Genomic DNA, 57,671 nt, shown 5'->3' on the forward strand with positions numbered 1-57,671 from the left:
TGATATTGATGGAACCATTACAGATGATGTTCCTAATGAAGAACCCGAAAGAATGGTTACCTGCGAACCTTACCCGGATGCATTAGCAACAGTAAACAAATGGTATGATGAAGGACACCAGATCTGTTTTTTTACTTCAAGAACAGAAAATCTTAAACAAATTACTATTGACTGGCTGGATAAGCACGGCTTCAAATACCACAGTGTACTCTGCGGAAAACCAAGAGGCGGAAACTATCACTGGATAGATAATCACCTGGTAAGAGCTACAAGATACAAAGGCAGATTTACGGATTTGGTAGAAAAGCAAGTGACTATCGAAGTATTCAAAGAAGACGGGGAATAAAAAAATATAATTCGAAGATTTAAAAATTAAATGGGAGCCTATCTCTTTAATTTTTAAATCTTTTTAATTTTAAATATAGTTGTATTTATGAAAGTTTTAGCAAACGATGGCCTGGATCAATCAGGAATTGATGCATTAGCAGAAAAAGGCTTTGAAGTCATTACGGCAAAAGTTCCACAGGAGTTTTTGGTGGATTACATTAATGAGCATAAGATCCGTACTTTATTGGTACGAAGTGCAACACAGGTAAGAAAAGATATTATCGACGGTTGCCCTTCTATTGAAATCATAGGAAGAGGAGGAGTTGGTATGGATAATATTGATGTAGCTTATGCACGGGAAAAAGGGATTCATGTAATCAATACCCCATCGGCTTCCTCAGAATCAGTGGCTGAGCTTGTTTTTGCACATTTATTCTCAGGAGCAAGGTTTCTTCAGGATTCCAACAGGAAAATGCCTTTAGTAGGAGATACAGAATTTGCGGGACTTAAAAAAGCATATGCTGCCGGTATCGAGCTGAGAGGAAAAACCATTGGAATTGTAGGAATGGGAAGGATAGGACAGGAAGTTGCCAGAATTGCGCTGGGACTTGGTATGAGAGTCGTTGCTGCTGATAATAACGTAGGAAAGGCCAGTATAAAGGTGAAATTCTATAATAACCAGTTTATTAATGTAGATATAGAAACGGAGCCTTTACAGGAGGTTCTGAAACATTCAGATTTTATTACCTTGCATGTTCCTGCTCAGAAAGACGGTTATATGATTGGTAAAAATGAGTTTGATATCATGAAAGACGGGGTTGCTGTTGTTAACTGTTCCAGAGGGGGAGTTATTGATGAAGCAGCATTAATTGAAGCATTGGATTCCGGAAAAGTGAAATTTGCAGGATTGGATGTTTTCATTAATGAGCCAACGCCTTCTAAGGAAATTCTGAATCACTCTAAAATCTCTCTGACTCCTCATACAGGTGCTTCTACACTTGAGGCTCAGGATAGAATAGGACTTTCTTTAGCAGAACAGATTTCAAGCATTCTACAGATTCAATAATATCAATAAATGAAATAGAAAAGCGGATTCAAAAAATGAACCCGCTTTTTTTATGAGCGTTATATTTTGGTTTAGTTTGTAACAACAGGTGGATTAATTGGAGTGCTACTTTTGACAATTACAAAGGTAGAAATAGCATAATACGCGTCTCCATTGGTTCCATTATTAGTCCAATTCTGAAATTTGTATTCGTAGCTGAATGTATTGGCAAACAATGAGCTGTCTAATGCATCAGTACGGGTTGGTACAACCATTCCCGGGCACCAGCCTGCTCTGTCTGGTACCCAATTTCCAGGTTGTTGATTATTAATCGGATTATTGGCGCAGCCAATTGGACCAAGCTGATGCTGGAATAGATTGATGTTGTTGATGGCAATATTATGAGTTCTGAAACACCATTCGGCACAGCCTCTTCCTCCAGTATCATAAGGTGCGGCCTGTCCCCATCCTGATACAATCGTTCTCAGGTATGCTTTTTGTGTATTAACAGGGAGTTTGATGTTCTTTTTAAGAGTAAGAGTATGTGCTTTTCCATAAGGAACACCGTCTATAGATGATTTGTTGTATTGGATGACGGGAATCACTGCCGAATATTTATAGTCAGGGTTTCCATAGATAAAATCAAAATCTACACTGTATTCCCTTCCTTTTGCCAGCCAGGTTTCTGTATAAATTTTTAACTCTGTATTTCCAGTTAATAATGATTTAAAGTCGGTAACATCAATTTCCAGTCCACGCTGTAATTTTTCTGTCCCCACCCAATAAGGCGTGATGAAACGGCCAATTTCATACCAGTCTCCTGTAGTTTTATTTTTAACGTATACATTGGCATAGCGATCCCATTCATCACAGGTTTTATTGGGGCAATCATTTTTAATGAACATTTTAATTGTTTTCACGTTTTCAATATCTGAGGGAAGAGCAAAAGAACCCTCGGCACTTTGCGATAGCCTATCCCCAAAAGCATTCACCACCTTGTTGAAGGTTTTTACATTTACCGTTCCTTCTGTTATAACGGAATCCTCATTAGATGGCATGGTATTATCAATACCTTTACAGGATATGATAGTTGCAAACAGATATACAGACATGCTGAATGTAAATAATTTTCTCATAATTTATATTTTGAATCATTTTATGAATTTATTATTTTTATTTCATTTGTACATATTAATTGTATGTTAATTACTGTTTTATATATATAATTCTTATTAATTTGTTATTATGTTTAAATAATTACGTGATATGTGTATAAGGGCGGAATTTTTCAATAAGTTATAGCCAGACATGAATTCATACTATAAAAAAACCGGATAAAGTAAAAACTTCTCCGGTTATATATTTAATAAATGCCAGGTTAGAGGCATCAATACCTTTATTATAGAGTGCTCTTGCTTTTCAGTAAGTCTCTGATTTCTGTTAATAATTTTTGATCTTCTGTAGGTCCTGCAGGTGCCACTTCTTCCTTCTTGCTGATTTTGTTGGCCCCTTTAATGATCCAGAAAAGAACCATTGCAATACACAGGAAGCTGATAACGGCAGAAAGAAAATTTCCATAGGCAACACCATTCCAGGTAAGCTTAGAGATATTTTCAGCTCCCGCTGCTTTCAGTGCAGGGTTTAGTAATAAAGGAGTGACAACATCCTCCACTAAAGAGGTAACAATTTTACCAAATGCAGCCCCAATGATAACACCGACAGCCAGATCGAGAACATTTCCTTTAAAAGCAAAAGCTTTAAATTCTTTAATAAATCCCATAATTTATATTTTTTTAATTAGTATACACACAAAAATATAATTTAAAAATGTAAAAAACGTTACTTTATAATGTTTTTTATTATGGAAAAATAAGAATTTAAAGTAAAAGTAATCCTAATTGATGAGGTTTTTAAACAGGCATAAACGTATGCATATTCAAGGATTATTATTTTATCGGACCTGATACTTTCTATAAAGCAGTGGAGGAATACCCACTTTTTTTCGAAATGTAAAAGTAAAACGGGATGGTGTTTCATAACCTAACAGATAAGCTATTTCAGAAACTGACCAATCTGTTAGTTTCAGCAAAATCTGGGCTTCCTGTAAGATTCTTTCTGTGATGATTTCAGAACTGGTTTTATTGCGTGTACGCTTTACAGCTTTATTTAAATGATTGATAGAAATAGAAAGCTGGGCTGCAAAATCCCGGGGTTTCCTGAATTTGATATAATCTGTTGCTGAGTGCAGTGGAAACTGCATGGCAAGAAGTTCTTCAAAAAGTAAAGTAATACGGTTGTCTGCATCTTTTCTTACAGTAGATTTAGCAGGAACTTTATTCATCTTCATAATAGTATGAATAAGGTCGTAGGTCAGGTTCCGGACTGCATCAAATTTGAAATCGTAGTTTGATGAAAGTTCTGCCTGTATTTTGATCAGCGTATTTTCAAATTCAAGATATTGTATTTCTGATAGGTCAAAAATATTTTCCTGTGTATTCTGAAATACAGGATATTCTTTTATATTTCCGTAATTGCTGAAAAACTCTTCATTAAATAGGCAGAAAAACTCTTCTATGGGTTCATTGCTCTCTTCCAGTAAAAAAGGAATAGTGGGATTGATAAACATCAGTGCATACTGGTTTATTTCAATAGTCTTAGCAGCATAATGACACCTGCATTTCCCTTTTATTAATTTGATTTTGTATAGATTTTTTCGGGTAAAGGATAATGACGAAATAAGCTCTTCCCGCCTTTGTAAATCGTTAATTTTTATAACGTCAAAATATCCCGTACCCCATTGATAATGAGTGGGTATATTGGTGTTTTTCTTTTTGTAAAAATCATATATGGCGTCAGAAGTGTTCATTCTGCAAATGTATTAAAATAGAAGATCGGTATATTGATTGTGGATTGATTTTCGATAGACTTGGATTGATTGCAGCTATTCTCATCGTTAGGCTTGCTATAATTTTGTTAAAAACTTAAAAAAAATATCTTATGAGTTTGGCAGATTATAGAACATTAGGGAAGTCGGGATTAAAAATTAGTCCGCTTACTTTAGGTACAATGACTTTCGGTGAAGATTGGGGCTGGGGAACAAATCCCGCAGACGCCCATCAGATTTTAGAATATTATATTCATCAGGGTGGAAATATAATTGATACAGCTAATATTTATACAAAGGGGCATTCAGAAAAAATCATCGGAGACTTTCTGGCTAAGAAAATTATTCGCCGGGATGCATTGGTATTATCAACCAAGTTTTGGGGAAATATGTTTCCCTACGATGCCAACGGTGGAGGCGCAGGAAGAAAGACTATTATACAGGCCCTGGAGAGTTCTTTAAGACGTTTGAAAACTGATTATATTGATTTATATTGGATGCATGCATTTGATCCGCATACCCCTATTGAAGAAACGATTTCAACACTTAATGACTTGGTTAGAGATGGTAAAATACGCTATATCGCTGTTTCTGATACACCGGCGTGGAAAATAACAGAAGCCCAGATGACCTCCAAATTCCGTGGATGGGCACCTTTTATTGGTCTACAATTAGAATATTCTTTATTAGAACGTTCGGTAGAAAATGAATTAATCCCAATGGCTTTGGAAATGGGATTGGGGATCATGCCCTGGTCTCCATTAAAGGAAGGCCTTTTGAGTGGTAAATATAGCAGAGAAAATAAAGGGCAGAAGATGAGTCAGAGGAATGATAGCAGAGTAAATCCTGAGCTTACCGAAGGAACCTATGAAATAATTGACACGCTTCAAATGATATCGAAAGAAAGGAATATTCCTGTTTCTGCGATTGCCATTGCCTGGGTGATGCAGCAGAAAGGTATTAGCTCAACGTTGCTTGGAGCAAGAACATTGAATCAGCTACAAGAGAATATAAAAGCCTCAGCACTGAAATTATCTGAAGAAGAATTAAAATTACTGAACCTATTGTCAATGCCTCAATTGCCTTTTCCCCATAATCTTTTACACGGTACAACAGATGTATTACAGGCCGGCACCTCAATAAATGGTATAAAGTCTAAAGTGGCTGATATTTTACCTCAAAATGATAAAGAAAGATATGAATAAGCGAATGATCATGAAGTAATAGTCTTTTGAGGTCCTATTTCTTTGAATAAGTCATATGAAAAATCTTTTGTAATTTGCTTACAACTTTAAGATCTTCTATGAAAATATTTACTACAGAACAAATACGGAATTGGGATCAGGCCAGTATTTGCAAGGAATCCATAACCTCGGTTCAGCTGATGGAAAGGGCTTCTATGGCAGTTGTCGGTTGGATATCTGAAAACTGTAAGAGCCATAAAAAAGTAGCTGTATTTTGTGGGAACGGGAATAATGGAGGTGATGGGTTGGCTGTTGCAAGGATGCTTTACACGAAAGGTTTTGATGTAGATGTATTTGTACATGGTCCCAAAGGAAAATTGTCAGGAGATGCATCGGTGAATATGAAACGGCTCCGGGATTTTTCCGGGATTTCTGTCAGAAAGTTCAGCGATATTGATGATTATTATGATGATAAAACACTGATGGTGGATGCCCTTCTGGGAACGGGTTTATCAAGACCTTTAGAAGACGAATATAAAATGCTTGTGGAGCAGTTAAATGCAAAAAAGAACAGCAAAGTTTCAATAGATATTCCCTCCGGAATGCCTGCTGATAAAATGTTTAAGGAAGATTCTGTAATTCTGAAAGCTGACTATACCTTAAGCTTTCAGTGCTGGAAGAGAAGTTTTCTGCATTCCGAAGCAGGAAAATATACCGGCAAAGTAATTATTCTGGATATTGGGCTGGATAAGCAATATGCTGAAGCAGCAGGTACCAGCTACTTCGTGACTGATGATGTAATTGTTGATTCTGTTTTTATTCCCAGAGAAGAGTTTTCTCACAAAGGGAGCTATGGTAAAGTGAATATTGTTGGCGGAAGCTATGGGAAAATAGGGGCTGTAGTATTGGCTACAAAAGCTGCCTTAAGGTCAGGAGCGGGCTTAACTTTTACCCTGGCCCCTGAATGTGGTTATGAAATAGTACAAACCGTTTGCCCGGAAGCGATGTTTATAAAAGGAGGAGAGAATTTTATAAAGAATTTTGATACGGATTCAGATGCGGTTTGTGGAATTGGTCCTGGCTTAGGAACCGACCCGGAGACAGAAAGAAATTTGTTGAAATTTCTGAAAGACTATTCCAACCCATTGGTTCTGGATGCTGATGCTTTAAATATCCTTTCGAAAGAAGAGAAAAACAGTAGTTTAATTCCTGAAAAATCTATTATTACCCCACATCCAAAAGAATTTGAAAGATTATTCGGAAGCACAAAAAACTCATTTGAAAGATTGGAACTGGCTCGGAAAAAAGCGGAATTACTGAATATTTATATCGTTTTAAAAGATCATCATACGCAGGTTGTTACCCCCGAGGGGAATGTTTTTTATAATATAACCGGAAACGCAGGGCTTGCAAAAGGAGGAAGTGGAGATATCCTGACCGGAATTCTCACATCTCTTTTAGCACAAGGATATTCTGAAGAGCATGCATGCATATTGGGAGTATGGCTTCATGGAAAGGCTGCTGATCTTGCCTCTGCAAAACATTCAAAAGAAGCGATGCTTCCTACGGATGTTATTGATGAATTAGGAAATGTTTTTAATGAGCTGAACAGAAGAGCTGCTAGGAACCTTTAAAATCGGTGATCAACTATAGAAAAATAAAAAGGCAAATTTGTAACTACAAATTTGCCTTTTTATATAATATCTGAGATCTTCAGTATTGGATGCTGCCATCCTGTTGAATAAATCTGTTTTTTTTTGCCTTTTAGCCTACTCCGGTTTTCCGTTTTCTTCAGGAGTAATTTTGAATTTTTTAGAAACAATCATGATAATAACTCCGGCGATCATAAATGGAATAGAAAGAACCTGCCCGGTATTCAAACCTCCTATCTGGATAAATTCATCCCCTTGTGGTTCTTTTAAGAACTCTACAAAGAATCTGATCGCCCAAAGAATGATAAAGAATAAGCCAAATAACCAACCCTGTTGGTATTTTTTATCTGTTTTTCTGTACAATACCCATAATAAAATGAAAAGAGCAAAGTATCCGGCAGCTTCAAATAACTGGCTTGGGTAGCGCGGTACTGTAATACCATATTCACTGCTTTGCTGAGGGAAAAGTAAAGCGAAAGGAGAATTGGGGTCTGCCTGTTTTCCTAAGATTTCTGAATTGAAAAAATTTCCCATTCTTACAAAAGTTCCCCCTAAAGCTACTACAATACCCAATCTGTCATATACCCAAAAAGGGTTTTTCTTGATGATTTTAAATGAATAGTATAAAGTAGTCATGATGAGAGCGATAGCTGCTCCATGGCTTGCCAGTCCGGAAAAACCGGTGAATTTTAAACCGTTTTTTGTGCTGATGGGTAAAAATACACTCCAGAAGTCTTCTTTAAAAAGCTCCGGCTGGTAGAAAATAACATGTCCTAATCTTGCTCCAAGAATGGTTCCTATCAATGTCCATGTGAAAAGAGGTTCCAGGTATTTTTGGTTTATATTGTCGATTTTGAATATCCTTGTCATTACAATGTATCCGAAACCAAACGCAAAAACAAACATCAGGCTATAGAAATGCAGGGTAAATGAAAAGATTTTAATCCCTTTTGAAGGGTCCCAGATTTTAAAAGGAGTTTCAAGTTCTACTTTATCAGATGGGGTAATAACTTTATCAGACTTTACAGCATATTTATAATCTGTGATATTATCCTGCGTAACCGGGGAATTTATCAATTTAAAATTTTTATCAAAAAACTGGTATCTGGAATCCTTGAATCTTGTTAAAGTTTCCGCACTGTAATTAAAATAGGCAGGCTCAAAATTAGACTCATTAAGAATAACCAGAACATTATTGATTCCTTTTTCCGGAAAAGCGTTAAGGTCGCCAACTTCCGTTGTAGAATAGATTTTTACAGGAACATTGTTTCCGTTTATTTCTAAAGTTCCGTCAGATAAACCTCCCGGATATTGCTGTGCAAAAAGAAATTGTGTGACGAATGCAAGCATTACGAGGTAAAGTCTGAAAAAAATATTATTCATTTCTATTGATTTAATAGTTTGTTTACTGATTTTTATGTTTGTGGGGAACAGGATCATATCCGCTTCCTCCCCAGGGATGACACCTTAAAATTCTTTTGAACCCCAGCCAGAATCCTTTAAAAATACCGTGAACCCTAAGAGCTTCCAACATATAATGAGAGCATGTAGGCTCATAACGGCAGTTTTTGGGAAGTAATGGCGAGATGAACCACTGGTAAAATTTTATCAAAATTACCAAAGGAAATGTAATGATTTTATTGAATGTAAGTTTCAAAACAATGCAAAAATAGGGTAAAAAATTTAAAATTAGTTTAATTTTGTTAGAAGTTTCAGGGATCTGAAATCTGAAGTATTGATCTTAAAAAAAATAAATTTACCTTGAATCAAAATATTCCATTAGCTGAAAAATTAAGACCCCAAAACCTGGATGAAGTTCTGGGACAGGAGCATCTTACCGGAGAAAAGGGGACGATCAGGAAGATGATTGAAAATAACACCCTGAATTCTCTGATCTTTTGGGGACCTCCGGGGACAGGGAAAACCACACTGGCGGAAATTATTTCTGAGAAGTCAGGGAGAAAGTTTTATAAGTTATCTGCAGTTTCATCGGGAGTAAAGGATGTGCGTGATGTGATTGATGATGCCAAAAAGCAGAATTTGTTTTCCGGAAAATCACCCATTTTATTTATTGATGAAATTCACCGTTTCAATAAATCCCAACAGGATTCATTACTGCATGCAGTAGAAAAAGGCTGGATTGTTTTAATAGGGGCCACCACAGAAAACCCAAGTTTTGAAGTAGTCTCGGCTTTGCTTTCGAGAAGTCAGGTATATGTTCTTAAAGCTTTAAGTTATGAAAAGCTGGAAGAGCTTATTGATACAGCCTCTGACCGGTATAACAAAGATGAGAAAACAGATTTTAAAATTATAGAAAACGAAGCTTTAATACAATATTCGGGTGGAGACGCCAGAAAACTGATCAATTCTGTAGAACTGGTTTTGAATCAGTATAAAAACTCAGCAATTAAAGAAATAAATAATGCCAATGTACTTGAGATTCTTCAGGAAACAATGGCTTTGTATGATAAGAATGGTGAGCAGCATTATGATATTATTTCAGCTTTTATCAAATCTATGCGTGGAAGTGATCCTAACGGAGCCGTGTATTGGCTGGCCAGAATGATTGCGGGAGGTGAGGATATTAAATTTATTGCAAGGCGAATGCTTATTTTGGCTGCGGAAGATATAGGCTTGGCCAATCCTAATGCTCTGGTTGTTGCCAATAACTGTTTTCAGGCGGTCAATGTTATCGGAAATCCTGAAGCAAGGATCATATTAAGTGAAGCTGCAGTTTATCTTGCGGTCTCCCCTAAGAGTAATTCTGCATACATGGCCATTAATGAAGCGCTGGCATTGGTAAAACGAACCGGGAACCTGCCTGTACCCCTTCATTTGAGAAATGCTCCAACAAAGCTGATGAAAGATATGGATTATGGCAAAGAATATAAATATGCCCATTCTTATGAAGGAAATTTTGTAGAACAGAATTTTCTTCCGGAAGAAATAAAAGATATAAAACTTTATGAGCCCGGAAATAACTCTACAGAAAAGAAGATCTATGAAGAGCTTAAGAAAAAATGGAATAATAAATATTAAAATAAAAAGGATACTGTAGCACAGTATCCTTTTTAATATCATTTAAATTAACGGCTGGTATAAATATACAATGTTTTCTGGCCGTTATAGTCTTTTACTTCTGATCTTCCAAGAATATCTCCGTATACCAGAGTATTGGTATCTGAGAATTCATAGCCTTCAATAAATACATGATTCGTCTCCGGAAGATTATTTTGCTTATTCAGAGAAGCTAATGAAATTCTGTCTAGCCCATAGTTACTTTTAATTTTGTATTCTGTAATACCATTTTCTGAAATAAAGCTGTATTTTTTCAGATTTTGAGGTAGGCTGGCTGGAGTATTATACACTTTTGAGCTTTGAATAATGCTTTTGTTCGCATTAAACATATCTACTGTCCCGATGATATCATGTGCAATTGCAAACTTTGCAGATGTGTTTTTCTGTGCAAATAACATTGCAGATGAAAGAAGTAAAAAAGAGTAGAGTATTTTTTTCATAATCAGAATATGTAACTGTTAAAAACGTGATAAATATAGTTCTTTTTTGTGAAATGTGGATGTAATTTCAAGATGTTTTAAATTTTGTTTACCGATAATGAAGTTTATTCAGATGGTGAATCTGCTCCATTAGCATTTTTATCTTTGTTATCCACTATTTTCACGATCATGTTTTTAAGACGCTGAAAGGTAAATGAGCTTAATAATAAGATTATTCCAAGGATAATAAATGCAATTACCCTGGAGATATTGTCCATTTGCCATACATCATAGCCATACAGCTTCAGTACCATAATACCAATAAGGGCAAAACCTATTTTACTATATTCCTGAATATTCTTTTTTAACCCTGCATAGATGAAAATACTGGCTAAGATGGTCCATATTATAGGTAAATATAAAATATTGAAGCGCTCTGTTACCTTATAGGAGTGTAGTATATCGTTAGCGTTAACGAGCAGATAGGAGTGATGAAGACCACAGCTAACGGCAATGATCAGTGCCAGTGCAAAAATCCAGTAAGAGATCTTTGTCCTGTTAAAGTTTGATGATGGAATTATACTGATACCTATATAAATAAAGGGAATCCATTGCAACAGATGAATGAAATAAAATCCGGTCTGAAGTTTTTTTGACAGTATTGCTGTAACTACCGATAGAGTGGAGGCAGACGAGGTGATGATCAGTAAAAAAAGGAAAAAATAAATAAATAGTGTCTGAAAGCTATTTTGGATATTCAGTTTTTTTCTGAAAAGCAATAAGGTAAAAACGTAATACATACTGAATAATAACGCTGCATTGATGATGGCTTCCCAGGGCATTCCGGAAAGATGGTAGATCATTTCAGACAATAAAGCAGTATAGATGGCACCAAAGCTAATAATGGTTATGAGCTCTTCAGGGACATTGCTGTTTCGTGGTTGTTTTTCCTGTGTTTCTTTTAATAAAAATAGATTGATAATGCTTGTAGCAATGGTTACGAGGCTGGTTAAAAATACAGGATTAAATATAATATTCAGATTTTTTGCATTGAAATATTCTGTCCATGTGATGATCTGGGCAATAATAACAAGAGGAAATAAGATGTAAAAACAGTTTTTGAAAATTTTGTGCCCTGTTTTTTTCCAGATAAAAAGAAGAAGACTTGCTTCTATAGCCCATACACTGGTAATCAGGTGCGCTTCAAACTGAAGAGCGATGGCTATGGTAATTAAGCTTACCGTTATTCCTGCAAAAACAGAATAGGAAATGCCTGAATTTTTTCTTCCATATTCCCTGAATAAAAGCAGTGCATTAAGAATGGCAAATGCTATAGGAAAAATGATAACAGGTTCATATTTTAATTCATTAAAAATATAAACAAGCCCTATAACACTGAAGAAATTAGTTAACGCAAGCATTAAAATCCCTGAAGTTGACAGGATGTTCTTTTTGATATAGTCTTGAAGGGCAAAAATATAAAAGATAATATAGCTGATACTATAAAATACAATACTTAAAAGCTCCGGCTTTTCTGTGGTCCAGGAAAACAAATAAAGGCTGGTAAAAATAAAGGCTGTCCAGCCCACACTTTTCCAATGCTGAAGGAAAGCGGTAACAAGCATTCCTATATTTAAAAGACTTATATAAATAAAAAGGAAAGTATAATTGCTCTGGCCGCTACTGATCATCAAAGGAGCTGAAAATCCACCTAATAACGAAAAGATAATCAGTACCTCACTTTTATAATAATAGGAGAGTGCAATAGAACCTGCTGTAATCAAAGTAGTGATAATAAACGCTGTATTCTGAGTGAAAAGATGATATTCCCGAAAGGCTATCGTGTCGGTAAAGTACAGAACAGCAATCCCTCCTCCAGTGATAATTGAGGCAAAAGTGGCGTAATTTTTTCGTAGGAAATGTCCGGTAAGGATAATGGCAATACCTGTACAAAGCCCTATGCCGGCGCGTGCTGTTTCTCCAATCCAGTTTTTATCAATAGCATACTTTACAAAATAACCGATTCCCAGGACAAGGGTAAAAATACCTACAATGGTGAGTGCATTTTGTTTTAAAAATTCGAAAACCGGGCTAAACCAGTCTTTTTGAGTAGCAGGAGGATCTTCACGGATTATAGTAACCGGGCTTTCTGTGTTATAAATTTCATGGGGCTGAATCTGTTGCGGAGAATTGCTTTTTTCAGAAGAAATTTCTTCCTGAACAGGCTGAGAATGATTTGATAACGGGTTAATTTTGGAATTAAGATCCGATACCTCTTTTTCAAGTTTTCTGATTTTAGTATTCAGATTGTTGAAAATAACTGCAATGATAATAATTAATATAGCAAAGAGATATTCATTCATTTCATAGTTTTTATCAAATATAGCTAAATGTTTGAAATCACCTGCAAAAATTAATCCACCACAATTCATGTGATGGATTAACTATATAAATAACTAACAATATGTTTTTTTATTAATTCGATACCTTGTAGATATAGAATGAAGCGACGCTGGATCCTAATAATCCTACATCCAAAGCTGTTGATCCTACAAGGCCAAACGAAACTTTATCTCCTGCCTGGAATGAATACACTGAGTTAAGAGAGCTTTCAGAAATGGTCAGACTTAGCAGGATAAGATTGGCTCCGCTAAATGCACGGCTGTCAATAGTAGTAGAAACTCCGGCTCTTGTTCTTACGATACCAATTCCGGGATTGTTTGCTAATATAGAAGCCTGGAGTCCTGTTCCATAACGGAAAGCAAATCCTATAGCATAAACACCTGTTGATGGAATTGTAAAGGTGTTGTCTGTGTCATTGAACAGAGCTGCTGATCCAATGGTTCTTTCTGCCGTCAGGAAGTTGACTGCTCTGAATCCTGATGGAAATAATCCTAAGCTCAAAAGGCTGATTCCTGCAGTTTTCTTTGCAGCATAAAGAGAAGAGTTGGTGTTGGCTCCGGCGTAGAGAAGCTGAGGGTCTATGCTGGCCATCTCCGAAGTTGTCGTGTTAAGACCTAGGACCTGATATCCTGTTAATGAAGGCGCTGCGGGAGTAATACGTACTTTCGCATTTCCATTGACATCTAATGTTGCTGTGGGAGCTGATGTGTTTATACCAACCTGGGAAAATAGGGGTAAAGTAGAACACGCTAGTAATAAGCTGTAAATTTTAGTTTTCATGATCGAATTTTTTTAATTAGTTTCTCCTTTTTTGGGTAAAAGCAGTAATTTGCTTTGGGTTGATGATTATATAAGTTTAATATTAATTATTTGATAATATATTAAACATATAATTATATCATGTCTTAGTATATTCCATAATTTGGTTACGGTTTTTGATTCCTTAAATTTTACTGTATCAAATTTAATAAAAAATATAATATATCTTGATGTTTTGAATTGTATTTTTTTTAACACTGCTTTTAAAACTGAGGATTGCTGTTTGTATCTTGTTGATTATCAGTTGTTTTAAACGTGTTTCATAACAAAAAACACTGCCATAATGACAGTGTTTTCGTGCTTTTTTGTGCTGAAAATTATAATGTTAGCTTTCTAATAGAAATTCTTTGTAATTCCCCAGAAAATCCACTTCTGCATGGATAGATTCAAGCTCCCTAAGCGCATTCCCATGAAGGATTTCTTCCCATTTGCCCACCACATTGATAAAGAAGAAATAATTGCCCAAACCTGTTTTCAAAGTTCTGGATTCAATTTTACTAAGGTTCATCTTTCTCCATGCAAAAACCGATAAAACCTGATGCAATCCTCCGGCATGATCTTCCGGAAGAGTAATAAGCATACCAGATTTTTCACCTAAAATTTCAAGACGATCACTCTGGTACTGGTTCTGTTGTTTGGAAATAATAATAAACCGGGTATGATTCTGTTCAAAATCCTGGATATTACGGTTGATAATTTTTAAACCATATAAATTGGCTGCAAACTGATTGGCAACTGCAGCAATCTTAAGGTCTTTATTTTCTGAAACATATTTTGCAGCAGCAGCAGTAGAGGAAAAGTCCTGTTTGGTGATTCCTTTATAATGGGTATCCAGAAAATGGAAACTCTGTGCTAAAGCCTGGGGATGAGAATATATTTTTTCTATATCCTCTATGGTATTCCCGGGATGAATCATCAGATGATGTGCAATAGGCATCACCGCTTCTGCTTCTATTTTGATAGACGGTGTCTTATATAAATAGTCCAGTGTCATTGAAACTGTTCCTTCTATGGAGTTTTCCAATGGAACGACTGCTTTTACAGCTTCACCGCTTTCCACTGCATTAAAACAATCCAAAATACTGGCCTGAGGTAAAATTTCATCTTCCGGAAAAAGCTGGGCTGCCGCAAGCTGTGTGAAACTGGCATGAGGTCCCAAAAATGCAATCTTCATAAATTATATAAGGTTTTGTTTAAACTGAACTGCAAAGGTGCAAATTAATTCAGATATAAAGGAGCTAAAATTAATGACTGATTATAATATTAAACTTGTAATCATAGAATAGGAGCTGTTTTTTTGCCATCTGTACTCTAAAAAAGGCGCTTTATGATCTTATTGTTTTCAACATCTTAAAAAAAAAAGGGTAGTTGAATTACTGAAATTTCTCCCTTACATTAATTAGACACTTTGTAAATATAAAAAGACGATGTACTGGATCCTAATAGTCCTACATCTAATAAACCGGAACCTATAAGCCCAAAAGAAATTTTATCACCTGCCTGCAAAGTATACAGTGAATTTATCGTGGATTCTGAAATGGTTACGCTAAGTAATATCGACAAATTGATGCCACTGAAAACACGGCTGTCTAGTATAGTCGCTGTGTTTGCTCTTGTTAGTACTATTCCGATACCCGGGGTGTCGGCTAATAGTGATGCCTGTAATCCGGTACCATAACGAAAGGTATAGCCTATAAGATATACTCCATTGGATGGAGCAGTATAAGCGCTTTCTGCATCAGAGAATAAAGTGGGATTTCCTGTTGTTTTTTCAGTTGTTGTAAAATTTACGGATCTAAATCCCGACGGAAAAATTCCCAAACTTAGCAGACTGATACCTGAAGCTTTTTTTGCTGCATACACTGATGGATTTAACGTATCTGAAAAATTTATGTTGCCCGGACTTATTTGGGATACTTCTGAATTGCTTTGATTCATGAGTAAAAATTGATATCCAGGCAAGGTGTTTGTTTGAGGAACTTGCCTTATGACGGTATTCCCATTAACATCTAGGGCTGCTTTGGGATCCTTTGTAAGGATTCCTATCTGTGCATATTGAAATATAACAATAAAAATGCAAATTAATTGGAAAGTTTTTGTTTTCATTTGATATATTTTTAAATTACAATAAAAATATAACAATTATTCACAAGTTTTTGAATTATTATTTCGTTTTAACTTACTTGCTTTTAAGGAATTTTTATCTGATTTTCAATAATATATTTATATTTTTTAAAAGAATAAATAGTTGCGTTTTCTTTAGAAGCTAAAAGAAAATTTCACCATGTAAAATATTAATATTTTACATGGTGAAATTTTCAGGTATCTGTTATAGAAAAGAAGAGTAATGCTTATTTTTAGTTTTCTGTTTCCTTATATTTTAGTAATATTTTTAATTCCCGAAAATAAGCTCTTTGCAGTTTCCTTGAAAATTAATTACTGTATCTTTTACCTACAGCCTATTTCCAGTTGGCTTCAATAAACTCCATTAAAAAATCAGGACACTTTATGATCTTATTGGTTTTAGCATCTAAAAAGAACAGAGTAGTGGAAGCTTCAGTAATTTTAATATCTTCTTCATTGTAAATTTCGTACTCAAATTCAATCCTTACACCCGGAATTTTTTTAATGTAGGTATGGATTTCTAGTTTTTGATCATATAAAGCCGGACGAATATATTTAATTTTGTAGTCTGAGACAGGTAACCAAATTCCTTGGTTTTCAATTTCATCGTATGAAATTCCTATGCTTCGGAAGAGCTCCACTCTCCCTATTTCGAAATACTCTGCGTAGTTCCCATAGTAGACATATTTCATAGGATCTGTTTCTCCGTAACGTACTCGTATTGAGTGTGTTGTGTGTATCATTTTTAATGGTAAATTATACATACAAATATATTTTTAAATAATCAATACCTGCAATATTTTTTTTTAAAAAGAAAATATTGGACCTTTGTCATCCTTCTAAAAACAATACTAACAAAACAATTAATCGGGGCCCAAATATGGACGAAAATTTAATGATGATATGGCAGAGGTGTCTTCAGTTTATGCGTGATAACTTAAACGCAGCTGAGGATGATTCTGATTTGAAAAAGCTTGAAAAATCTTTCGACCTGTTATTTGATAAAGTACAGCCACTGACCCTTGCTGACAACAACCTTACATTAATTGTTCCCAGTGATTTCTACAAAGAATATATAGAAGACAACTACTTATCCCTTCTTTCTGCAGCCCTGAAAAAAAATATCGGAAAAGGAGTGAAATTATGGTATTCGGTTATGGAAAACAGACCAAGCGGACTGGAAAAACCTGTTACCATGAATATGAAAGGGAAAAGTGTTCCTACCCCAAAAGTACAGGAAACTATGCCTCAGGGATTTTCTTCCAATATTGTAAACCCTTTTGTAGTTCCCGGAATTAAGAAAGTTAATATTGATTCTAATCTTAAGGCAGATTTTTCTTTCGATAATTATGTAGAAGGAGAAAGTAATAAATTTGCCGCTACAGTTGCCAGATCAATTGCAAAGAGACCGGGAGCAACCGCTTTCAACCCATTATTCCTATATGGAGGTTATGGTGTTGGAAAAACCCACTTGGGGCAGGCTGTAGGTCTTGAAGTAAAAAGCCAGTTTCCGGACAAAGTGGTGCTGTACTTATCCTCAGAAAAATTTATTCAGCAGTTTATTTCTGCTGCTAAAGCACATAAGCAAACAGAATTTGCAAACTTCTACCAAATGGTAGATGTATTGATCATCGATGATATCCAGTTCTTATCAGGAAAATCAGCAACTCAGGACAGTTTCTTCCATATTTTTGATCATTTGCATCAAAACGGAAAGCAGATTATCCTTACTTCTGATAAAGCTCCTGCAGATATTATGGATATTCAGGACAGAATTGTTTCCCGTTTCAAATGGGGGCTTTCTGCAGAAATTAAATCCCCGGATTTAACAACACGTAAAAGAATTATTGAGAATAAACTGAGCAGAGACGGAATTGTCCTTCCTGACGATATGCTTGAGTTCCTTGCTTCGGAAGCGAAAACAAATGTAAGAGAGCTTATTGGTATTATCAACTCTGTAATTGCTTATTCTACGATCTATAAAACAGATCTAAGCTTAGAGCTGTTAAAAGAAACCATCAACAGGATTGCTGCCAACCAGAAGAAGATCATTAATATTCCTTATATTCAGGAAGTGGTCTGTGACTATTTTGGAATCAAAAAAGAGCAGCTTTTATCCAAAACAAGGAAAAGAGAAATTGCCCTTCCAAGACAATTGGCCATGTATTTCTCAAAAGAGTTCACTAACTCTACATTTAGTAAAATTGGTGAGGAAATGGGCGGAAAAGACCATTCAACGGTAATGTACGCTTGTGATACGATTAAAGATGTATCCAAAATAGATAAGGAAGTGAAGAAGTATGTAAAAGACCTTACAGAAAGAATCAAACAGTAGAAAATAATCATTGATTAAAATAATAAAAATGAAGAATAGGTTTATTCTTCATTTTTTATTTAGTTTTGCTAAAATAAAGGGATCTAATACTTAATTTTTTTTCAGGATGAAAATATTAATGGTTTGTTTGGGAAATATATGCAGAAGCCCTTTAGCAGAGGGGATTATGAAAACAAAAGTTCCTGAAAACTTTGTTATAGATTCAGCAGGAACCATTTCTATGCATGAAGGCGAGCATCCCGATAAAAGAGCAATACAAACAGCTGCCAACCACGGAATAGATATTTCCAGGCAAAGATCAAGACCTGTTACCAGGGCTGATTTTGAGACCTTTGATAAGATGTACTGTATGGATATCGATGTATATGCCGATGTGGTCTCGAAAGCTGAAAACGAAACCGAACGCCGGAAAGTAGCCCTGTTTTTAGAAACCGTTGGAGATCATAAAAATGCAGAAGTTCCGGACCCTTATTGGGGGGATATGAAAGATTTTGAAGATGTTTTTCAGCTGTTGGAAAAAGGTTGTAATGCTATCATAGAACAAATACTAAAATAATAGTCATGAAAAAACTGCTGCTGTTATGTCTTTTGAGCTTCAGTTTCTCTTTTGCCCAGACGAAAAATGAAACCGAAATCCGTAAACTGATGGATGACTTTATGACGTGCATCAAAACAAGGGATGAGGTTAAATACCTGTCTTTATTCCAGGAACCGGTACTCTGGACAGGAATTTATAAAGAAAGAAGCCAGGCAAAACGTCTGGAAAAAAGCCCCATAGCCGAAGCTTACTTTGCCGATGATTATAAAGCCTTTATCAAGAGTTTTTCGGATGACAAATCTGAAGAAAAATTTGATAATATTAAGATTATTGAAGACGGAGCCATAGCATCTGCCAATTTTGATTACAGCTTTTGGTATGACGGCAAAATGGAAAACTGGGGAAAAGAGATCTGGACACTCATGAAAATCAATGGTGTCTGGAAAATTACTTCCGTTACCTTTTCTATGGAGCTTACCAAATACTTCCCACAACCCTCACTCAACGAAAGAACAAAAAAATAATACAATGCTTTTTTTACTCCCAGCTTATTTATCAGAAAATACCTCTATTAACCATTTTTCGCCTGTTTTAAAGGATTATATCATGCAGACGGACTATTTCTTTGTAGAAAACGAAAAAACAGCAAGAAAGGTGATTAAATTCTTTGCTCCGGAAAAGAAACAGGCCGATCTGAAGCTGTTTTTATTAGATAAATACACAGAAGGGGCTGATATTAAAGAAGCACAGGATCTGATGCTAAAAGGACAGGACTTTGGACTGCTTTCAGAGGCTGGACTGCCTTGCATTGCTGATCCGGGCAACCTGATTGTAAAATGGTGTCATGAGAAGAATATCAGAATAATTCCTATTTCCGGACCATCATCCATTATCCTTGCATTGATTTCAAGTGGATTCAATGGACAGGAATTTACGTTCCACGGTTACCTTCCTATTGATAAAGGAGAGAAGAAGAAACAGATTATGCACCTGGAAAGTTTGGTGCAGAAAACGGGGTATTCACAGATCTTTATGGAAACACCCTACCGGAACAATCAGCTTTTTGAAGATCTGACGAAATTCTTGCCATCCAGCACAAAGTTGTGCATTGCTGCCAATATCAACGATCCTGAACATGAATTTATAAAAACAAAAACAATAAAAGACTGGCAAAAACAAAAGCCGGAACTCCACAAAATTCCTGCTGTATTTGTGCTGGGTAAATAGTTTTTCACCCACCATTGCAAGGTGAAGCCATCTCTACAGTTAATTTTATTTAGCCTTAGAAATTACTTGGTTATATTATACTGAGCCTTTCAACGAGAGAATAGTAAAATAAATATAAGTCTGCAAAATCACTTCACAGCCTCATGAAGAATATTTAACAGCTATTAACATCCTCTTTGCACCATTCTTGTTGGATGTAGCTCATAACACCAAAAAATAAAATTATGTCAGACAAGAAATTAGCCGGGCTGTGGATAGATACAGAAAAGGCAATTGTTGTAAAAAACCATGATGCTCAGAATGCGTTCAAGTTTTTCCTGTGCAGCCCTGTAAAAGCAGAAATACAGCATGGGAATTCAAGTGAAAATGCAGGAAATAATGCAGAACGTACTAACAGAGTAAAATTTTTTAAAGAAATAGAGCATCTCCTGACCAATTCCCAGGAAGTTTATATTACAGGCCCGGGAACCATTCAGGAAGAGCTTAAGAAGTATCTCCATGATACGGCCCAATTTAAAAACCTTAAGATAACATTAGATACAGCACAGAAGATGTCAGAGGAACAGGTGCTTGAAACTGTTAAAGATTTTTATAATGCTTAAATCATTGAAAATGCAATAAAATTCCAGGTATTATAGCTGATACCTGGAATTTTATTTTGTAAAAAAAGTATTTTTATTATTTTGTTTTTCCTGACTTCCATTTTTTCCATAAGAAGATGACGATAGGAATAAGAAGCAAAAACGGCCAAAAAGAAATAATTCCCAGGAAGAAATTTACAAAACTATTCCAGCCTTCTGCCAGAGAATCTACAAATCTGCTCCCAAATCCTATGTTGGAGGTCGCTGAACTTCTTACTTTTTCTTTATATAAAATTACTTCCAACGTACTGTAATTAACCCGGTCGTCAATAAAACGAAGCCTTCCTTCCGCTACATCAATTTCATCTTCCAGTTCCCGGATATTTTCCTGGATTTCCAGCATGTCTTTTGTAGTGGCAGCACTTTTAAGCATGTCGCGGTATTTTTCAAGATATATTTTCTTATTGGCCAGTTTTATGGTAATGTCAGTGTATTCTTCAGTAACGTCATTGGATGAAATATTTTTGGAAAGAACAGAACCCACTCCATTTGAAAAAGAATTAACAAGTTCATCAAAACTTTTATGAGGAACACGAATGGTAAGGTTCAGATGATCATCAGTATCTGTATTCTGGAACTGCTCTTTCTGAATATAAGCATTATTCTTTTTTAGAATATCATTGATTTGAGATTGTGCTTTTTTAATATCGCCAACCTGGATTCTCATATCTCCGTTTTTGATCACTTTCCTTGAAATAGTATCTGTTTTTTTTGGAATGCTGGTAGAGGTTACTGCAGATGCTTTTGAAATTTCAGCAGGAGCAGGTGGTGGAGGTATTGCGACATCAGAAACAATCTTATCTTCAGAAATAACTTCCATTAAATCAGCATTCACAGCCTGCTTGTCAGCATTTGACTTGCTGCAGTTCATAAAGACAAGGAAAAATAAGGGTAAAAACAGAGTTCTCATAATTAGTTTATTAAGATGGTATCAAAAAGCATGCTTGAAATACTTATTTCAAAGGCAATACTCTCTATATACTATAAAAGATGACTTAATTGTTGTAAAGGTTGTAAAGGGCTGGAATTATTTTAATAAATAATACTTTTACGGAACGTTGGAAGGAGAATAGAAGTTATCCGGGTTTTATTGTACGTTTTGGAAGATTAATACCGGATTCCTGTTTTTTTAAGGATGAAACTCAGCAGCCAGATAGGCCCTACCAGTAAAAATTGTAAATCTTTTAAAAAGGAAGGCTTTTTACCTTCAATTTTATGTCCGATAAACTGGAAGATCCAGGTAATAATGAATATGGTAAGATAGATGATCCATGATTGTTTTCCGAAATGAACATTGGTAAGATAGATAAAGTGTTCTGTTACCAGCATCATGAAAACCATGATGATACTGATCAGAAGGGAGAGCCGTAGATAGAAAAAGGTAACCAATAAAACAGTAATCATACTTACAATACTGATGCATCCAAAGTAAGAGAAGCAGAAATGAGGCGATGGAATAAGGGAAATGAAGCCCAGAAGAGCCCAGAAAATCAAAGGTACACAGATCCAGTGTATCAATTTGTTGGTTGCGTTTCTATGGCTCTTGCTATATTCTGCAAATAATAAATCAACCTTTCTCATAGTATAGTGAATTTGGTAAACGCTAAAATAATAAAATTTTGTAATCGGTAATAAGTTTGCTTAAATTTGTGATATGTCTGCCCTAGAAAAATTCGGAGTTGAAATTTTTACCCAACGCAATATCTTTGAGAGAATTGCTGTTGATAAACCATTCCGTCCTGAAAATCCAGCATTTATTTTTATTAAATCCGGAACCCTAAAGCTTAGGCAGCATTTCAATGACCTGGAGCTTTCATCCAATATGTTTATGGTGACCGATCCACAAACGATTTATGAAGTAGTAGCGGTGAGCGGGGATTTCCAGTCCCGGATGGTTTCCTATAAAAGAGAATTTATTTCTACTTTATCATTGAAGTTCAACCGCCTGATTACTTACCGTTATTTCAGACAGCAGATGAACAAAGGAGTGCCTTTTCCGGAAAGCGAAATGGAGGTAGTATGGAAAAGTGTCAATTTCCTAAAATATATTTTGGATTCTGAAACTGAAATGCTGTACAAAAAAGAAATGGTAGAGCATCTGTTTTCTGTTTTCTGTTACCAGATGGCGGGAATTATCTCCAAAGAAGATAACAACTCTATGAATCAGATGTCCAGGCAGGAAGAGATTGTTTTTGTATTTCTTACCGATCTTGCAGAGTACCACCTTACAGAAAGGAGCGTAGAGTTTTATGCAGAACGGCAATCCATTACAACCAGACATCTTTCTTCGGTGGTGAAGTCCGTTACAGGGAAATCCGCAAGCCAAATCATTGCTGCTATTGTCATCAATGAAGCAAAAGTGCTTTTAAACTCTTCCAATAAACCGGTTTCAGAGGTTTCTTCTATCCTCGGATTTAGCGATCAATACTCTTTTTCGCACTTTTTTAAAAAACATCTTGAGGTAAGCCCTAAACAATATAGGCATCAGTTTGAAAACTAAAATACTACATTTGAACATCTTTTTCCAAGAATCAAACATTTGATTGATTTTGTTATTGCCCTAACTTTGTATTCGTAAAACAAGGTAAAATGACAAAGAAAATAAAAACAGCACTATCTCTTTTGATAGCAGCTTTTCCTGCGCTGTTTTTTTCTCAACAGATTAAACAGATGACTGCCGATGAGGTTGCCGAACTGGCAGTTCGAAACCACCAGCAGTTAAAAGTTTCTGCTCAGAATATTGACATCGCCAAACAGAACACTAATGTTGTAAAACTTCAGAAATTACCCACCATTACGGCTTCTACAAGCCAGTTCTACTTGGGAAATGCGGTAGCTATTGACAAAGATTTTTCAAATTCCACCACTATTCCTATGCCCCATTACGGAAGTTCATATGCGGTACAGGCAACACAGCTGATTTTCAAAGGAGGATTGGTGAGTAAGTCTATTGAAATGGCAGGTCTCCGGGAACAGCTTTCTGAATTGGATCTGGAGAAGAATAAACAGGATGTGAAATTTTTAGTGATTTCAAATTATCTGGATATATACAAAACGTTGAATCAGGAAGAAGTATTTCAAAACAACAAAAAGCTGGCTCAGGAACGTCTTAAAAATATCCAGAAGTTCTATCAACAGGGCATGGTGACACGAAATGAGGTGATTCGTGGTGAATTGGCTATTAAAAACCTGGATCAGGGGATTTTAACCCTTTCAAACAATAAAAAAATCCTTAACTATAATTTAAATATCGCATTAGGTTTATCATCCGACACAGAGATTGTTCCTACTGAAAGTATTGAAAATAAAGAATCAGGAATAGGAATGGAATATTATATGAGCCTGGCTCACGATAGTAACCCTTTGATGAAATCAGCACAGAAAAACAGAGATATAGCAGATAAGAATATTGAAATTATAAAGACCGATAATATGCCTACTATAGCTGGATTTGGTGGCTATACTTTGCAGAGGCCAATTACCACAAGAAACCCTGTTTTGGATATGTATTCAGGAGGGTGGCAGACGGGGGTTTCCCTTAGCTACAATATAGATACACTGTATAAAACAAAAGAAAAGGTAAAATTAGGTGAGCTGCAAAAGAACCAGGCTAATGATGCCATAACACTGACAGAGCAGAACATCGATATGGGAGTGAATGCTGCCTATACAAAATACCAGGAGGCAATTCAGCAGGCGGATATTCTGAACGATTCAAAAAGACTGGCGGAAGAGAATTACAAGATTACGGAAGCCAAGTATCTGAACCAATTGGCCGTACAGGCAGAAATGATTGATGCCCAGAACCAGAAACTGCAGTCAGAACTTGATTATGCCAATGCGGAGATCAATGTTTTGTATCAGTATTATAACCTTTTGAAATCTACAGGAACTCTTTAATTTTTAAAACTGAAAACACCACAATGGAAAACAAGGAACAAACGACTCAAAATACACCTCAAACTCCTGCAAAACCAAGCGGGGAAGGTAAAAAGAAGCAAAATAAAAGAAATAAAATCAGAGCAATCATTTCCAACATCATCGTTTTTATGTTGATTGGTTTCGGGCTGTTCTGGTTAATCCGTGAATATTTCCATATCGGGAATAAAACCTATACAGAAGCCGCTCAGGTTGAGGAATTTATTAATCCAATCAATACAAGGGTTTCTGCCTATATCAAAGACATTAAATTTATCGAACACCAAAAGGTAAAAAAAGGAGATACCCTGGTGGTTCTTGACAATCGTGAAATCCTGACACAATTGGGACAGGCTGAAGCTGCTTATCAGAATGCAATAGCTCAGAAAACAGCTACGGGCTCTTCTGTAAATACAGTTTCCAACAACATCAACGTAATGGAATCCAATATTGCCGGTGCTAAAGCCCGACTTTGGAACGCCGAACAAAACTTAAACCGGTATAAAAATCTTTTGTCAGCTGAAGCGGTGACAAGACAACAATATGACCAGGTAAAAACAGAATATGATGCTCAGAAAGCAGCTTATGAAACGCTGGTTAATCAGAAGCAGTCAGCAAATCTATCTACAACGGAAGTGAAAAGCAGACTTGGGATTAATGATGCAGAAATCAAAAGAACGAAATCTGCGTTGGACATGGCAAAAATTAACCTTTCATATACGGTAATCACGGCTCCTTATGATGGGGTAATGGGAAGAAGAACGATTTCCGAAGGCCAGCTGATTCAGCCGGGGCAGCAGGTGGCTACCATTGTTTTGAATGGTCAGAAGTGGGTTACTGCTAACTTCCTTGAAAGTCAGATGCCTACTATTAAAATTGGTGAAAAAATAACGATGTCGGCAGATGCCTTGGGTGGTAAGAAGTTTGAAGGAGTTGTCACAGCAGTGTCTGCGGCTACCGGATCAAGATATTCAAGTGTACCTACCGATAACTCTACCGGAAACTTCATTAAAGTGCAGCAAAGAATCCCTGTAAGAATAGAATTTACAGCTTCCAATAAAAAAGAAGATATGGATAAACTGAGTGCAGGAATGAATATGAATGTGAATATTAATGAAGACTAAAAGATATAAGATGTCAGATTTCAGACCTAATGTTATGATGGAAACTGAAGATGAATGTAAAAAGTCTGTTATCTGATATCTGAAATCTATGATCAAATAAAAACATGTACAATAAAGGATTATATAACGACTGGGTACCTAAACCCATACAGCTGCTGCTGATTGTATTACTGCTTGCAGTGGTAATGCCGCTTGGCGGGGTCTATACTGGGAATATCAGCCATTTGGTGAGCGGTACCGGAGCGTTAACAGAATATTTCATGTGGGCCAATTATGCCACTACCATTGGGATGGGAGCATGTATGCCGGTTGTTCTTAGAATGAAAATGAGATTCAAAGTACGAGATAAAATGGTATTGCTGCTTGTGCTTTTAGGGCTGCTGAGCTATGTGAATGCCACCACTTTAGAGCCAATGATTTTTGTATCTACCTCTCTTCTGATTGGATTTATGAAAATGATGGTCACTATAGAATTGTTCCTGCCACTCATGATGATGATTGGTAACCGGGGAATGTTTTATGGACTGTTCTATACATTTGTTTTGGTAATGAATCAGGTAGCAGCCTATTATGCTGCCAAATTTTCCCTTCTGTATAACTGGCAGCAGTTTTACATCTTTATTTCAGTTTTATGTTTTGCGTTGGCACTTATTCACTGGATCTTTATGCATAATAAATATTTTGCGCTGAAAGTCCCTCTGCATTATATCGACTGGCTAAGCATACTGCTGTTTATATCCACTTTTATGTTTTCGGCATATGTGTATTCTTTCGGCAGACAACAGGATTGGCTGAATTCAAAACACATTATTAATGCTAGTATTGCAGCTTTTATAAGCTTTGCATTGCTTAGTATCCGTCAGTTAACCTTAAAGCGACCTTATCTTTCATTTAAAATATTTACAAAAAATAACGTGCAGCATGGTTTGTTTATGTTATTTTGGCTGGGAATGTTTTTAGGAACAGCCTCTCTTCAGACGACTTTTGCCGTGGGAGTTTTGGGATATGATCAGGTGACTAATGCCGGACTTAGTTTACTTATGATTCCCGGAATTATATTAGCCGGGGCTATTGCCATATTCTGGTTTAAAAAAGAAAAACCACTGAAGATGTATATATTTTCAGGTTTTGCCGGGATGATAGGATATGCCATCATTATGTATTTTTCGATGGTATTGGAATTTAGTTATGATCATTGGTATCTGCCGATGTTCCTAAAAGGCTATGGAATGTGTTCACTGTTTATTTCAGTATGGTTTTATACTTTAGATAAGCTTGAAATGGATGAAATGCTTGCAGCAATAGGACTTGTGTTGGTATGGCGAACTTTTCTGGCAGTAGGTATTTTCTCAACCCTGTATTCCTGGTTTCAATACCGGTTTCAGATTACAGCAGTAGGAGATCTTGCCGTTTATATGGATGTTATGACGGTTACCCCTCAGAATGTTGCTGCCAATATGAAGGTTATCCAGCTGAATGCTATTATTATCGCCACCAAGAAGATATTCGGGTATATCATTATGGTGGGATTCGGAGTATTGTTGTATGTAATCACCCATCATTTTGGAGCAAAACGTTTCCAATACCTGAGATTTGTAAGGGTAATTGGAGGAAAATCCGTTATTGCAAGAAGAAGACTTCATGAACGAAAAAAATTATTAGAAGAAATAAAAGACGCAGCCGGACCTGCGGTATAAAAAATAACCTTGTTTTTCACGAGTAAAATCCCGGACCTCTTGCAGGCTGGGATTTTACGTTTTTCATGAACTTTATAAATGAGTCTCATACTCTTTGGTTTTTAAAATCATGAATAATTTTATCTTTAGTTATTTTTATTTAGAAGTAATAAAAATTATCTTTGTGGGATTATAAAACTTCGAGTAGAAAGAATGAAAAAGCAGTATGTATTCATAGGTCTGTTGGCTTCGGGATTACTATTTTCCCAGACAGCTAAGGATTCTATAGCCTCTAAAGGTATTGACGATGTAGTGATCGTAGCCTCCAGAAAACCTACGAAAATCTCTGAAATTCCCGGAACAGTCTGGGTGGTTCAGAAAGAAAAAATTCAGGAACAGGCCAAAAGTGGAGTTCCTATTAAAGAAATGCTTTCGATCTTAATTCCAAGTATGGATATCGGTCCACAGGGAAGAACCAATTATGGACAGAATATGAGGGGACGTTCTGCGCTGGTAATGATTGACGGTGTTTCATTGAACAGTATCCGTGCCATCAGCCGTCAGCTGGATGCCATTGACCCCTTTAATATTGAAAGAATAGAAGTGCTTTCCGGAGCCAGCTCTATTTATGGAGGTAATGCAACCGGCGGTATCATCAATATTATTACAAAAACCCCTTCCAAAAAAGGAATTAGTGGAGAGACTGAACTGGGAGCACGCACAGGATTTATGGGTAAAGATGATCATGACTTCCGTGCTGCACAGTCTATTGCAGGAAAAGGAGAGAAGTTCTTCGGAAGATTGGGAATTGCTTACCAGCAAAATGGAGGAGTGTATGGTGCAGATCAGAATCAGCTTTTTACCGATATTACCCAAACTGACCTTCAGTACAACCAGTCTGTAGATATTCTGGCTACAGGAGGATATCAGTTTAACAATAAACATAAAATAACAGCTTCCCTTCAGTATTATAACTCCAAGTTTAATGGAGACCGAAGTCTTTTTTTAGGTGAAAACTTAAGTGCTTTCACTACAAAAAATGCTTCTTTGCTGGAAATGAGAGACGGTTTTTCTTCCGATAAAAATGTAGGAACAGAACGTTATATGGGAACGGTAGCCTATACCGGAAACGGAATTCTTGGCGGGCAGGACCTATATGTACAGTTTGCTACCCGTGGTGAGAAATTAGGATTTTATCCTTTCCCCGGAAATGTGACGCTGCAGAGCGGAAAAACAGCCTATATGTCCTCTTCACAGCAGGATACTTATTATTCCGGGATAAAAGCTTTATTATCAAAATCATGGAGAGGGCTGAATATTACTTATGGAGCAGACATAGATTTTGAAAAGTTTGAAGGAAACCAGTCGGTTTATGATATGACTAAAACAATGTCAAGCGGTGGATTGATCAATGAAACAAAATACAGGTTGGGAAGATATCCTACCAACCATTCTCAGAGTTATGCAGGATATGTTCAGGCAAAGTATAATATCCTTCCCAAGTTACAGGTTAATGCAGGAATCCGTTATCAGAACATCACGGTGAAAATGGATGATTTTGTAGGATCTGAGCAGCAAACTCAGGTGGCAATGGGATATGGAGCAACAGCATCTGCCATTCCCGGAGGTGAAAGCTCTTATAATGTAACCCTTGCTAACGCAGGATTATTATATAAATTCAATGAACAGCACCAGGTTTGGGGAACATTTTCTCAGGGAGCAAGTTTGGCAGATCCAGCGAAGTTTTATGGAATCGGTACTTATAAACTGAATGGAACGAACTGGGATGTGGTATCAAGTATCAATGTGAAAGACCAGCCATTACAGGCTATCAAAACCAATCAGTTTGAAGTGGGATATCGTGTCAATAAAGGTGGTTTAAGAGCACAGATTGCAGGATTTTTAAGTAATTCTGATAAGAGTGTTGCAGTAGATAAAAAGACGTTTCAGATTTTGGTGAACGATTTGAAATTAAGAAATATGGGAATCGAAGCTGAGGTTTCCTATGCTTTAAGCAATGGCGTTTACTTTGGAGCCAGCGGACTTTTGATTAAATCTGAGGTAGACAATAAAGGAGAATGGCAAAAACAGGAGATCTATAATGCTTCACCATCAAAATTAGTAACTTATATCGGGTACAATATTAAAGACTGGTCGTTCAGATTCCAGTCGCTGCAGAATTTCAAACAGAAAGATGAGCTTAATAATGTAGTGGAGGGATATAATACCTCCGATTTAATGATTGGATACCGATTCAACTGGGGTAAATTCAACTTAGGAATCCAGAACCTGTTTAATACAGATTATCAGACGATTTGGAGCAAGCGTTCTCAGGTTTTATATTCTTCTTACGGACTTCCGGAACTGTTTAATTACAAAGGAAGAGGAAGAACATTCAATCTGTCTTATACATTTGATTTTTAAAAATAGATTAGGGTATACAGCCTTGATCTGAATGATATTTTCTTAGACATCCGGTTTCTGACGTTGGTTGGAAACCGGATATTAATTTTAAAAAAAATTTCAATTATGGCGAAAATTTCAACAGGGCAGATTGTTGCCGAAGTGACGAGAAAAGAATACATCACTGACCATTTTATCAGGGTTTATCTCTATTCACCTGAAGTTCATTTGTTCAAAAATACGGTAGTAGGAGATAACAATAAAATTGCAGTTCCTCCAGCTGGTTTAAACGAAATTCATTTTCCAATTTTGGATGAAAATCAGCAGTGGGTATATCCTGCTAAGGAAGTTGCCCCGGCTATCAGGACGTATACACACAGAGGAATTGATCTTGAGAAAAATGAGCTGATCATTGATTTTGTAGATCATGGAGACGGTGGACCCGCCTCGAAATGGGTGAGGGATGCGGAAGCAGGCTCAAAACTGGGAGTCATGATGCGTCTGGATGGAAAGGAGTTGTATCCTGAAGCTGATTGGTATTTGCTGGCGGGAGATGCTACGGCAATTCCTGTTTTAAGTGCTATTTTAGAAACCCTGCCTCCAACTGTAAAAGGAATCTGTATCATTGAAGTTCATGGAAAAGAAGATGAACAGATCTTAGTAACTCAAGCTGATATTGATTTTAAGTGGCTTCATAATGCACAGCCTCAAGCTGGTAGTAAGATGCCGGAAGCAGTAAAAAATATTGACATTCCCGAAACCCGGAAGTTTGGATATGTGGCCTGTGAGTTTTCAAGTGTTAAAGAAATCCGTACTTATCTGAGAAAAGATAAAAACTGGACTTCCCAGGAACTGTATGCCTATTCTTACTGGAAAGCGGGAGTTGCTGAAAATGAGTCCCAGGCGGACAGACATCGGGAGAAGAATTCGATGGAATAGTTGATAGGTCATAGGTGGTGAAGAGAAGATTATACTTTTTACAGGAGAATTAGTATTGAAATTCAATATAAAATTCAATAGAAGCGGACTTTAGTCCGCTTACCATATCCATCAAACGTCATCCGGCTTTAGCCAAAACCTAAAGTATTAATTATTCTACTCATCTTTATCATCGAAAGACCGAAGTAAAACTTTGATTGACGATGTTGTAGATGTTGTATTACTGAGATTGGGACGGTAGATTTTCAATTTTCAACTTTTAATTCTCCATTTTTAACTTGTATCTTTGCACTATGAAAGATTTAATGGGCAGAGCGATCTGGGATTATTATCACAATGACAATCCTGAAGATCTGCAGACTGAAACATCAATTTCTGAACTGGATGAACTTCCTGTAAATTACTTATTCAGAGATTTTGAAGAAATGAATAATATTGAGCAGAAGGCAATGAAGCTATCCGAAGGAAAAGTTTTGGATATAGGAGCCGGAGCCGGTTCTCATGCTTTGTATCTTCAAAATAAAAAAGGCCTTGAGGTGATGGCTCTGGATATTTCACCAAAATCTGTTGAGGTTTGTAAACTGAGAGGGATCAAAAATGCTGTTTGTGAAAATATCCTTGATTTTTCAGGAGAAACTTTCGATACTGTTTTATTATTGATGAATGGCACAGGGGTTTTTGAAAGTCTTTCTAAAATAGATCCTTATCTTCAAAAATTACATGCTTTATTAAATGATAACGGACAGATCCTGATCGACAGCACTGATATTCTCTATATGTTTGACCGGGATAAAGACGGTGGAGTGTATATTCCTGCCGGCGGATATTATGGGGAATTAGACTATGTAGTGCATTATAAAGGTGAATCTGAAGAACCAATCACATGGCTGTACCTGGATTTCGATACCCTGAAAAATGCAGCGGAGAATAATGGTTTTCTCATAGAAAAAATATTGAAGGATGAGGATTCTTATCTGGCAAAACTGACTAAGAAATAGCAATCATTGGTATACAAAGCTACTTCTCGATGATCATATATATTGTCATTCCATAAGATTGTATCTCATGGAATGATTTTTTTAATCCCGATAAAAACGGTTACCCCACAGCCAGATTCGGCTTGTTTAGCTTTGGCGCGAGGAGTAAAGTGGGTAACGAAATAAGTTTCAAAAATATATTTTATCTGAATAAACGGATAAGCCCAAGTAATGGATAAATGGAAAACCAATCCTGATAATAATAGAACATCAGAGCAGCGGTTCCAATGCATAAAATGACAGGGAAAACATAAGATTTGGCTCTGTAAGGCATCTTTTTTGGAATACTTGCGACCCAGATACCAACCAGGCTTAATGTTCCAGCGGCTATAACTGCCATGGCCGGATTGTATCGTGATGTGGTGTTGAAATCAAAATAAGATTGAAAAACGTGTTCCTGCAAAAAGAAAAAAAGAAAACCAAATATCAATGTAAGGAGGGCTGGGAAATATTTTTTTAATTTTATCAAATTCAGGCAGAGTAAGATAGCTCCGGGAATGGTACCCAGAACAACACTGCTTACAAAAACGGTTGTTCTCGAATACAGCTTGATAGCAGCAGGGTCTTCTGTGATATGGTCTTTCCAAAGCTCCTGCTCTTCTGTAAACTTTGCTTCTTCTGCATTTTTTTTACTTTGAATCAACTCCTGAACTGCGGTTTTTTCCTCTTCCGTAAAAATCCGCCCTCGTTCTACTAATATCTCAAAAGCCATTGAGACAGCTTCCGGAACAAAACGGTTGTCTTCTTTTATATATTTTTCGAGTTCGAAATCTGAGAGTTTCCTTAATACGCTTTTGCTAACCATATACTATTTCTAAAAAACGTTTCAATATTGAAGTACCTGCTTCATCTTTTATTGATTAATTGATCATCTGGATTGTATAGAATCAAAAAGAGGCTATCTTGAAAGAAAGCCCCTTTAAATATTGATTTATGGGTAATTATCCGATCTCAATACCGTTTTCGACATTGCTGTCATCCGGCGTTACGAAAGATAATTTTCCATCAGGTTTAGTCGTTAATAATAACATTCCCTGAGATTCAATTCCTCTGATTTTTCTTGGAGCAAGGTTCAGTAAGATCATTACCTGCTTCCCAATCAATTCCTCCGGAGTGAAGCTTTCGGCAATTCCTGAAACAACAGTTCTTACATCTACTCCTGTATCTACAGTAAGTTTCAATAGTTTATCTGCTTTTTCTACCTTTTCAGCTTCTAAAATGGTTGCTGTTCTAAGGTCTATTTTAGTAAAATCATCAAAAGAGATCTCTTCTTTCATAGGATTTGCGTTAGGGTTTGTTTTTTTATTGTTTTGTTTGGTATCTTCTAATTTTTGAATCTGAGCTTCAATCACATCATCTTCAATTTTTGAGAAAAGAAGGGATGATTCGTTGATTTTGTGTCCGGTTTCAATTAAAACAGATTGGGTTTCAATATCATTCCATGTTTTCTTTTCCACATTGAACATATTCAATAGCTTTTCGGAACTGAAAGGCATGAAAGGTTCACACAACTGAGCTAAAGCTACAGCAATCTGTGCTCCCACAAATAAAGATTGTGCAGTCTTTTCAGGGCTGTCTTTAATCGTTTTCCAAGGTTCTTCTGTCTGAAGATACTGGTTTCCAAAACGGGCAAGATTCATTAATGCAGATAAAGCATTTCTAAATTCATAGTTTTCCAGGAATCCTGAAATTTCTTTTGCTGCTTTGTGTATCTCCTGCAATTCAGAGCTGTTTACATCCCCTTGCGGAATAACACCATCATAATATTTGTGAACAAGAACTGCAACTCTATTGATGAAGTTTCCGAAAATCCCTACCAATTCAGAATTATTCTTAGTCTGGAAATCTTTCCATGTAAAATTGTTATCCTTTGTTTCAGGAGCTGAAGAAAGAAGCGCATATCTTAATACGTCCTGCTGACCAGGGAAATCTTCTACATATTCATGTGCCCATACCGCCCAGTTTCTTGAGGTTGAGATTTTATCATTCTCAAGGTTCAGGAATTCAAAAGCCGGAACATTGTCAGGCATGATATAATCTCCGTGAGCTTTCATCATAGCTGGGAAAATAATACAGTGGAATACAATATTATCCTTTCCGATAAAGTGTACCAGGTCACTGCTTTCACTTTGCCAGTAATCCTTCCAGTCTTTTCCGTTTTTCGCGGCCCATTCTTTAGTGAAAGAGATATACCCGATCGGCGCATCAAACCATACATAAAGAACTTTTCCTTCTGCATTCGGAAGAGGAACAGGAACTCCCCAGTTCAGGTCTCTGGTCATTGCACGTGGTTTCAGTCCGTCATTTAGCCACGACTTAACCTGTCCGTATACATTCGGTTTCCAGTCATCTTTGTGCCCTTCAATAATCCATTCATTTAAGAAGTCTTCATATTCATTTAAAGGAAGATACCAGTTCTTCGTTTCTTTAAGGATCGGAACATTTCCACTTAGCATGGATTTCGGATTGATCAGTTCTGAAGGAGAAAGGGTAGACCCACACTTCTCACACTGGTCACCATAAGCGTTCTCGTTGCCACAGTTGGGACAGGTTCCTACAATATAACGGTCAGCAAGGAATTCTCCCGCTTGCTCATCAAAATACTGTTCAGAAATTTCTTCAGTAAATTTTCCTTTTTCATAAAGAACCTTAAAGAAGTCCTGGCTGGTCTCATGATGGTTCTTAGAAGTTGTTCTTGAATATTCATCAAATGAGATTCCCAGATCTGAAAAGGATTTTTTGATGATCTCGTGATATTTATCTACGATATCCTGTGGGGTAACCCCTTCCTTCTTAGCTCTTATGGTAATAGGAATTCCGTGCTCATCTGAACCACAGATAAACGCTACATCTTTTCCTGATCTTCTCTGAAATCTTGCATAAACATCCGCAGGAATATAGACACCTGCCAAATGCCCTATATGAACCGGTCCGTTTGCATAAGGCAAAGCTGCCGTAATCATCTTTCTGTTTGACATTTATAGTAAAGTTTTGACTGCAAAGATAAGGATTATCTCTTGAATACCGCTCTTTGTGGAGTTATTATGCCTTACTCCTTTATTTTTTTCCATGTGGATATGAAATAAAGTTAAACAAACGTTTAACAATTTGCTAATTTAGCGTAAATACTATGCTATGCATAAGTCGTTGTAAAATATTGGAATTTAAAATTTTAACTAAAATAGGTTTCGTAATATACATAATTTTAACTAAAATTATATTAAATTTATAATAATTCTATTTTTTTTATAAATTGCGAGTCTGGCTTCAAGCCAGAATATGACTGAAAAAACGAAACTATAAAAAAATATGATTGTGAATAACTTTACAACAGTATTAAAAATCGCGCCTGCTTTTTTATTGGCCAGTACAATAATGCATGCGCAGACAACAGACTCTGTCACAAAGGAAAAGAAAATTGAGGAGGTAGTGTTGATTGGGTATGGAAAACAGAAGAAATCTGACCTTACAGGGTCTATAACTTCAGTTACTGCAAAGGACTTCAATGGAGGAGCTACCTCTGCAGGACAGCTGATCCAGGGAAAGACACCTGGCGTACAGATTACCAATAACAGTGGAGCTCCAGGCTCAGGAACAAAGATCAGAATCAGAGGTACCTCTTCTTTAAGTGGAGAAAACTCTCCATTGATCGTTATTGATGGTGTTCCTCAGGATTTTGTGGGAATGAATGGTGTTTCTGACCCGTTATCCCTCATAAACCCTAACGATATCGAAACATTTGATATCCTGAAAGACGCTTCAGCTACCGCTATTTATGGTAACAGAGCTTCCAATGGTGTTATCCTGATTACAACCAAAAAAGGAACTTCCGGAAAATTCAAACTGAATTTTTCTACTGTAACCTCAGTGTCTACCAAAATGGGAAATGTAGATGTACTGACGGCACAGGAATTTAGAGACTTTGTCAACACTTATGCTCCGGACAGCTACAAAACAAAACTGGGAAATGCAGATACCAACTGGCAGGATAAGATTTATCAGGCAGCATGGGGTACGGATAATAATGTCGCCCTTTCAGGAGGTATTAAAGGACTGCCTTATCGTTTATCATTAGGCTATAACGAGCAGAATGGTATTGTAAAATCAAATTCATTCCGAAGAACTTCAGTAGGTTTGAACTTAAATCCAAAATTCTTTGATAATCATTTATCAGTGAATGTAAATGCAAAAGGGACTTTTACGGATAACCAATTTGTAGACGGTGGAGTGATCAAGGCAGCTACGTATTTTGATCCTACACAGCCTGTTTATTCAGGAAATACCAAGTATGGAGGTTACTATGAGTGGTTGGATCCAGGAGCCGCAACCGGATTTAACGCAAATGCCAATTCAAACCCGCTGGGGATGATTGACGGGGTAAGAGATGTATCATCGGTAACAAGAGGATTGGGAAATATTCAGTTAGATTATAAATTTCATTTTCTTCCTGACCTGCATTTCAATGTAAATGCCGGATACGATTATACAAAAAGTAAAGGACATAAATTTAAAGATGCTAATTTAAGACAAGGCTATACCGATAAGGGCAGTTCGAATCTTTATTCTATGGAGAAGAATAACAAGCTCTTGGAAACCTATTTTAATTATGTTAAGAATATAAGTGCAATCAATACTGGTGTAGACATTACAGCAGGATATGCTTATCAGGACTTCCGTTTGAATATTCCAGGAGCGACTACCTATAAAGGAACCGGAATCAATGCACAGGACCTGAATTTTGAAACGCAAAACACACTGATCTCTTTTTATGGAAGAGCAATTTTTACAGTAGCTAACAAATACGTTATTTCAGGATCTGTACGTAGAGATGGTTCTTCCAGATTCTTTAACGGAACGAAAGATAATGTGTGGGGTGTCTTTCCGGGTGTTTCCTTAGCATGGAAGCTTAACGAAGAAAGTTTCATCAAAAATATTTCATCAATCAGTACATTGAAACTGAGAGCAGGATGGGGGAAAACAGGACAGCAGGAATTACCAGCTCTTAATGGGAATAAACCTAATAATTATCCTGCCTTTGCTTCTTACAATCCAAGTTATCCGGGAGCAGGTTATCAATTTGGGAATGAATATTATTTTATGTTCAGACCTACCAACTATAACCCAAATCTTACCTGGGAAACTACTACTACCAAGAATATAGGGATAGATTATGGTTTTGCTAGTAATAGAATTACGGGATCCATCGACCTTTTCAGAAAAGATACTAAAGACTTATTGGTGTATGCTGATGAACCTGCAGGGGGTCTGAGTAATGCCAGCTGGCAGAATGTAGGTGATATGAAAAATGAAGGGATCGAAGGAAGTATTACCATTGTTCCTATTAAAAATGAAAAAACAACGTGGGAAGTAAGTTTCAATGCTACCCATTACAAGCCGGTAATAACCAAGCTGAAAGACAGAGCTGATGAATCTTTTAATATGGAAGTTGGAGGTATTGAGGGGGGATCTGGAAATAGAATCCAGGCTCATGCAGTAGGGTATGCTCCAAACGCATTCTGGGTATATCAGCAGGTATATGATACGAACGGAAAACCTGTAGACGGAGCTTATGTAGACAGAAATGCAGACGGTGTAATCAATACGAAAGATATGTATTATTATAAATCAACTACTCCGGATGCTATTTTAGGCTTTTCTACAAAGGTTTCTCATAAAAACTGGGACTTTGCCCTTAGTGCAAGAGCCGTGCTAGGAAACTATGTGTATAACAATATGGCCTCCAACAGTTCCTTACAGTCTGCATCTACCAACGAATATCTTCAGAATGTATTTTCTACAGCACCGGAATATAAGTTTTCGGTACCTCAATATAAATCAGATATTTATGTAGAGAATGCATCATTTCTAAGACTTGACAATATCAACGTAGGTTATAATTTCGGAGAAATTTTTTCTAAAGGAAGTAATCTGAAAGTATACGCTATGGCGCAAAACGTTTTTGTGATCACAAAATATACAGGAGTAGATCCTGAAGTTTTTGGCGGAATCGATAACGGATACTATCAGATGCCTAGAATATATTCTTTAGGCTTTAATTTTCAATTTTAAATAATAATTACGATGAAACTTAATACAATCAAACTTAAAAATATAGTACTGCCTCTTTCTGTTGCTTTTCTACTGACCACAGCGTCATGCGTTAATGATTTGGAAAGAGAACCTATTACGGATGTTACAGCAAAGGTGATCTATAAAGATTTTTCTAACTATAAAAATATTCTGGCAAAACTATATGGAGGTCTCGCTATGGGAGGGCAGATAAGCGGTGACGGTGACCAGCCTGACAGTGATATCAACGGAATTAACGGAGGTTTTTCCCAGTATACGAGGCTGATGTACAACCTGAATGTTTTAACGACGGATGAAGCTGTAATCGGCTGGAATGACGGGAATCTTCACACGCTTCATAAAATGACCTGGGATTCTTCCAACGAATTTATTACAGCTATGTACTACAGAGTGTACACGGAAATTGCTTTCTGTAATGAATTCCTGCGAAATGTGACGGATGAAAAATTAGCGGAAAATAATATTACCGGTGACAATCTTGTACAAGCTAAGCTGATGAGAACTGAAGCACGCTTCTTGAGAGCACAATCCTATTATCATGCAATTGATATGTTTGGAAATGTTCCTTTTGTGGATGAAACCTACGTGCCGGGATCCTTAACTCCTCCACAAAGAATAGAAAGAAAGGCTTTGTTTACCTTTATTGAGTCTGAACTTTTAGCAGTAGCTGGCGAACTAAAAGACCCTAAAACGAATGAGTATGGAAGAGCAGATAAAGCAGCGGCATGGTCACTGCTTGCAAAACTATATTTGAATGCAGAAGTATATACGGGAACACAGAGAAATACAGACTGTATCACTTACTGTAACAAAGTAATTGCCGCAGGATATTCTCTAAAACCAAAATATGACGAGCTATTCCTTGCAGATAACAATATCAATAACCCTGAGCAGATTCTAAGTGTAAATTTTGACGGAATCAATACTCAAACCAACGGCGGAACTACTTATTTGGTTCATGCGGCAATAGGTGGAGATATGAAGGCTTCTGATTTTGGAGTCAGTGGCGGATGGGGTGGTTTAAGAACTACAAAGGCATTTGTAGGCTTATTTCCTGCCGATGGGGCTGATAAGAGAGGAAGATTCTTTACCTCAGGGCAGAATCTGGAAATTAATAACCTAGGTGTTTTTACGGATGGATATGCATTTATCAAGTATAAAAATATTAAAAGTAACGGAACTCCCGGCGCCCACGATAACTGGGTAGAAGCGGATATTCCTTTATACCGTTTGGGAGATATCTACCTCATGTATGCGGAAGCTGTTCTCAGAGGTGGTGCTGGTGGAAGTGTTGCCACTGCGGTCACTTACGTTAACCAATTGAGAGAGCGTGCGTATGGCAATACCAATGGAAATGTAACTTCTATCAATCTGAATTTCATTTTAGATGAAAGAGCAAGAGAATTGTCCTGGGAAACCACCAGAAGATCAGATCTTATCCGTTTCAACAGATATACCACAGGTGATTACCTATGGCCTTGGAAAGGAAATGTAAAAGAAGGAAAAGCCGTGGAAAGCTACAGAAACCTTTTCCCTATTCCGAACAGGGATATTATTGCGAATCCTAATCTTATCCAGAATCCTGGTTACTAACCTTTAAATACCGTTTAAAATGAAAAATTTATTCAAGATATTAGCTGCGGTTTTCATTGGGATATTCATGATCTCTTGTGAGAAGGATGAAGATAAAGCTGTACTGGAGATAACGAAAACTCCGACTTTATCAGCGGATGCTACCACATTGGTTATGATTAAAGCTAACGAAAATGATAAAGCTGTAAAATTTACTTGGACCAATCCGGAATTTAATCTTGCGGTCGTAAACAATAATGCGTTGGAGGTTGCCAAAGCCGGAACGGGTTTTAAAGATGCTAAAAGTACAGATCTTACAGCAAGTGATTTGACTACCACTTATACCGTAAAAGATTTTAATAAAATTATTATCGATGCGGGATTTCTGCCTGAAATTGAAGAAAACATTGAAATAAGAATGAAGGCTTCCGTAGGGAATGCGGTATTTTATTCCAATGTGATTTCAATGAAGGTAACTCCTTATTTGACTACATACCCTTCTTTTTATTTAGTAGGCGATGCCTCTGCTATAGGTTGGGAGGCAAGTAAGGCCCAGCTGTTGTATAAAAACGAGAATATCTCTACAATATATACTTATCTGGAAATCGGTAAAACATTCAGATTCCTGGGACAGAAGGACTGGAACCCATTAAATTACAGTTTAGATTTCGCAGGAATGAAACAGGAAAACAAATATTTTAAAACCTGGTCTTCCAATTTATCTGCTGCACCGGCGGAAAATATTAAGTTTAACGGAGCCAGCGGAATGTATAAAATTGTTATTGATGCAGAAGCTACAAAAAAAACAATCACAGTATCTGCATCCCCAATCACAGTCTGGAATCCTGCAAACCTATACATCGTAGGTACGGTTAACTCATGGAGTGCTGCAACAGCAATTGCTATGACCAACATGGGGGATGGTAAGTTTGAGCATACCCTTGCCCTTCCGGCAGGCTCTCAGTTTAAATTTCTGGGCCAGCAGAGCTTTGGAGATCTTGATTGGGGAAATCTTTTAGGAGATGGCAATACAGGATATCTTGCTCCAAAAGGAAGTAATGGAAATATTACGTTTAACGGAAACGGAGGAAACTATAAAATTTCTGTAGACCTGAAACTGGGAATCTACAAAATCGAACCATTATAATAAGTTAAATGAATTATATAGTAAAGTGTTGCTTTACCGCAGCACTTTATCTATTTTAAGATTATAAATAGTCATTATGAAGAAAATTACAGTTGGAGCAGTGTTGCTCTCCATGATGTTTACAGGTGTGAAAGCCCAATCTTTAAAATCTCCGGATGGGAAGTTCGAAATGAGCTTTCAGTTGAAAGAAGGAGTACCTTACTATAACCTGAAGTACAATGGTGCGGTAGTGGTTGAAGATTCTAAATTGGGATTGCGATTATTTAAAGACACAGCCATAAAATTTGCTTCCGAAATTGCTAAGCCGGAAGATGCAAAATTCGATTTAAACAACGGTTTTGCAAAGGTAGATGAAAAGAGAGATTCTAAAAATGAAACGTGGCAGCCGGTTCTTGGGGAAAAGAAAAACTACATCAACAATTACAATGAGTTGGCGGTTACTTTGAACCAGGCTTCTACAGATAGAAGTATTGTGGTAAAATTCAGATTGTTTAATGATGGTCTGGGGTTCAGATATGAATTTCCACAACAGAAAAACCTTAATTATTTCGTCATCAGAGAAGAAGATTCTGAAATCGATTTCCCTACAGATATGAAAGCCTGGTGGTTGGTAGCAGATTACGACTCTCAGGAATATCAGTATCAGGAAACAAAAGTTTCTGAGATTCCTGCTAAATGGGATCAGGCATTTGACGCCAATGCATCACAGTCATTAGTGAAAAATGCAGTTCAGTCACCATTAATGCTAAAAAGAGAAGGGAAAGAACCTTTATATATCAACGTTGCGGAAGCTGCAGTATTAGATTATCCGGCATCCCATCTGGAAGTTGATGCACAGCATTTCAGATTCAAAACACATCTGACAGCAGACAGACAGGGAGCAAAAGGATATATCCAGACTCCGTCAACAACACCTTGGAGAACAATTATTGTAGCTCCAAAAGCGGAACAGGTGATGGACTCTAAGATGATCTTTAACCTTAATGAGCCTACAAAGTATACCGATACTTCTTACATTCACCCTACAAAATACATGGGTGTTTGGTGGGAAATGATCATCGGGAAATCACAGTGGGCATATTCCACAGCGGAGAATGTTCATATTGATAAAACGGATTTCTCAAAACTGACTCCAAACGGAAAACATGCTGCCAACAATACAAAAGTTAAAGAATACATCGACTTTGCAGCTGAAAATGGTTTCCAGGGACTGTTGATCGAAGGATGGAATATCGGTTGGGAAGATTGGTTCGGGCATTCTAAAGATTTTGTTTTCGATTTCATTACTCCTTATCCGGATTTTGATATCAAAATGCTGAATGACTATGCTCATTCTAAGGGAATAAAGCTGATCATGCACCATGAAACATCCGGTTCGGCAGCAAACTACGAAAGATGGTCTGATAAAGCATTCCAGCTGATGAATAAATATGGGTATGATGCAGTAAAAACAGGATATGTAGGAGATATTATCCCGAGAGGGGAGCATCATTACTCTCAATGGACGATCAACCATTACTACAGAATCGCTGAGAAAGCCAATGAGTATAAGATAATGGTGAATTCTCATGAATCTGTACGTCCTACAGGTGAAAGCCGTACCTATCCAAACTATATTTCTGCAGAAGCAGCACGTGGTACGGAATATGAGGCTTTTGGAGGAAATAAGCCAGATCACCAGACCGTTCTTCCTTTTACAAGATGGATGGGAGGTTCAATGGATTATACCCCCGGAATTTTCCAAACCAAATTAGATTATTATTTCCCTGGAGATAAGCGTTTTGTAAAGACTACATTGGCTAAGCAGTTAGCATTATATGTAACGATGTATATGCCGCTTCAGATGGCAGCTGACCTTCCTGAGAACTATAAAAAGCATATGGATGCATTCCAGTTTATCAAGGATGTAGCTGCAGACTGGGATGATACTAAAATCTTATCTGCAGAGCCTGGAGATTACGTGATTACTGCCCGAAAAGCAAAAGGTACCGAAAACTGGTTTGTAGGAGGTATTACGGACGAAAATAAGCGTGAGTATACTGTAGATTTTTCATTCCTGGATAAAGGAAAGAAATATGAAGCAACAATCTATGAAGATGGAAAAGATGCTGATTATATCGACAATCCTCAAAGCTATAATATCTACAAGAAACAGATTACCAGCAAGTCTAAGATTAATTTTAAAATGGTAAGAAGCGGTGGTTTCGCAGTTTCTATCAAACCTGTAAAATAAATTTTTATAACAATTATAAAACTGCCCCGGCTCTCTGAGCCGGGGCAGTTATTTTTTTAAATAAAGTATTGATTTTCCATTGAATATTTTATTTATCTGAATATTGATATTCTGGTTCTGAAATTTCTATTTTATCGGGTAATGGCTTATTTTTTATCTTTTCGTTATATTCCTTTTGGTATTGTTTTACCGTCTTTCCGGAGCCGTCGTGCTTCCATCCCGGAGAGTAAAAAAGATATTTTATCCTGTCTTTAAAGGAAAGTCCTGGCTGGCGAATATCTTTTCCTATTCTTCTCCATTCATAAAAAAGCATGGTAGCCGGGTCTTTAGATTTTATTTTTGGATATACTCCGTATTTTACAGGGACTTCGGGATCTTCTTTTTCAAATGTTCCGAAGATTTTGTCCCAGATAATCAGTCCCATTCCCATATTACGGTCTAAATATTTGATATTACAGGCATGATGTACGCGGTGATGGGAAGGAGTTACTAAAATGTACTCTAAAAAGCCCATGCTTTTAATAGACTGGGTATGCACAAAGGTACCATAGATTTGTATAGCCGAGTAGGCTACCAAAATATGCCATGGATGAAACCCCATGAATGCTAACGGGGAGAAAAATAGATATCTGTACAAAGGTTGGAATACAGGGCTTCTGAAACCTGTACTGATATTGAAATAATCAGAATTGTGATGCGTAATGTGTACAGCCCAGAAAACCCGTGAGTGATGGTCTACATAATGATGGACATAATAAGCGAAATCCTGGGCAAGAAATACAGCAATCCAATACCATATCCCTTCTTGCCAGTCAAAAATGCGGTGATGATAAAAAAACATCATAACAAACAGGGAAAAGCCCTTCATGATAATGTCCAATCCATAGTTGAGCAGTGCAAAAAGAACATTAGTTGCTACATCCTTGGTTTCATAAATTTTCTCTTTATTAAAATGACTGTAGGCCATTTCCATAAAAATTATAGCAGCAAATACAGGAATGGTCCACGTGTAAACAACGTCTGGGCCCTCAGTATGGAACATTGTACTAAAATCAAACATTTTTTCTGTAAAACTAAAAATAAAACAGATTGTAAACCAGTTTTTTAGAAAAAATATTCTCCCGCATACCATATTTTTTATTTAAATCCATAATAAATGAATTAAAACGGGGAAGTGATGATGTTTTATGAATAAAAGATTGTTGTTTAATAAGAAAAATGAAATCAGTTAAAATATATTTCCAGTTTATATGCTGTTATCTATTTTTAAAACTTTATAAAAATAGGATAATAAAGCTGAGGATGATCATTATTTTGGAATATTTGCTTCAGGATCCAAAATATAGGCCTATATTATGTAAAGTAATGCTTTTTGAATTTAATAAATTGATTTTCAATGTGTAAATGGGTTTTTAAGGCTTTTTTTATTAAATAGGTATGATATTAATTCAAAATTCTTTCTGAAAGTAAAAAAAAAAATTTTTACTTTCAAACCAACTGATTTCTGAACTCTTACTAATTATTTTTTTCTAACAAAATGTCCTGTTTGAAGCTGTTTTCAGTTTTTTATTACAATAATGAAATAAGATTTATTTACTTATTTTATTGGTTTGTAAAGGTTATTTTTTATTAAAATATTGATTTTTTTTAAATTTTTAATGCTCGTTTCATAATTTTTGCTAATTTGGCTGTACTAATAACCCTCATAGAGAATGAAAACTCAGTACCGTTTAAATGTGTGCAGCTGCCTTGCATTGTGCTTAGGTATCTTCTATGGTAATGCACAACTTATTGATCAGAAAAATAAGATCTGGGAAAAAGCAAAACCCGAATCGTTGCGAGAAACCTCGAAATGCGATGATGGTTCATTGCTCAACTTCAACTGTAATATAAGGCAGCATTTTCCGAAGCCTATTACCTACAGTAAAAATGATGCCCAATCCTTAATCGTTGTGCATCATTCAGATGAAGACGAAAACATCTGGTATAATAAAGATATTATTGCAGCGCTTAGCAATACCTCTTTTAAAAGCAGTGGAAGTGATAAACTCATCGAACTGAAAAAGAAACCCAGTATTTTTTCTTATCTGGGATCTAAACAAATTTCCAGCAACCCTAAAGACCGTTTGAATATAGGCCTTGAAGATAAAAATCTTTATGAGGCTATTTTTGTTCCCAGGAAACTTTCAAAAAGTGATTTAGAAAGGGTTCATACCTATTTGTCTATTAAATACGGAATCTCGCTGGTAGGTGTAAAATATTTCAACAGTAAAGGGGATGTGATCTGGGATCCCGAAAAACATAAAGATTTTAAGAACAGACCTACCGGTATAGGTAGGGATGACGCCAATGAGCTTAACCAGAAGCAATCCAGCAACCAGGAGGATAAGACAATCAGTATTGGAAGGGAAAAAATTTCAAGAACTAATTTTGAAAATAATGCTCCGTTAGACAACTATACATTTGCGATATGGTCTGATGATAATAAAGATCTCAGTTTTGAAGAGAAAGAAAACTTAAGGATATTGAAGAGAAATTGGGAAATCAATTTTATCGGCAAGACGATTCCTAAAAAAGGATATGTGCTGCAGATCGCTAAAAAGCTGATGAACCCTGAAAATTCACGTTTAAACTACTGGATGCTTATTAAAAATGAGGATGGCAGTTTAAAAAAAATAGAAGGAAAGGCTAACGATGAAATGGTAGAATATTCGGGAGTAGAATTTCCTGAAGATAAAAATTCTGCTGTTTTTACTTTTGCTACCAATAGTATCGGAGAAAAGCAACCCGACAAAAACAATATTCATGATCCAGCCTATACAAAAGGACCGGGTGATGCTACTTCAGATTTCCAATATATGCTGTATCCGAACCCTGTGAAAATGAACAATAATTTTACAGTGAAATTCCCACCGACAGAAGGATTGGAGATTGCCATTTATGACGGAGGAGGAAGAATTCTTTCTACCGAAAAAATAGATTCGAAAATTACGATATATCAAAACAGCCTCAAGATACAAGGGGCCTACCTGGTCGTACTTACTCAAAACAAAAAACTGATTAAGGCTTTCAAAGTGGTCGTTGATTAATTAATACTATTTCCCTTAATATATGAAAACTAAATTACCCATTAGGTTGAGAAGAAAGCATCTTCTCATCTTAGTATTCTTTGCTTCAGTATTTACTTTTGCAAGTTTTACGAAAGAGGACAGACAGAAAGTGAGGGCTTTCAAACTTCAGCTTATGAAGAAATATGTCTATCATCAAAATGATAGCACTACAGCATCCTCCTTATCCGATCATATTAATCATTCCACTCCTCTGCTGAATAAAATATCAGCAGCTCCTTCTCCCACAGAAGGCTTGAGTGTTCAGAATAAAGGATTCCATGAAATAGTATCCGCACGTATTGAAAAACCGGAGAATGTATTTGAATCGATAGAAAAACAAGGTATTATCGGTGAATTCTCTGATGATGAATCAGATGATGCAACAGATAATTTCTTCACCATAAACCTTCCGGAAGTTAAAAACCAAAATGTTGCAGCATATCTGGAGTATGATCTGTTTGGGCTTGATTCTTACCAATCTGTCTCCAGATCCATCAACAAAAATGTTGCGTTCGGTGGGGATATTATTGTTCCGGGGAATAAATGGAACGTACAAAAAGAAGAGGTCAGCCTAAATTCATTACATCAGGGAAAAAATACAATTCTCTTTACTTCTTCATTGAACGGAATAAAATATCGGGTAAAGAATGTAAAAATAGTACTTGAAAAAAATCTGAATCCACAAAACGGGATTTCTACACTTCTTTCCGAAGACCATTTATATGTAAAAGGTTCGGATAGCCATTGGGGATCCCAGGCTGTAAACATCAATGGCCAGATGGTCGAATCTTCCAGAGGAGAATTTGAAACACTTGTTAAACTTTCGGATGAAGATAAGAAAAGAGGATTTGTATCTGTTTCTTCTTCTGCCGGAACAAAACAATATCCGCTTTCTCAAAGTGTGCCTTCTTTTAAAATTGTAAATGAAGCCAGGTTTGTACCTTTCATTGTCACTGTATCAAAAGATTCGGAATACAATGAAAAGTATGAGAATGCTACGGTAAGCATTGAAAAGAATTCAGTAGCAGAATCCGGGCAGGTTGAAATACTGAAATTGAGAAAAAAGGATTACCCTTCTGTTGTCGGAGAGATTAAAAATCTATCTGTAAATGCTACTGCGTATCGTATAAATACCAAGTCAGGAAATTTTACCAAAAAAGTGAAACTGTCCTTTCCTTATGATGAGAAAAAGCTTGGAGTAAGATCCGCTAAAGAAATTAAAGCATTCCATTTTGATTATAATTCAAAAAAATGGATTGAAGACCCTACTTCTGTAGTGAATACGGATACCAAAATGGTAACAGTAGAAACAGACGGGGATGGAGATTATATCAATGGAATTATTTCCGTACCTGAATCTCCACAACTCAGCGCCTCTAATCCTACGGGAATAAGTGGATTGAAAGCAGGTGATGCAGCAGCTGCGAGGAATTTTATTTCTCCTCCAAGTGCGAATCAAAAGGGAGGATCAAATGTGTCGTACCCTATTGTAATTCCATCTGGAAGGAAAGGGATGCAGCCTAATATCAGTGTTTCTTATGATAGTAATAAATCTAATGGCTGGATGGGAGAAGGATGGGATGTTAATGGCATTTTATCGCTCAGTATAGATACTCGTTGGGGTGCACCAAGCTTTGATAGTCAGACAGAAACTGAATTATATTCTTTAAATGGTGAAACCCTAGTATATGACGGTAATTATTTGCCTCATAGGCATAATGATATCAGTGAAACCAGCAGTATATTCACTACTAGGAAGCAAAAACGGGATACTCTGTTAATCGATAATAAAAAGACTTTTTTCCTTAGAAGAAATCACGATTTTTCAAAAATTGAGAGATATGGAACGACTCCTAAAGATTACAGATGGGTAGTTACCAATACGAAGGGAGGTAAAGTCTACTATGGAGGTAATGAATCTGGAGTTATTGAAAATACGGTTATTAAAGATGGCAATGGTAATATTGTTCACTGGGGAGTATGGAGAGAGCAGGACGCTCTCAAAAATTACATTGAATATGAATATGAAAATATAAAATTACAGGGGCTTACTGCTGAAAATGAAAACTTAAACGGAGGACAATATTTCCATATCAGTAAAATCACTTATACGAAGATGGATGGTCAAAACCTCAAGTATTATACCGTTGAATTTGAAAAAGAAAGCAGGATTACCAGACAGGATATCAGTATCAATGCTAAAAGAGGAGTGAAGGAAGTAGAACCCTATAAACTATCTAAAATATATGTAAAATATGATGGAGAACTGATAAGAACCTATACATTCACCTATAAGGAAGGTCAGTTTTTTAAAACATTATTGAGAAGTGTAGTACACAAGGATACATCTAATGATGTTGCTTACAATAGCTTACTAACCGAACAATTTGACTTTGAATATTTTGATGATATCAAAAGTACACCCAATAGCAGTCCTGTCAATTTTGGAGGTTCTGTAGATATTAATGCCGGAGGTGGGGGAGATGCATTTCCCATTTTACCTAATTTTTTGAAACCTTCTAAGATTTCAGCTAACAATACATTTGAATGGGGGGTAAACGGAAGAGTACCAGGGGTTGGTTTAGACTTTCTTCTGCCTGGTCCTACCAGAGCGTATGGCCATGTAATGGCATCTTTTAATTTGGGCCATTCAGAAGCAGAAGCTAAAAAAGCCCAGGAACTTATGGATTTTGATGGCGATGGAATTCCAGATCTGATTTATAGAAAGCCAAGTAGCGGACTATTTCTTCGTTCAGGAAACCTTTCGGGTGCGAATATCAGTTTCGGACAGGAAAGACCTATACGCTATCTGAACAGTAATTTTTCCCTTACTAAAACCAAAACCCAGAATATAGGTTATGATGCTGGTGTCAACGTTTTTGGTATTGGATTCAACTTCTCACAGATGTGGGCCACCAGTAAAAGTGAAACCTCATCTTTTATTTTGGATGCCAACTCTGACGGAGTGATGGATGTAGCCCAGGATGGGCGGGTCCTTTTCGGAAGAATCAATCCAACAGATGGATTTGTTGAAATGACTCAATATAGTGACAATACAGAAAATATGGTGATTGTTGCAGATACCATGATCCAGCATAATTCTCCACTGGAAGGAACCTGGCAGGATATCTCTAAAAATGATGTTGTTAAAGTCTGGGTAGCTTCAAGAGACGGATACATTAGGTTTGAAGATAATGTGCAGGTTGAGAATGTACCTAATGCTAAGGCACAGTATTCGGTGGAAATTAAAAACCCTGCTACTCCTGATAAAAATGGGAGAATTTATTTAAAAGAATTTACAGCAGGAATGCCGTCAGAATATATATCAATTACCAGCTATAATGCGTATTATTCTCAAATACAGGCTCTGCCACCTTCAAGTACTGATCATTTAGGAGTTAATGATGCTTCAAAATTATACGTGAAATCGGGAGATAAAGTATTTATAAGGCTGCATAAAAATGACAATTACAGCTTTAAAGTGATGTCTAATCCTACGATAAGCTATGTGGGAATTCCTAAACCTATTTCTATAGGACTTTCTCAGGACGGGTTCAGGGCTAATAATGGTGCATACAGTTATAATTTCCTTTTAAATAATCATACCAAACCTATTTCTATAGATACGCCGGGAAACATTAGCATTACAGTTCCAAAAATTACGTTTCCAAATTCTCAGGATGATATTACCTTTAAAATTATTAAAACTACGGCAAGCTCCACTACAGGAGAGGTAATATACTCTAAGACCTATGCTAAAAGTAATATTCCATTTGATACCGTTCCATTATACCCGGGGGTAGCAAATGTAACAAGTTTGTCCTTTAGTACAAATGATGTTCCGGCTACGATTAATTTTGTTGTGGAATCGGATTCTCATACTACTTTTAGAGATGTTAACTGGAATAGAATTAATGTAGATTATTCTCCTACATCAGGAAATCCACAAAATTATACTGCTGTAGCAGGGTATCCTTCTGATGTTATTACAGAATTTAATCCTGTAATAGACATGCAATATCTTAATATCCCAAGTGGTGTGAATACTTATAAAATTGGGATTAATAAAAATATTCCTTCTAACCCAGGTCTTCCTACGGGTAGCTTTTACTATATTGTTAAAAGCAACGGAGCTATTGCCACTAAAAGAAGGATAATGTCCCCTATGAATAGCTCCGGAAGTATTGTTGAACTAGATATGGTCAATAATAATCAGATAATTTCCGGAAACTCTCCTGCTGAATTTTATACAGGTGATATTTTTAGTGCACCAATAGGTGGAGTCACTTTAAATATTCAGGTATATTGTAAAACTAAAGCAGACTATGATTTTTATAAAGCTTACAGTGCTTTATTTCAAAATAATCCATTTAATATTTATTATGGAGCCAATACATTCATAGCTGCTGCTAACCATACCTCAATAAATTCCTCAGCATTAGAAAATATAGGTCAGTTTTATCATAACTGGAGCCAGTTCCTTTATAATGAATATGCTGATGTAGTTCCTACTGGGAATACTGATGGTTTTATGCTGAATCCGGCAACTCCTTCAGATAATTATGGACGTTTGATCAATCTTGCATCCATGCAGGAAGTGAATATACCGGTAAACCTTAATTTCCCGATGTGCAATAACCTTGCTACACAGGATGAAACAGCACAGTGTATTGCCCAGCAGATCAGCAATACAGGATTCTATCAAAACCCTGCTAATTTTGGGCCTAAACCGGTAACGGTATTAAACCCAACTGTATATAAGCAGGTAACAGGTCCAAGAGACAATGAAGTTACTACTTATACTGAAAAATGGATTGGGGTAGGTCCTGAACAATACGCAATGGCAGATTCATTTAAGGATAATGAAACAGCCAGTGGTTTCTTTAATCCACAGACTGCAAATCCTGACTTACCGGATAATTTGCTTCTTCAGGGTAATGTAGACACCAAAATGTTCTCTATTAATAAAAAATATTACAGTAAATCGAGAACGAATACATTAAGCGGAAGCTTATTTAATTTTGGAATTCAAAATGCAAGCTCTGTTTTAGTAGGAGATGGGAATATAGCACTACAGGACTTTATGGATATGAATGGTGATGGTTATCCAGATGTGGTGTATAAAGATGCTATGCAGATCACTAATTCTACCGGAGGACATGGAGGATTGCGTAATCCTTTTGTAAATGCTTATATATCGAACACAGACAGTTATTCCAAATCATTGTCTCCACAATATTCAGCGGCTAAATTTATCCAGACAGGGGCTTCATCCAGAAACGGAGAAGTAAGAAGTAATACCAATCAGTACTCATATAGCCCTAATGTAGCAATGAATAGTGGAATCGAAACCTCTGCATCATGGTCTGCACAGGCTTCCGTAAATTATGATTCTAAAGATTCGGGAGAATCTTATTGGATGGATGTGAATGGAGATGGATTAGCAGATAGAATCACAGGCGGAGGTTCAAGCAATATGAAGTATTACCTTAATTTAGGATATGGTTTGGATAGTGGCTACAGTTATAAAAACGCAGAAACCTTTGCATCGGGTCCTGTAGGATCACTTGGTTTCAGTCTGGGATTTGATTTTGGAGGGATGAGCGGACTGGTAGTAAGTGCGAGTGCGGGTGCATCTGCAGCATTAGGTTCATCTAAAACCACTTTTGAAGATATCAACGCTGATGGGTTGGCAGATATTTTAATTGTTGGAAGTTCTAATACGTATGTAAAGTACAACCTTGGAAACAGATTTTCTAATGCTGTTGAACTGTTTAGAAATGGTGGAGGATTAGACTATAATAACGAATCTAAAACCTATAGAGGGGGAGTTTCTGTAGGAGCAGGCTATTACTACACATTCCCGATTGTATGGTGGCCATTCCCACCAATTCCACTGATCTATCTGAAAATAGGAGGTCAGGTGACCGGAAATATGGGGCTTTCCATTGCTGAAGTAGATAAATCCTTTAAAGATATGAATGGTGATGGCTTCCCGGATCTGGTAGTTTCTAAAGACAACGGATTTGTAGTAAATTATTCAACAATTGGAAGAACCAATAAACTGAAAACTGTTACCAATTTCAAAGATAAAGCGCCATTTAGTGTTTTTGGTTTGGATTACGAGTTTGTGAAACCCACTTATAATGATTCTCATGGAAGATTGGTGATGAAAGAAGTCAGAGTGATGAATCCGGATATCTTCTCACCAACGTATCTATCACCAACAAATAATAAGGATATTGTAAAAACATTTAAATATGAAGGGGGAAAATATGACAGACGTGAACGTGAGTTTTTTGGATTTGAAAAAGTAACTACTTATGATATGTGGTATAGCAATAATATCTACAGGTCACAGATAGATTATTATGAAAATAAGAGTTATTTTCTAAATGGTAAATTGAAAAAAGTTGAGATGTATACAGGTGTAAATGACCTTAATGCTTCAACAGAGTATACTTACAATATTTATAAATTTAAGGATAATAACACACGACTGGATATGAACAGTTCCCTTGCTGAAACTTTTGATACAGGAGGTAAGGAAGGTCGAAAAATGGCCATTGCATTATTGGTGAATACCAGAAAGAAAAATATTGAAAATGGAGGATATACCCAAGTGGGAGAAGGATTAGATTATACGGATAAAGGTTTTGTTAAGCAAATGATGCATTTTAGCAATTCTGCTACTTATAATACCGTGATTGATTATCATAATTATCCGTCTCCTAACAATATTATAAGCATACCTAGATCAATAAAGGTCTATGAAGCATTATCCACATCCAATCCAATCCGTGAAAGATCAACAAAGATAGATCCTAACACAGGTCTAATACTTCAGGTTTCTGCTAAATTGAACAGTTCAGAAATAGCAAATACCGATATTACCTACGATTCTTTTGGAAATATAGTGAACATTATGTATCCAGAGAATGAAAACGGAGAACGGTATATTTTAGATTATCAATATGATACGGATACCCATAAGTATGTAGTGACTACAAAGGATGTTTTTGGGTTTACTTCATCATCAGATTATGATCCAAAATTTGATGTGGTAAGACAAACTACCGATGCTTCTGGGAATACTACCGAATATGAATATGATGCTAAAGGACGTATTGCCAAAATACTGGCTCCTAAAGAAAAAGAAGCAGGGGCACCCTATACCGTTAAATATTCTTATAATACATATGGAACACCCAATCCAAATTTGGGATATGTTAGTAATTATTATTGGTGTTTAACACAAAATTATAATCCACAGGACCCATCCAATCCGATAGAAACGATGACGTTTTCAGATGGTTGGGGGAAAGTGGTGCAGACTAAAAAAGATATACTGCTGAATGGAGAGGAGAAAATGTCAGTGTCAGGAAGAACTATTTATGACGTGGTGGGAAGGGCTATTTCACAGCATCATCCGATCTTTGAAAATAAGTATCCTCCTAATGATCCGAATCATACAAATGTGTGGCTTAATATGAGTGCGCCTTCACCTTTTTATTCCTCAATCCAAAGAGATACTAAAGATAGAGTTGCAGTTACGGTCGATGAATTATTCCATACAGCTAATACAATGTATTCTGTTGAAAATAATATGTTAAAGAGTACGTTAGTTCTATTTCAGAATAGTAATACTCAGCTTAAATCCGAAACATTTACAAGTTCAGAAGGAAAAACGATGCAGGTTAAAAGTTATCTGAATGGACAGGCATTGACTACGAAGTACAACTATAATACGATTGGAGAATTGAAGTCCACTGAAGATCCAACAGGTATTAAAACATTGTATACTTATGACAAGGGAGGGAGAAGAACCCAGGTGGAACATCCGGATCATGGTGTAAATAAATATGAATATGACCCTGCTGGAAATATGATCAGATTGTTTACTACTAATATGGAAAACACAAGTTCTGCTCAGCAGTATATTCATTATGTTTATGATATTAACAGACTTTCTGATGTGAAATTCCCGGATCTGCCAGGAGCTAATCCTTCTAATGTTCATTATGAATATGGGCCTCCAGGTTCAGGAAATAATGCTGGAAAAGTTATTTTCCAATCAGATAATTCCGGAACAACCAAGTTTGAATATGGAAATATGGGGGAAGTGGTAATGGAGCATAAAACGATTTCAGGATATGGAATTCCCAATATGGAATTCAGGACTTTATTTGAGTATGACAGCTGGAACAGAATCCAAAACCTTACGTATGCAGATGGAGAACTTGTACAGTATGAATACGATCTTGGAGGTAATCTTAAAAGAATACACAACAAGGAGGGGTATGAATATGTTAAAGAGATTGTTTATGACCAATATGAGCAGAGAGCCTCTATTGAGCTAGGTAATGGTACGAAATCGGAATTTACATACACTGCAGCTGACAGAAAACTGAATACCCACCGTCTTAAAGATTATTATGGAACGGATCTTCTGAGAAATGATTATAAATATGATTATGTAGGGAATATCACAGAGCTGAAAAATACTGCTGGAGTATATAATGAAATGGGAGGGAATTATATTTTCAATTATAAATATGATCATTTGAACAGGCTTACTTCTTCTGATGGAAGCTTTACCGGAGATCCACAGACTCATTTTGGTACAACCGCTTCAGATTTTGAAATGACTATGGCATACAATAATGCTGGTGGAATTGAACAGAAGTATCAGAAACATAATCAGGATGGTAATGTAAATGATTTGAATTCATATGATAACAGATATTATTATGTATCAGGTACCCATAAAGTAGAGCATATTGAAAATGCAAGTACCGGGCAGTATGAAAAATTTGAATACGATTATAATGGGAATGTAACAAGATATAATAAGTATGGAGAATCCGATCAGTTATTATGGGACGAGCAGGATCGTTTGAAGGCTGTTAACAGAGAAAGTCAAGGTGTTTTCCAGTATTATGTTTACGATGATAAAGGAGAAAGAATAATTAAATGTAACCTGGAACAAGGAGCGCAACTCTACCAGAATGGACAGGTTATAGATCCAGGAACAATCCAGGTCAATAGTTTTAAGATATATCCTAATGCTTATCATGTGGAGAATTCAAATAAAATGCTCACAAAACACTATTTTGCAGGATCAGAAAGAGTAGCAAGCCGAATTATGGACTTTGACTTTCCAACCATGAGACAGCAGGCTAACCCCGGGATTGCTTCAAAAGATAAAAATAATGGAGCTGATCTGAAGCGGTATCTTGAAAAAGCAGGAATAGATTTCAGTCAGGTAAAAATTGAATTAGCTAAGGGACCACAACTTCAGGCAGGTGTTTATTATCTGCATGGAGATCATTTGGGAACAGCTACTTTTGTGACGAACCAGGATATGAAACCTACTCAGTTTTTCTTAAATTTACCTTTTGGAGAAACTATGGCAGAGCAGATGACTGGAGCTTATAATAATCCTTATAAATTTAATGCTAAAGAACTAGATGAAGAAACTAGTCTGTATTATTATGGAGCAAGATATTATAATCCTAGGTTGAGTATTTGGTATGGAGTGGATCCTATGGCAGGAAGCTATGCTAGCTGGAATCCATATGCCTATACATTTGACAATCCAATAAATCTGATAGATCCCGATGGAAGAGAGCCTCGCCCTAGATACAGATATGAAAATATCAGTAAAAATAAAAACTATGGTACTGTTTTAGTCCTGCCTTTAAATTATAAATCAGATGCTGCTATGCTGTCCGAATATAAAGCAGCCAAGCAACAGGGCATGCCTATGATTTTTGTATCAGGAATAAATGGCCTTGCCCAGTCAATTAAAAAATTGAAAAGTCAAAATGTGGACTTCAGTGCCTTGTCTGTCTCTCAACATGGTAATCAGGGGTTTTTCCAAATAGGAAGTGAATCTGCATATCATGCAAAAATGCCAAACGGTGGTCCAGTGGAGGTTCAAACACCAAATGGTACAGAAACGAAAATACTGGAGAGTACAAGCTCTCAGTTTAAACATTTAGGTAACTTATTAAAAGGTAAATTGGTGTTTATTGGAGAATGTCTCGTTACAGCCCAGAATGATGCTGATGCGAAAAAAATGATGCAGTCATTTTCAGATATTACACAATCAATGGTGTTTACCTCTGATCATAGTGTACCTTCTGGTTATACCTATAAGGGGAATTCAAGTTATTTAAATTCTCCCGAGGCAAGTGAAGGTGGTGATGTAAATGATTATCATATTTTTTCACCCAATCAAAAATCAAAAGAAGTATATGATTTAAAAATTAGACAAAATGGATGGTTCAATTGGAATAAAAAAGATAGCACTAAGTAATATTCTCGCGCTCTTGGTATTATGTTCTTGCTCCCAAAAAGACAAGAACATAACTAAGGAGGTTAATTATAAGTACTTTAATGAGTTTTCTTTATCAGGTATTGAAAAAATAAATGATATTGATTCCTATAATGGAAATTTTTATCAGATATTTAAAGAGAAAGATTCAGTAAAGACAATCTCAATCAATAAAAAGAATACTACCTTTTATAAATTTGATTCTATTTTATATTTGAATAAAGGGAAATATTGGTATTGTGAACATCAATTACCACTAGCCAATTCTGAGAAAGCTTTTACAAGCTTCTCCAAAGTAGATGTTAAGTATATATTCAATGATAGTATAATGGTATGGTCACGAGATTATTTTAACAGAAATTATGCAGGAAAATATGCAGGACAAAGTGTTCAACTTTTTACTAAAAATGATACTATTAGTGAAATTTTTAAGAATGATCTTACCGGAAAACAAATAAATGGAGATCAGAGACTGGATATTCTAAAAAAAATAATCCTCAAAAAATAAATTCATACCTTCAATAGCATATCATAAAACAGCCAGCTCTCTGAGTTGGCTATTTTATTGATATAGGTTTTAGAGATCATTTAATTATGAAAATCAATTGGTCATTATAATCTGGTAGAATTGAATTGTAAAATTTTAGTCATTATTAAATACCCTCTATTTAAATTTTTAATGCTAAATTGTCCATTACTATGAAGACAATTTATGCAGCATTAGCCCTTTCCGTAGCTTCTGCCGCTTTTTCTCAAAAAACATTGGAAAAAGTAGAGCCGGCATTTTGGTGGAAGGGAATGAAAAACCCCGAACTACAGCTTTTAGTGTACGGGAAAGATATCGCGAATCATGAAATCACTCTTTCAGATGGTATACAGATTAAGGGTGTTCAGAAAGTTGAAAATCCAAACTATGTTTTTATTACTGTCAATACCGGTGAAATAAATGTTCCTAAGTTTTCCATCAATATCAAAAAAGGGAAGAAGAATCTAGCCTCTTATATGTACGAACTGAAACAGAGAGAACCTAATTCTGCAAACCGGGAATCTTTTACCTCAAAAGATGTTATGTACCTGATTATGCCGGATCGTTTTGCCAACGGTGACGAAAAGAATGATTCCAAACCGGAACTGACAGAGAAAGTAGACCGCAGCTTACCCAATGGCAGACATGGCGGAGATCTTCGGGGAATCATTAATAACCTGGACTATATTCAGAACCTTGGTGCCACAGCAGTCTGGTTAACTCCAGTGAATGAAGACAATGAAAAAGTCTATTCCTATCATGGATATGCCCAAACCGATCTCTATACAATAGACGCCCGCTACGGAACCAATGAAGAATACAGAGACTTATCCCAAAAACTGAATAAAAGGAATATGAAGCTGGTGATGGATTACGTAACC

The 57,671-nt window shown here is 36.4% G+C and carries 41 protein-coding genes (2 of these 41 cut by a window edge); 25 read left to right on the forward strand and 16 right to left on the reverse strand.

What is annotated here, in order from left to right; translation table 11 throughout:
• Both MP477_RS14690 and MP477_RS14695 read left to right on the forward strand, forming a co-directional pair.
• A protein-coding gene (locus MP477_RS14690; RefSeq protein WP_027372827.1) for a phosphoheptose isomerase crosses the window boundary here: on the forward strand, nucleotides 1-346 show its 3' portion. Its footprint begins 65 nt before the window's first position; the window shows 346 of its 411 coding nt (coding positions 66-411); its start codon lies off the left edge, out of view; its stop codon occupies nucleotides 344-346.
• Nucleotides 347-433: 87 nt separating this feature from the next.
• The gene (locus tag MP477_RS14695; protein ID WP_230034545.1) at nucleotides 434-1,393 is read left to right on the forward strand and encodes a D-2-hydroxyacid dehydrogenase; all 960 of its coding nucleotides are present in this window, start codon (nucleotides 434-436) and stop codon (nucleotides 1,391-1,393) included.
• 71 nt (nucleotides 1,394-1,464) lie between these two features.
• Here the strand turns inward: MP477_RS14695 and MP477_RS14700 are convergent, their stop codons facing one another.
• The 3 genes from MP477_RS14700 to MP477_RS14710 all read right to left on the reverse strand — a co-directional run bounded on the left by MP477_RS14700 (nucleotide 1,465) and on the right by MP477_RS14710 (nucleotide 4,238).
• The gene (locus MP477_RS14700) at nucleotides 1,465-2,508 is read right to left on the reverse strand and encodes a peptide-N-glycosidase F-related protein (RefSeq protein ID WP_257190994.1); all 1,044 of its coding nucleotides are present in this window, start codon (nucleotides 2,506-2,508) and stop codon (nucleotides 1,465-1,467) included.
• Between the two features lie 263 nt (nucleotides 2,509-2,771).
• Nucleotides 2,772-3,152: a large conductance mechanosensitive channel protein MscL gene (gene mscL / locus MP477_RS14705; RefSeq protein WP_257190995.1), complete on the reverse strand. Its 381-nt coding sequence runs from the start codon at nucleotides 3,150-3,152 to the stop codon at nucleotides 2,772-2,774.
• Nucleotides 3,153-3,323: 171 nt separating this feature from the next.
• The gene (locus MP477_RS14710) at nucleotides 3,324-4,238 is read right to left on the reverse strand and encodes an AraC family transcriptional regulator (RefSeq protein WP_257190996.1); all 915 of its coding nucleotides are present in this window, start codon (nucleotides 4,236-4,238) and stop codon (nucleotides 3,324-3,326) included.
• 131 nt (nucleotides 4,239-4,369) lie between these two features.
• On the opposite strand from MP477_RS14710, the gene MP477_RS14715 reads away from it, so the two are divergent.
• Entirely contained in the window at nucleotides 4,370-5,461 is a 1,092-nt protein-coding gene (locus tag MP477_RS14715; RefSeq protein ID WP_257190998.1) for an aldo/keto reductase, read from the forward strand.
• 98 nt (nucleotides 5,462-5,559) lie between these two features.
• Nucleotides 5,560-7,074, forward strand: coding sequence for an NAD(P)H-hydrate dehydratase (locus MP477_RS14720; protein ID WP_257190999.1), 1,515 nt, complete (start codon nucleotides 5,560-5,562; stop codon nucleotides 7,072-7,074).
• 135 nt (nucleotides 7,075-7,209) lie between these two features.
• Here MP477_RS14720 and lgt read toward each other — a convergent pair whose 3' ends face one another.
• Entirely contained in the window at nucleotides 7,210-8,058 is an 849-nt protein-coding gene (gene lgt, locus MP477_RS14725) for a prolipoprotein diacylglyceryl transferase (RefSeq protein WP_257191126.1), read from the reverse strand.
• A gap of 439 nt (nucleotides 8,059-8,497) precedes the next feature.
• Entirely contained in the window at nucleotides 8,498-8,749 is a 252-nt protein-coding gene (gene yidD / locus MP477_RS14730; RefSeq protein ID WP_047485723.1) for a membrane protein insertion efficiency factor YidD, read from the reverse strand.
• 104 nt (nucleotides 8,750-8,853) lie between these two features.
• Here yidD and MP477_RS14735 point away from each other — a divergent pair, with 104 nt between their 5' ends.
• Nucleotides 8,854-10,131 (forward strand): replication-associated recombination protein A, encoded by a 1,278-nt coding sequence (locus MP477_RS14735; RefSeq protein WP_230034557.1) that lies wholly within the window; start codon nucleotides 8,854-8,856, stop codon nucleotides 10,129-10,131.
• Nucleotides 10,132-10,178: 47 nt separating this feature from the next.
• On the opposite strand, the gene MP477_RS14740 is transcribed toward MP477_RS14735, so the two are convergent.
• The 6 genes from MP477_RS14740 to MP477_RS14765 all read right to left on the reverse strand — a co-directional run bounded on the left by MP477_RS14740 (nucleotide 10,179) and on the right by MP477_RS14765 (nucleotide 16,678).
• Nucleotides 10,179-10,610 (reverse strand): hypothetical protein, encoded by a 432-nt coding sequence (locus MP477_RS14740; RefSeq protein ID WP_230034559.1) that lies wholly within the window; start codon nucleotides 10,608-10,610, stop codon nucleotides 10,179-10,181.
• A 104-nt stretch (nucleotides 10,611-10,714) separates the two neighbouring features.
• On the reverse strand, nucleotides 10,715-12,952 hold the full coding sequence (locus MP477_RS14745; RefSeq protein WP_257191000.1) for a DUF2339 domain-containing protein: 2,238 nt from the start codon (nucleotides 12,950-12,952) through the stop codon (nucleotides 10,715-10,717).
• A gap of 112 nt (nucleotides 12,953-13,064) precedes the next feature.
• The gene (locus tag MP477_RS14750; protein ID WP_257191001.1) at nucleotides 13,065-13,772 is read right to left on the reverse strand and encodes a hypothetical protein; all 708 of its coding nucleotides are present in this window, start codon (nucleotides 13,770-13,772) and stop codon (nucleotides 13,065-13,067) included.
• 364 nt (nucleotides 13,773-14,136) lie between these two features.
• Nucleotides 14,137-14,985: a prephenate dehydratase gene (gene pheA / locus MP477_RS14755; RefSeq protein ID WP_230034565.1), complete on the reverse strand. Its 849-nt coding sequence runs from the start codon at nucleotides 14,983-14,985 to the stop codon at nucleotides 14,137-14,139.
• Nucleotides 14,986-15,206: 221 nt separating this feature from the next.
• A complete protein-coding gene (locus tag MP477_RS14760) occupies nucleotides 15,207-15,917 on the reverse strand; it encodes a hypothetical protein (RefSeq protein WP_230034567.1) in 711 nt (236 codons plus the stop codon).
• Between the two features lie 353 nt (nucleotides 15,918-16,270).
• Nucleotides 16,271-16,678, reverse strand: coding sequence for a thioesterase family protein (locus tag MP477_RS14765; protein WP_257191002.1), 408 nt, complete (start codon nucleotides 16,676-16,678; stop codon nucleotides 16,271-16,273).
• Nucleotides 16,679-16,815: 137 nt separating this feature from the next.
• On the opposite strand from MP477_RS14765, the gene dnaA reads away from it, so the two are divergent.
• The 5 genes from dnaA to MP477_RS14790 all read left to right on the forward strand — a co-directional run bounded on the left by dnaA (nucleotide 16,816) and on the right by MP477_RS14790 (nucleotide 20,637).
• On the forward strand, nucleotides 16,816-18,270 hold the full coding sequence (dnaA, locus tag MP477_RS14770) for a chromosomal replication initiator protein DnaA (protein ID WP_230034578.1): 1,455 nt from the start codon (nucleotides 16,816-16,818) through the stop codon (nucleotides 18,268-18,270).
• A gap of 106 nt (nucleotides 18,271-18,376) precedes the next feature.
• Nucleotides 18,377-18,826: a low molecular weight protein-tyrosine-phosphatase gene (locus tag MP477_RS14775; RefSeq protein ID WP_257191003.1), complete on the forward strand. Its 450-nt coding sequence runs from the start codon at nucleotides 18,377-18,379 to the stop codon at nucleotides 18,824-18,826.
• A gap of 5 nt (nucleotides 18,827-18,831) precedes the next feature.
• Nucleotides 18,832-19,332: a nuclear transport factor 2 family protein gene (locus MP477_RS14780; RefSeq protein WP_257191004.1), complete on the forward strand. Its 501-nt coding sequence runs from the start codon at nucleotides 18,832-18,834 to the stop codon at nucleotides 19,330-19,332.
• Between the two features lie 4 nt (nucleotides 19,333-19,336).
• A complete protein-coding gene (locus MP477_RS14785) occupies nucleotides 19,337-20,035 on the forward strand; it encodes an SAM-dependent methyltransferase (RefSeq protein WP_230034583.1) in 699 nt (232 codons plus the stop codon).
• 224 nt (nucleotides 20,036-20,259) lie between these two features.
• The gene (locus tag MP477_RS14790; RefSeq protein ID WP_257191005.1) at nucleotides 20,260-20,637 is read left to right on the forward strand and encodes a hypothetical protein; all 378 of its coding nucleotides are present in this window, start codon (nucleotides 20,260-20,262) and stop codon (nucleotides 20,635-20,637) included.
• A gap of 76 nt (nucleotides 20,638-20,713) precedes the next feature.
• On the opposite strand, the gene MP477_RS14795 is transcribed toward MP477_RS14790, so the two are convergent.
• The gene (locus MP477_RS14795; RefSeq protein ID WP_257191006.1) at nucleotides 20,714-21,586 is read right to left on the reverse strand and encodes a DUF4349 domain-containing protein; all 873 of its coding nucleotides are present in this window, start codon (nucleotides 21,584-21,586) and stop codon (nucleotides 20,714-20,716) included.
• A gap of 197 nt (nucleotides 21,587-21,783) precedes the next feature.
• Nucleotides 21,784-22,257, reverse strand: a complete 474-nt coding sequence (locus tag MP477_RS14800) for a DUF962 domain-containing protein (RefSeq protein WP_230034589.1) — start codon at nucleotides 22,255-22,257, stop codon at nucleotides 21,784-21,786.
• A gap of 73 nt (nucleotides 22,258-22,330) precedes the next feature.
• On the opposite strand from MP477_RS14800, the gene MP477_RS14805 reads away from it, so the two are divergent.
• The 7 genes from MP477_RS14805 (at nucleotide 22,331) to MP477_RS14835 (ending at nucleotide 31,734) form a co-directional block, all read left to right on the forward strand.
• Complete coding sequence (locus MP477_RS14805) at nucleotides 22,331-23,176, forward strand: AraC family transcriptional regulator (RefSeq protein ID WP_257191007.1); 846 nt, start codon at nucleotides 22,331-22,333, stop codon at nucleotides 23,174-23,176.
• Nucleotides 23,177-23,265: 89 nt separating this feature from the next.
• A complete protein-coding gene (locus MP477_RS14810; protein ID WP_257191008.1) occupies nucleotides 23,266-24,576 on the forward strand; it encodes a TolC family protein in 1,311 nt (436 codons plus the stop codon).
• Nucleotides 24,577-24,599: 23 nt separating this feature from the next.
• Nucleotides 24,600-25,718, forward strand: a complete 1,119-nt coding sequence (locus MP477_RS14815) for an HlyD family secretion protein (RefSeq protein ID WP_230034594.1) — start codon at nucleotides 24,600-24,602, stop codon at nucleotides 25,716-25,718.
• A 104-nt stretch (nucleotides 25,719-25,822) separates the two neighbouring features.
• The gene (locus MP477_RS14820) at nucleotides 25,823-27,415 is read left to right on the forward strand and encodes an MFS transporter (protein WP_257191009.1); all 1,593 of its coding nucleotides are present in this window, start codon (nucleotides 25,823-25,825) and stop codon (nucleotides 27,413-27,415) included.
• Between the two features lie 192 nt (nucleotides 27,416-27,607).
• Nucleotides 27,608-29,818: a TonB-dependent receptor gene (locus tag MP477_RS14825; RefSeq protein ID WP_257191010.1), complete on the forward strand. Its 2,211-nt coding sequence runs from the start codon at nucleotides 27,608-27,610 to the stop codon at nucleotides 29,816-29,818.
• 105 nt (nucleotides 29,819-29,923) lie between these two features.
• Nucleotides 29,924-30,736: a siderophore-interacting protein gene (locus tag MP477_RS14830; protein WP_257191011.1), complete on the forward strand. Its 813-nt coding sequence runs from the start codon at nucleotides 29,924-29,926 to the stop codon at nucleotides 30,734-30,736.
• Between the two features lie 293 nt (nucleotides 30,737-31,029).
• Nucleotides 31,030-31,734 carry a bifunctional 2-polyprenyl-6-hydroxyphenol methylase/3-demethylubiquinol 3-O-methyltransferase UbiG gene (locus tag MP477_RS14835; protein WP_230034603.1) on the forward strand — a complete coding sequence of 235 codons (705 nt, stop codon included), beginning with the start codon at nucleotides 31,030-31,032 and terminating at the stop codon, nucleotides 31,732-31,734.
• 181 nt (nucleotides 31,735-31,915) lie between these two features.
• On the opposite strand, the gene MP477_RS14840 is transcribed toward MP477_RS14835, so the two are convergent.
• Both MP477_RS14840 and metG read right to left on the reverse strand, forming a co-directional pair.
• Nucleotides 31,916-32,578, reverse strand: a complete 663-nt coding sequence (locus MP477_RS14840) for a hypothetical protein (protein ID WP_257191012.1) — start codon at nucleotides 32,576-32,578, stop codon at nucleotides 31,916-31,918.
• Between the two features lie 136 nt (nucleotides 32,579-32,714).
• A complete protein-coding gene (gene metG, locus MP477_RS14845; protein WP_257191013.1) occupies nucleotides 32,715-34,751 on the reverse strand; it encodes a methionine--tRNA ligase in 2,037 nt (678 codons plus the stop codon).
• 337 nt (nucleotides 34,752-35,088) lie between these two features.
• Here metG and MP477_RS14850 point away from each other — a divergent pair, with 337 nt between their 5' ends.
• The 4 genes from MP477_RS14850 (at nucleotide 35,089) to MP477_RS14865 (ending at nucleotide 42,815) form a co-directional block, all read left to right on the forward strand.
• Nucleotides 35,089-37,842 (forward strand): SusC/RagA family TonB-linked outer membrane protein, encoded by a 2,754-nt coding sequence (locus MP477_RS14850; RefSeq protein WP_257191014.1) that lies wholly within the window; start codon nucleotides 35,089-35,091, stop codon nucleotides 37,840-37,842.
• A gap of 12 nt (nucleotides 37,843-37,854) precedes the next feature.
• Nucleotides 37,855-39,456 (forward strand): RagB/SusD family nutrient uptake outer membrane protein, encoded by a 1,602-nt coding sequence (locus tag MP477_RS14855; protein WP_257191015.1) that lies wholly within the window; start codon nucleotides 37,855-37,857, stop codon nucleotides 39,454-39,456.
• A gap of 19 nt (nucleotides 39,457-39,475) precedes the next feature.
• On the forward strand, nucleotides 39,476-40,582 hold the full coding sequence (locus MP477_RS14860; RefSeq protein ID WP_257191016.1) for a SusE domain-containing protein: 1,107 nt from the start codon (nucleotides 39,476-39,478) through the stop codon (nucleotides 40,580-40,582).
• Nucleotides 40,583-40,658: 76 nt separating this feature from the next.
• Nucleotides 40,659-42,815, forward strand: a complete 2,157-nt coding sequence (locus MP477_RS14865) for a glycoside hydrolase family 97 protein (RefSeq protein WP_257191017.1) — start codon at nucleotides 40,659-40,661, stop codon at nucleotides 42,813-42,815.
• 88 nt (nucleotides 42,816-42,903) lie between these two features.
• On the opposite strand, the gene MP477_RS14870 is transcribed toward MP477_RS14865, so the two are convergent.
• A complete protein-coding gene (locus MP477_RS14870) occupies nucleotides 42,904-43,875 on the reverse strand; it encodes a sterol desaturase family protein (RefSeq protein ID WP_230034623.1) in 972 nt (323 codons plus the stop codon).
• Nucleotides 43,876-44,527: 652 nt separating this feature from the next.
• Here MP477_RS14870 and MP477_RS14875 point away from each other — a divergent pair.
• From MP477_RS14875 to MP477_RS14890, 4 genes are all read left to right on the forward strand, one after another.
• Nucleotides 44,528-45,904, forward strand: coding sequence for a T9SS type A sorting domain-containing protein (locus MP477_RS14875; protein ID WP_257191018.1), 1,377 nt, complete (start codon nucleotides 44,528-44,530; stop codon nucleotides 45,902-45,904).
• Between the two features lie 22 nt (nucleotides 45,905-45,926).
• On the forward strand, nucleotides 45,927-56,246 hold the full coding sequence (locus tag MP477_RS14880) for an RHS repeat-associated core domain-containing protein (protein WP_257191019.1): 10,320 nt from the start codon (nucleotides 45,927-45,929) through the stop codon (nucleotides 56,244-56,246).
• Nucleotides 56,206-56,772: a hypothetical protein gene (locus MP477_RS14885; protein ID WP_230034629.1), complete on the forward strand. Its 567-nt coding sequence runs from the start codon at nucleotides 56,206-56,208 to the stop codon at nucleotides 56,770-56,772. Before MP477_RS14880 ends, MP477_RS14885 begins: the two co-directional genes overlap by 41 nt.
• A 191-nt stretch (nucleotides 56,773-56,963) precedes the next feature.
• Nucleotides 56,964-57,671, forward strand: partial view of a glycoside hydrolase family 13 protein gene (locus MP477_RS14890; RefSeq protein ID WP_257191020.1) — the start only. The gene runs 1,152 nt beyond the window's last position; only the first 708 of its 1,860 coding nucleotides appear in the window; it begins with the start codon at nucleotides 56,964-56,966; its stop codon lies off the right edge, out of view.

The organism is Chryseobacterium sp. WG23 (genome assembly GCF_024586575.1).
GTDB lineage: Bacteria > Bacteroidota > Bacteroidia > Flavobacteriales > Weeksellaceae > Chryseobacterium.

What these genes read in the sequence shown, in the direction of transcription:
- MP477_RS14695 (WP_230034545.1), top strand. Translation starts at nt 434, where the DNA reads ATGAAAGTTTTAGCAAACGATGGCCTGGATCAATCAGGAATTGATGCA.
- MP477_RS14825 (WP_257191010.1), top strand. Translation starts at nt 27,608, where the DNA reads ATGAAAAAGCAGTATGTATTCATAGGTCTGTTGGCTTCGGGATTACTA.
- MP477_RS14750 (WP_257191001.1), bottom strand. Translation starts at nt 13,772, where the DNA reads ATGAAAACTAAAATTTACAGCTTATTACTAGCGTGTTCTACTTTACCC.
- MP477_RS14715 (WP_257190998.1), top strand. Translation starts at nt 4,370, where the DNA reads ATGAGTTTGGCAGATTATAGAACATTAGGGAAGTCGGGATTAAAAATT.
- MP477_RS14780 (WP_257191004.1), top strand. Translation starts at nt 18,832, where the DNA reads ATGAAAAAACTGCTGCTGTTATGTCTTTTGAGCTTCAGTTTCTCTTTT.
- MP477_RS14830 (WP_257191011.1), top strand. Translation starts at nt 29,924, where the DNA reads ATGGCGAAAATTTCAACAGGGCAGATTGTTGCCGAAGTGACGAGAAAA.
- MP477_RS14855 (WP_257191015.1), top strand. Translation starts at nt 37,855, where the DNA reads ATGAAACTTAATACAATCAAACTTAAAAATATAGTACTGCCTCTTTCT.
- MP477_RS14880 (WP_257191019.1), top strand. Translation starts at nt 45,927, where the DNA reads ATGAAAACTAAATTACCCATTAGGTTGAGAAGAAAGCATCTTCTCATC.
- pheA (WP_230034565.1), bottom strand. Translation starts at nt 14,985, where the DNA reads ATGAAGATTGCATTTTTGGGACCTCATGCCAGTTTCACACAGCTTGCG.
- MP477_RS14810 (WP_257191008.1), top strand. Translation starts at nt 23,266, where the DNA reads ATGACAAAGAAAATAAAAACAGCACTATCTCTTTTGATAGCAGCTTTT.
- MP477_RS14765 (WP_257191002.1), bottom strand. Translation starts at nt 16,678, where the DNA reads ATGATACACACAACACACTCAATACGAGTACGTTACGGAGAAACAGAT.
- MP477_RS14795 (WP_257191006.1), bottom strand. Translation starts at nt 21,586, where the DNA reads ATGAGAACTCTGTTTTTACCCTTATTTTTCCTTGTCTTTATGAACTGC.
- MP477_RS14835 (WP_230034603.1), top strand. Translation starts at nt 31,030, where the DNA reads ATGAAAGATTTAATGGGCAGAGCGATCTGGGATTATTATCACAATGAC.
- MP477_RS14760 (WP_230034567.1), bottom strand. Translation starts at nt 15,917, where the DNA reads ATGAAAACAAAAACTTTCCAATTAATTTGCATTTTTATTGTTATATTT.
- MP477_RS14865 (WP_257191017.1), top strand. Translation starts at nt 40,659, where the DNA reads ATGAAGAAAATTACAGTTGGAGCAGTGTTGCTCTCCATGATGTTTACA.
- MP477_RS14815 (WP_230034594.1), top strand. Translation starts at nt 24,600, where the DNA reads ATGGAAAACAAGGAACAAACGACTCAAAATACACCTCAAACTCCTGCA.
- MP477_RS14805 (WP_257191007.1), top strand. Translation starts at nt 22,331, where the DNA reads ATGTCTGCCCTAGAAAAATTCGGAGTTGAAATTTTTACCCAACGCAAT.
- MP477_RS14800 (WP_230034589.1), bottom strand. Translation starts at nt 22,257, where the DNA reads ATGAGAAAGGTTGATTTATTATTTGCAGAATATAGCAAGAGCCATAGA.
- mscL (WP_257190995.1), bottom strand. Translation starts at nt 3,152, where the DNA reads ATGGGATTTATTAAAGAATTTAAAGCTTTTGCTTTTAAAGGAAATGTT.
- dnaA (WP_230034578.1), top strand. Translation starts at nt 16,816, where the DNA reads ATGGACGAAAATTTAATGATGATATGGCAGAGGTGTCTTCAGTTTATG.
- MP477_RS14775 (WP_257191003.1), top strand. Translation starts at nt 18,377, where the DNA reads ATGAAAATATTAATGGTTTGTTTGGGAAATATATGCAGAAGCCCTTTA.
- MP477_RS14820 (WP_257191009.1), top strand. Translation starts at nt 25,823, where the DNA reads ATGTACAATAAAGGATTATATAACGACTGGGTACCTAAACCCATACAG.
- MP477_RS14860 (WP_257191016.1), top strand. Translation starts at nt 39,476, where the DNA reads ATGAAAAATTTATTCAAGATATTAGCTGCGGTTTTCATTGGGATATTC.
- metG (WP_257191013.1), bottom strand. Translation starts at nt 34,751, where the DNA reads ATGTCAAACAGAAAGATGATTACGGCAGCTTTGCCTTATGCAAACGGA.
- MP477_RS14740 (WP_230034559.1), bottom strand. Translation starts at nt 10,610, where the DNA reads ATGAAAAAAATACTCTACTCTTTTTTACTTCTTTCATCTGCAATGTTA.
- MP477_RS14790 (WP_257191005.1), top strand. Translation starts at nt 20,260, where the DNA reads ATGTCAGACAAGAAATTAGCCGGGCTGTGGATAGATACAGAAAAGGCA.
- MP477_RS14710 (WP_257190996.1), bottom strand. Translation starts at nt 4,238, where the DNA reads ATGAACACTTCTGACGCCATATATGATTTTTACAAAAAGAAAAACACC.
- MP477_RS14875 (WP_257191018.1), top strand. Translation starts at nt 44,528, where the DNA reads ATGAAAACTCAGTACCGTTTAAATGTGTGCAGCTGCCTTGCATTGTGC.
- MP477_RS14885 (WP_230034629.1), top strand. Translation starts at nt 56,206, where the DNA reads ATGGATGGTTCAATTGGAATAAAAAAGATAGCACTAAGTAATATTCTC.
- MP477_RS14840 (WP_257191012.1), bottom strand. Translation starts at nt 32,578, where the DNA reads ATGGTTAGCAAAAGCGTATTAAGGAAACTCTCAGATTTCGAACTCGAA.
- MP477_RS14720 (WP_257190999.1), top strand. Translation starts at nt 5,560, where the DNA reads ATGAAAATATTTACTACAGAACAAATACGGAATTGGGATCAGGCCAGT.
- MP477_RS14785 (WP_230034583.1), top strand. Translation starts at nt 19,337, where the DNA reads ATGCTTTTTTTACTCCCAGCTTATTTATCAGAAAATACCTCTATTAAC.
- MP477_RS14700 (WP_257190994.1), bottom strand. Translation starts at nt 2,508, where the DNA reads ATGAGAAAATTATTTACATTCAGCATGTCTGTATATCTGTTTGCAACT.
- MP477_RS14870 (WP_230034623.1), bottom strand. Translation starts at nt 43,875, where the DNA reads ATGTTTGATTTTAGTACAATGTTCCATACTGAGGGCCCAGACGTTGTT.
- MP477_RS14745 (WP_257191000.1), bottom strand. Translation starts at nt 12,952, where the DNA reads ATGAATGAATATCTCTTTGCTATATTAATTATTATCATTGCAGTTATT.